56 protein-coding genes and 1 other RNA gene (1 of these 57 running past the window's edge) are annotated in these 55,001 nt (G+C 62.6%); 30 read left to right on the top strand and 27 right to left on the bottom strand.

Annotation, left to right across the window (positions count from 1 at the left end; genetic code table 11):
- From FB481_RS14480 to FB481_RS14465, 4 genes are all read left to right on the top strand, one after another.
- A protein-coding gene (locus tag FB481_RS14480) for an SDR family oxidoreductase (protein ID WP_147176846.1) crosses the window boundary here: on the top strand, window positions 1–529 show its 3' portion. 272 nt of this gene lie to the left of the window's left edge; only the last 529 of its 801 coding nucleotides appear in the window; its start codon lies off the left edge, out of view; it ends in the stop codon at window positions 527–529.
- A 26-nt stretch (window positions 530–555) separates the two neighbouring features.
- Entirely contained in the window at window positions 556–1,320 is a 765-nt protein-coding gene (locus tag FB481_RS14475; RefSeq protein WP_147176845.1) for an SDR family oxidoreductase, read from the top strand.
- A 58-nt stretch (window positions 1,321–1,378) separates the two neighbouring features.
- The gene (locus tag FB481_RS14470; RefSeq protein ID WP_147176844.1) at window positions 1,379–2,569 is read left to right on the top strand and encodes an MFS transporter; all 1,191 of its coding nucleotides are present in this window, start codon (window positions 1,379–1,381) and stop codon (window positions 2,567–2,569) included.
- A 409-nt stretch (window positions 2,570–2,978) separates the two neighbouring features.
- Window positions 2,979–4,793: an ATP-dependent endonuclease gene (locus FB481_RS14465; RefSeq protein WP_147176843.1), complete on the top strand. Its 1,815-nt coding sequence runs from the start codon at window positions 2,979–2,981 to the stop codon at window positions 4,791–4,793.
- 49 nt (window positions 4,794–4,842) lie between these two features.
- Here FB481_RS14465 and FB481_RS14460 read toward each other — a convergent pair whose 3' ends face one another.
- Together FB481_RS14460 and FB481_RS14455 are read right to left on the bottom strand one after the other, a co-directional pair.
- Window positions 4,843–5,247 carry a hypothetical protein gene (locus tag FB481_RS14460; protein WP_147176842.1) on the bottom strand — a complete coding sequence of 135 codons (405 nt, stop codon included), beginning with the start codon at window positions 5,245–5,247 and terminating at the stop codon, window positions 4,843–4,845.
- A gap of 193 nt (window positions 5,248–5,440) precedes the next feature.
- Window positions 5,441–5,707, bottom strand: a complete 267-nt coding sequence (locus tag FB481_RS14455) for a DNA-binding protein (RefSeq protein ID WP_147176841.1) — start codon at window positions 5,705–5,707, stop codon at window positions 5,441–5,443.
- A gap of 192 nt (window positions 5,708–5,899) precedes the next feature.
- On the opposite strand from FB481_RS14455, the gene FB481_RS14450 reads away from it, so the two are divergent.
- The 7 genes from FB481_RS14450 (at window position 5,900) to FB481_RS14415 (ending at window position 10,254) form a co-directional block, all read left to right on the top strand.
- Entirely contained in the window at window positions 5,900–6,064 is a 165-nt protein-coding gene (locus FB481_RS14450) for a DNA-binding protein (RefSeq protein WP_172140312.1), read from the top strand.
- Window positions 6,064–6,279, top strand: a complete 216-nt coding sequence (locus FB481_RS14445) for a hypothetical protein (RefSeq protein WP_147176840.1) — start codon at window positions 6,064–6,066, stop codon at window positions 6,277–6,279. Before FB481_RS14450 ends, FB481_RS14445 begins: the two co-directional genes overlap by 1 nt.
- On the top strand, window positions 6,272–6,658 hold the full coding sequence (locus FB481_RS14440) for a hypothetical protein (protein WP_147176839.1): 387 nt from the start codon (window positions 6,272–6,274) through the stop codon (window positions 6,656–6,658). Before FB481_RS14445 ends, FB481_RS14440 begins: the two co-directional genes overlap by 8 nt.
- 533 nt (window positions 6,659–7,191) lie before the next feature.
- Window positions 7,192–8,466 carry a hypothetical protein gene (locus FB481_RS14430; RefSeq protein ID WP_147176838.1) on the top strand — a complete coding sequence of 425 codons (1,275 nt, stop codon included), beginning with the start codon at window positions 7,192–7,194 and terminating at the stop codon, window positions 8,464–8,466.
- On the top strand, window positions 8,466–9,449 hold the full coding sequence (locus FB481_RS14425) for a tyrosine-type recombinase/integrase (RefSeq protein ID WP_147176837.1): 984 nt from the start codon (window positions 8,466–8,468) through the stop codon (window positions 9,447–9,449). The genes FB481_RS14430 and FB481_RS14425 overlap by 1 nt, the downstream gene beginning before the upstream one ends.
- A 188-nt stretch (window positions 9,450–9,637) precedes the next feature.
- On the top strand, window positions 9,638–9,889 hold the full coding sequence (locus FB481_RS14420) for a type II toxin-antitoxin system Phd/YefM family antitoxin (protein WP_147176836.1): 252 nt from the start codon (window positions 9,638–9,640) through the stop codon (window positions 9,887–9,889).
- Between the two features lie 11 nt (window positions 9,890–9,900).
- The gene (locus tag FB481_RS14415) at window positions 9,901–10,254 is read left to right on the top strand and encodes a type II toxin-antitoxin system RelE/ParE family toxin (protein WP_147176835.1); all 354 of its coding nucleotides are present in this window, start codon (window positions 9,901–9,903) and stop codon (window positions 10,252–10,254) included.
- Between the two features lie 134 nt (window positions 10,255–10,388).
- Here FB481_RS14415 and ssrA read toward each other — a convergent pair.
- The 4 genes from ssrA to FB481_RS14395 all read right to left on the bottom strand — a co-directional run bounded on the left by ssrA (window position 10,389) and on the right by FB481_RS14395 (window position 12,674).
- Window positions 10,389–10,780: a transfer-messenger RNA gene (ssrA, locus tag FB481_RS14410) on the bottom strand.
- A 105-nt stretch (window positions 10,781–10,885) separates the two neighbouring features.
- Window positions 10,886–11,161, bottom strand: a complete 276-nt coding sequence (locus FB481_RS14405; protein WP_013789935.1) for a hypothetical protein — start codon at window positions 11,159–11,161, stop codon at window positions 10,886–10,888.
- A gap of 169 nt (window positions 11,162–11,330) precedes the next feature.
- Window positions 11,331–12,200, bottom strand: coding sequence for a cation diffusion facilitator family transporter (locus FB481_RS14400; RefSeq protein WP_093505197.1), 870 nt, complete (start codon window positions 12,198–12,200; stop codon window positions 11,331–11,333).
- A gap of 54 nt (window positions 12,201–12,254) precedes the next feature.
- Window positions 12,255–12,674, bottom strand: coding sequence for a hypothetical protein (locus FB481_RS14395; RefSeq protein ID WP_013789937.1), 420 nt, complete (start codon window positions 12,672–12,674; stop codon window positions 12,255–12,257).
- A 151-nt stretch (window positions 12,675–12,825) separates the two neighbouring features.
- Between FB481_RS14395 and hrpB the strand changes: the two genes are divergently transcribed.
- The gene (gene hrpB, locus FB481_RS14390) at window positions 12,826–15,360 is read left to right on the top strand and encodes an ATP-dependent helicase HrpB (RefSeq protein ID WP_147176834.1); all 2,535 of its coding nucleotides are present in this window, start codon (window positions 12,826–12,828) and stop codon (window positions 15,358–15,360) included.
- A 17-nt stretch (window positions 15,361–15,377) separates the two neighbouring features.
- Here hrpB and FB481_RS14385 read toward each other — a convergent pair whose 3' ends face one another.
- The 5 genes from FB481_RS14385 to speB all read right to left on the bottom strand — a co-directional run bounded on the left by FB481_RS14385 (window position 15,378) and on the right by speB (window position 21,512).
- Entirely contained in the window at window positions 15,378–16,979 is a 1,602-nt protein-coding gene (locus tag FB481_RS14385) for a 5-guanidino-2-oxopentanoate decarboxylase (RefSeq protein WP_147176833.1), read from the bottom strand.
- 60 nt (window positions 16,980–17,039) lie between these two features.
- Window positions 17,040–18,419 (bottom strand): sodium:solute symporter, encoded by a 1,380-nt coding sequence (locus tag FB481_RS14380; RefSeq protein WP_093505191.1) that lies wholly within the window; start codon window positions 18,417–18,419, stop codon window positions 17,040–17,042.
- A gap of 57 nt (window positions 18,420–18,476) precedes the next feature.
- The gene (locus tag FB481_RS14375) at window positions 18,477–19,976 is read right to left on the bottom strand and encodes a cytosine permease (protein ID WP_093505188.1); all 1,500 of its coding nucleotides are present in this window, start codon (window positions 19,974–19,976) and stop codon (window positions 18,477–18,479) included.
- 202 nt (window positions 19,977–20,178) lie between these two features.
- Window positions 20,179–20,556 (bottom strand): nuclear transport factor 2 family protein, encoded by a 378-nt coding sequence (locus FB481_RS14370; RefSeq protein ID WP_147176832.1) that lies wholly within the window; start codon window positions 20,554–20,556, stop codon window positions 20,179–20,181.
- A complete protein-coding gene (speB, locus tag FB481_RS14365; protein ID WP_027904422.1) occupies window positions 20,553–21,512 on the bottom strand; it encodes an agmatinase in 960 nt (319 codons plus the stop codon). Before speB ends, FB481_RS14370 begins: the two co-directional genes overlap by 4 nt.
- A gap of 154 nt (window positions 21,513–21,666) precedes the next feature.
- On the opposite strand from speB, the gene FB481_RS14360 reads away from it, so the two are divergent.
- On the top strand, window positions 21,667–22,548 hold the full coding sequence (locus tag FB481_RS14360) for a LysR family transcriptional regulator (protein WP_147176831.1): 882 nt from the start codon (window positions 21,667–21,669) through the stop codon (window positions 22,546–22,548).
- A gap of 137 nt (window positions 22,549–22,685) precedes the next feature.
- On the opposite strand, the gene gudD is transcribed toward FB481_RS14360, so the two are convergent.
- The 3 genes from gudD to FB481_RS14345 form a co-directional block, all read right to left on the bottom strand.
- Window positions 22,686–24,032, bottom strand: coding sequence for a glucarate dehydratase (gene gudD, locus FB481_RS14355; protein WP_147176830.1), 1,347 nt, complete (start codon window positions 24,030–24,032; stop codon window positions 22,686–22,688).
- 409 nt (window positions 24,033–24,441) lie between these two features.
- Entirely contained in the window at window positions 24,442–25,488 is a 1,047-nt protein-coding gene (locus tag FB481_RS14350) for a LacI family DNA-binding transcriptional regulator (protein ID WP_147176829.1), read from the bottom strand.
- 39 nt (window positions 25,489–25,527) lie between these two features.
- Window positions 25,528–26,187 carry a YciC family protein gene (locus tag FB481_RS14345; protein ID WP_147176828.1) on the bottom strand — a complete coding sequence of 220 codons (660 nt, stop codon included), beginning with the start codon at window positions 26,185–26,187 and terminating at the stop codon, window positions 25,528–25,530.
- Window positions 26,188–26,350: 163 nt separating this feature from the next.
- Between FB481_RS14345 and FB481_RS14340 the strand changes: the two genes are divergently transcribed.
- The 3 genes from FB481_RS14340 (at window position 26,351) to FB481_RS14330 (ending at window position 28,917) form a co-directional block, all read left to right on the top strand.
- Window positions 26,351–26,830 carry an NYN domain-containing protein gene (locus FB481_RS14340; protein ID WP_075931845.1) on the top strand — a complete coding sequence of 160 codons (480 nt, stop codon included), beginning with the start codon at window positions 26,351–26,353 and terminating at the stop codon, window positions 26,828–26,830.
- Window positions 26,831–26,837: 7 nt separating this feature from the next.
- Window positions 26,838–27,440 (top strand): PolC-type DNA polymerase III, encoded by a 603-nt coding sequence (locus FB481_RS14335; RefSeq protein WP_075931844.1) that lies wholly within the window; start codon window positions 26,838–26,840, stop codon window positions 27,438–27,440.
- Between the two features lie 148 nt (window positions 27,441–27,588).
- Window positions 27,589–28,917, top strand: coding sequence for a DEAD/DEAH box helicase (locus FB481_RS14330; protein ID WP_147176827.1), 1,329 nt, complete (start codon window positions 27,589–27,591; stop codon window positions 28,915–28,917).
- Between the two features lie 24 nt (window positions 28,918–28,941).
- On the opposite strand, the gene FB481_RS14325 is transcribed toward FB481_RS14330, so the two are convergent.
- Genes FB481_RS14325 through FB481_RS14315 form a run of 3 tightly spaced genes read right to left on the bottom strand, consistent with a single transcriptional unit; the run spans window position 28,942 to window position 31,519 of the window.
- The gene (locus tag FB481_RS14325) at window positions 28,942–29,304 is read right to left on the bottom strand and encodes a VOC family protein (protein WP_147176826.1); all 363 of its coding nucleotides are present in this window, start codon (window positions 29,302–29,304) and stop codon (window positions 28,942–28,944) included.
- Between the two features lie 20 nt (window positions 29,305–29,324).
- Window positions 29,325–30,569, bottom strand: a complete 1,245-nt coding sequence (locus FB481_RS14320; protein WP_147176825.1) for a TIGR03862 family flavoprotein — start codon at window positions 30,567–30,569, stop codon at window positions 29,325–29,327.
- Between the two features lie 29 nt (window positions 30,570–30,598).
- Window positions 30,599–31,519 carry a histone deacetylase gene (locus FB481_RS14315; protein WP_147176824.1) on the bottom strand — a complete coding sequence of 307 codons (921 nt, stop codon included), beginning with the start codon at window positions 31,517–31,519 and terminating at the stop codon, window positions 30,599–30,601.
- A gap of 37 nt (window positions 31,520–31,556) precedes the next feature.
- Between FB481_RS14315 and FB481_RS14310 the strand changes: the two genes are divergently transcribed.
- From FB481_RS14310 to FB481_RS14300, 3 genes are all read left to right on the top strand, one after another.
- Window positions 31,557–32,123, top strand: a complete 567-nt coding sequence (locus FB481_RS14310) for a GNAT family N-acetyltransferase (RefSeq protein ID WP_147176823.1) — start codon at window positions 31,557–31,559, stop codon at window positions 32,121–32,123.
- A 121-nt stretch (window positions 32,124–32,244) separates the two neighbouring features.
- A complete protein-coding gene (gene tesB / locus FB481_RS14305) occupies window positions 32,245–33,114 on the top strand; it encodes an acyl-CoA thioesterase II (RefSeq protein WP_147176822.1) in 870 nt (289 codons plus the stop codon).
- A 70-nt stretch (window positions 33,115–33,184) separates the two neighbouring features.
- A complete protein-coding gene (locus FB481_RS14300; protein ID WP_147176821.1) occupies window positions 33,185–33,793 on the top strand; it encodes an HAD family hydrolase in 609 nt (202 codons plus the stop codon).
- Here FB481_RS14300 and cueR read toward each other — a convergent pair.
- From cueR to FB481_RS14285, 3 genes are all read right to left on the bottom strand, one after another.
- Window positions 33,757–34,191, bottom strand: a complete 435-nt coding sequence (gene cueR, locus FB481_RS14295) for a Cu(I)-responsive transcriptional regulator (RefSeq protein WP_147176820.1) — start codon at window positions 34,189–34,191, stop codon at window positions 33,757–33,759. The two genes, FB481_RS14300 and cueR, sit on opposite strands and share 37 nt — an antisense overlap.
- 4 nt (window positions 34,192–34,195) lie before the next feature.
- A complete protein-coding gene (locus FB481_RS14290; RefSeq protein WP_306109842.1) occupies window positions 34,196–36,577 on the bottom strand; it encodes a heavy metal translocating P-type ATPase in 2,382 nt (793 codons plus the stop codon).
- Between the two features lie 272 nt (window positions 36,578–36,849).
- A complete protein-coding gene (locus FB481_RS14285; RefSeq protein ID WP_147176818.1) occupies window positions 36,850–37,236 on the bottom strand; it encodes a hypothetical protein in 387 nt (128 codons plus the stop codon).
- A gap of 140 nt (window positions 37,237–37,376) precedes the next feature.
- Here FB481_RS14285 and FB481_RS14280 point away from each other — a divergent pair, with 140 nt between their 5' ends.
- Window positions 37,377–37,595, top strand: a complete 219-nt coding sequence (locus FB481_RS14280) for a heavy-metal-associated domain-containing protein (protein ID WP_093505151.1) — start codon at window positions 37,377–37,379, stop codon at window positions 37,593–37,595.
- Here the strand turns inward: FB481_RS14280 and FB481_RS14275 are convergent.
- The gene (locus FB481_RS14275) at window positions 37,579–38,196 is read right to left on the bottom strand and encodes a TetR family transcriptional regulator (protein ID WP_093505149.1); all 618 of its coding nucleotides are present in this window, start codon (window positions 38,194–38,196) and stop codon (window positions 37,579–37,581) included. The genes FB481_RS14280 and FB481_RS14275 overlap by 17 nt on opposite strands.
- A 171-nt stretch (window positions 38,197–38,367) precedes the next feature.
- Between FB481_RS14275 and FB481_RS14270 the strand changes: the two genes are divergently transcribed.
- The gene (locus FB481_RS14270) at window positions 38,368–39,558 is read left to right on the top strand and encodes a multidrug effflux MFS transporter (RefSeq protein WP_147176817.1); all 1,191 of its coding nucleotides are present in this window, start codon (window positions 38,368–38,370) and stop codon (window positions 39,556–39,558) included.
- Window positions 39,559–40,109: 551 nt separating this feature from the next.
- Here FB481_RS14270 and FB481_RS14265 read toward each other — a convergent pair.
- The 4 genes from FB481_RS14265 to FB481_RS14250 form a co-directional block, all read right to left on the bottom strand.
- The gene (locus FB481_RS14265) at window positions 40,110–40,901 is read right to left on the bottom strand and encodes a Crp/Fnr family transcriptional regulator (protein ID WP_147176816.1); all 792 of its coding nucleotides are present in this window, start codon (window positions 40,899–40,901) and stop codon (window positions 40,110–40,112) included.
- Between the two features lie 145 nt (window positions 40,902–41,046).
- A complete protein-coding gene (locus tag FB481_RS14260; RefSeq protein WP_093505143.1) occupies window positions 41,047–41,313 on the bottom strand; it encodes a TfoX/Sxy family protein in 267 nt (88 codons plus the stop codon).
- 88 nt (window positions 41,314–41,401) lie between these two features.
- A complete protein-coding gene (locus tag FB481_RS14255) occupies window positions 41,402–41,758 on the bottom strand; it encodes a pentapeptide repeat-containing protein (protein WP_147176815.1) in 357 nt (118 codons plus the stop codon).
- A gap of 67 nt (window positions 41,759–41,825) precedes the next feature.
- Complete coding sequence (locus FB481_RS14250) at window positions 41,826–43,379, bottom strand: bifunctional aminoglycoside phosphotransferase/ATP-binding protein (RefSeq protein WP_093505141.1); 1,554 nt, start codon at window positions 43,377–43,379, stop codon at window positions 41,826–41,828.
- A gap of 117 nt (window positions 43,380–43,496) precedes the next feature.
- On the opposite strand from FB481_RS14250, the gene mrcB reads away from it, so the two are divergent.
- From mrcB to FB481_RS14235, 3 genes are read left to right on the top strand one after another with little or no spacing between them, the layout of a single operon-like run.
- Complete coding sequence (gene mrcB / locus FB481_RS14245; protein ID WP_147176814.1) at window positions 43,497–45,815, top strand: penicillin-binding protein 1B; 2,319 nt, start codon at window positions 43,497–43,499, stop codon at window positions 45,813–45,815.
- 12 nt (window positions 45,816–45,827) lie between these two features.
- Window positions 45,828–46,574 carry a M48 family metallopeptidase gene (locus tag FB481_RS14240; protein WP_093505137.1) on the top strand — a complete coding sequence of 249 codons (747 nt, stop codon included), beginning with the start codon at window positions 45,828–45,830 and terminating at the stop codon, window positions 46,572–46,574.
- On the top strand, window positions 46,571–46,903 hold the full coding sequence (locus tag FB481_RS14235; RefSeq protein WP_093505135.1) for a YqcC family protein: 333 nt from the start codon (window positions 46,571–46,573) through the stop codon (window positions 46,901–46,903). The genes FB481_RS14240 and FB481_RS14235 overlap by 4 nt, the downstream gene beginning before the upstream one ends.
- A gap of 13 nt (window positions 46,904–46,916) precedes the next feature.
- Here FB481_RS14235 and FB481_RS14230 read toward each other — a convergent pair whose 3' ends face one another.
- Entirely contained in the window at window positions 46,917–47,357 is a 441-nt protein-coding gene (locus tag FB481_RS14230; protein ID WP_093505133.1) for a DUF4124 domain-containing protein, read from the bottom strand.
- 484 nt (window positions 47,358–47,841) lie between these two features.
- Between FB481_RS14230 and FB481_RS14225 the strand changes: the two genes are divergently transcribed.
- Window positions 47,842–49,572, top strand: a complete 1,731-nt coding sequence (locus tag FB481_RS14225) for an acetolactate synthase 3 large subunit (protein WP_147176813.1) — start codon at window positions 47,842–47,844, stop codon at window positions 49,570–49,572.
- A gap of 1 nt (window position 49,573) precedes the next feature.
- The gene (ilvN, locus tag FB481_RS14220; RefSeq protein ID WP_013789972.1) at window positions 49,574–50,065 is read left to right on the top strand and encodes an acetolactate synthase small subunit; all 492 of its coding nucleotides are present in this window, start codon (window positions 49,574–49,576) and stop codon (window positions 50,063–50,065) included.
- Between the two features lie 42 nt (window positions 50,066–50,107).
- On the opposite strand, the gene ilvY is transcribed toward ilvN, so the two are convergent.
- A complete protein-coding gene (gene ilvY / locus FB481_RS14215) occupies window positions 50,108–51,001 on the bottom strand; it encodes an HTH-type transcriptional activator IlvY (RefSeq protein WP_147176812.1) in 894 nt (297 codons plus the stop codon).
- A gap of 127 nt (window positions 51,002–51,128) precedes the next feature.
- On the opposite strand from ilvY, the gene ilvC reads away from it, so the two are divergent.
- From ilvC to msrQ, 4 genes are all read left to right on the top strand, one after another.
- Window positions 51,129–52,145 carry a ketol-acid reductoisomerase gene (gene ilvC, locus FB481_RS14210; protein ID WP_013789974.1) on the top strand — a complete coding sequence of 339 codons (1,017 nt, stop codon included), beginning with the start codon at window positions 51,129–51,131 and terminating at the stop codon, window positions 52,143–52,145.
- Between the two features lie 151 nt (window positions 52,146–52,296).
- Window positions 52,297–53,112, top strand: coding sequence for a CDP-diacylglycerol--serine O-phosphatidyltransferase (gene pssA, locus FB481_RS14205; RefSeq protein ID WP_013789975.1), 816 nt, complete (start codon window positions 52,297–52,299; stop codon window positions 53,110–53,112).
- Window positions 53,113–53,174: 62 nt separating this feature from the next.
- Window positions 53,175–54,185, top strand: coding sequence for a protein-methionine-sulfoxide reductase catalytic subunit MsrP (gene msrP, locus FB481_RS14200; RefSeq protein ID WP_147176811.1), 1,011 nt, complete (start codon window positions 53,175–53,177; stop codon window positions 54,183–54,185).
- A complete protein-coding gene (gene msrQ / locus FB481_RS14195; protein WP_093505127.1) occupies window positions 54,185–54,802 on the top strand; it encodes a protein-methionine-sulfoxide reductase heme-binding subunit MsrQ in 618 nt (205 codons plus the stop codon). Before msrP ends, msrQ begins: the two co-directional genes overlap by 1 nt.
- The last annotated feature ends 199 nt before the right edge of the window (window positions 54,803–55,001 follow it).

The following is a 55,001-nucleotide window of genomic DNA, read 5'->3' as shown; positions in this document are numbered from 1 at the left end:
CGGCATCGGCACCCACACGCCGCTGCTGGCCAGCGATGTCGGTCTGATGACGCGGATGATCGACCTCAACGTGACCGCGCTGATGCGCCTGAGCTACGCGGCCATCCCCGGCTTCGTCGAGCGTGGCAACGGCGCCATCATCAACATCTCGTCCATCGTCAGCATCACCCCGGAAGTGCTCAACGGCGTGTACGGCGGCAGCAAGGCGTTCGTCACCGCCTTCAGCCAGTCGCTGCATCACGAGCTGGCCGACAAGGGCGTGCGTATCCAGGCCGTGCTGCCAGGAGCGACCGCCACCGAGTTCTGGGACAACGGCGGCCTGCCGCTGGAACACCTCGACCCGGCCATCGTTATGCCGGCCAGCGCCTTGGTCGACGCCGCACTGACCGACTTTGATCGCGGCGAACTGATCTCCATTCCCTCGCTGCACGACGCCAGCCAGTGGGACGCCTACGAGGCGGCGCGCAAGGCCATGTTCAACCAGCTTTCCACCAGCCAGCCCGCGCCGCGCTACAGCGCCCAGCATTGATCAATCCTCAAGTCAGGAGCAGCACCATGAAACTCAGCGGCAATACCATCTTCATCACCGGCGGCACCTCGGGCATCGGTCGCGGTCTGGCCGAAGCCTTCCACCAACGTGGCAACAAGGTGATCATCGCCGGCCGCCGCCAGGCGCTGCTCGACGAGATCGCCCGCGCCAACCCCGGCATCGACACCGTGGTGCTGGACATCAACGACGCGCAGCAGATCAAGGAAGTGGCGCGGCAGGTGATCGCACGCCATCCGGATCTCAACGTGGTGATCAACAACGCCGGCATCATGCCGTTCGACGATGCCGCCTCGGGCGACCTCGACGATGAGCAGGCGGTCGGCCTAGTGACCACCAACCTGCTGGGCCCGGTGCGAGTCAGCGCGGCCTTCGTCGAGCACCTCAAGCGTCAGCCGGATGCCACCATCATCAATAACAGCTCGGTGCTGGCGTTCATCCCGATTGCGGTCACCGCGCTGTACTCGGCAACCAAGGCGGCCATCCATTCCTACAGCCTGTCGCAGCGCTTCATGCTGCGCGATACCAGCGTCAAGGTACTGGAGATCGCGCCGCCATGGGTCGACACCGACCTGATCCACAAGAGCGGCGACGCGCGCGCCATGCCGCTGGATGCCTTCATCGCCGAGACCCTGGCCAAGCTGGAGACGGCGACCACCGAGGTGATCGTCGACGGCATCACGGCACTGCGCGCCAACGTCGGGCCGAACGAGCACGCACTGGTTGACCAGTTCAACCAGTCGATCATCGACAACCCCATCCCTGTTGCCTGAGCCTGGCGCCTGACCTCACTGCGAGGTCGGGCGTTCTCGTATATCTCTGGAGAGCCTCATGCACAGCCCTATTACTGCACCGGATCGCCTTGCCCTGCGCCTGCTCAGCCTGGCCTATTTCGTCCAGGCGGTCGGCGCGCTTTCGGTGGTTGGCAGCCTGGAGGCGATCTCCGCCGCCTGGGCCTTGAGCAGCGCCCAGAGCGCGCTGTTGATCACCGTGTTCGGCATCACCTTCGCGCTCGCCGCTCCGCTGCTGCAGATGACCCTGGGCTATCTGCGCCGGCGTGCCCAGGTGCTGCTGGGGCTGTCAATATTCAGCGCCGCGGCGCTGCTGTTCGCCGCGGCGCCGGATTACCAGACGCTGCTGGCGTCGCGTGTGCTGATGGGATTGGGCGCGGGCTTCATCGGCCCGGTGCTTGGCGCCCTGGGATCCAACCTGGTGACGCGCGAGCAGCAGGGCAGCGCCATCGCCATCGTGCTGCTCGGGCTGAGTATCGCGGGTCTGGCCGGCATGCCGATCAGCGCCTGGATCGCCCATGAGTTCGGGGCGCGCAGCCTATTCTTCGGCATTGGCGCCAGTGGTCTGCTCATCGCGGCGCTGATCTTCATCTGGGTACCGGACCGCGTTGCCGGGCAGCGCGCCGCCCCCGCCGATGTGCTGGCGCTGCTGACCAGCGCCACCTCGCTGAGCGCCTTTCTGGTGGTGTTCTTCGTCACCACCGGCGTGTTCACCACCTACGCCTTTCTGGCGCCAATCATCGGCAACGATTTCCACGGCAGCGCCGGCAATATCACCCTGGCGCTGACCGTGCTGGGTGTAGCGGGCGTGCTCGGTAACCTGCTGGTCACGCGCCTGGCGCTGCGGGTCAGTGCCGAGCGTTTGCTTGTGATCGGGATCGGCCTGCTGGCGCTGGATCTGCTGGGCCTGGCGGTGATGCCGCGGCAGCTCGGCGGCCTGTTGCTGGCTCTGGTGATCTGGGCGCTGGCCACCGATATCGTCTGGCCGTCGCAACAACGTCGCATCGTCGAGCTGATGCCCGAGCAACGTGGCATCGCCCTGGCCCTGACCGCGTCGTTCATGTTCGCCGGTATCGGCACCGGCTCAGCGGTCGCCGGCTGGCTCTATCCCGTTGTCGGCTACACGGGCCTGCTGCTGGCTTCGCTGCTGTTTCTGCTGCTGGCTTTCGTCAGCCTGCGGGTTTCGGGGTGGCGGGCGCGCGTACTCGTATTCGCGCCAGGGCTGAGGTGATGGGGCCGGATAACGGGTTGGTGTCGGGGACTGATAGGTTCTTTGAGATACCGGTAGCCTTTGCCAGGCATTGGCATAACATCTCTGATGTCTGAGTTTTCGACACCCAAAAAAAACCTGACTTTCGCTAGGAAAATCAGGGGTTTGTTTGGTGGAGCCGGGGGGATTTGAATCCGTTATAGCTAATGCCCGTTACACCCCTTTACACGTCTATGTAGCGTTTCACTAGGTGCCCTCGTTTTCCTTGGTGCCCATTGAAGCCCTTATCTGCCTAGTTTTTTCGACAGTTTTACGACACCAAACACCCTGCTGATCTATCCCTGACTACATCCAAAGAGCTATTGCCCGAAAAGGGGAATTCTGAGATAAGCGGTGATGGCGCTTTGCCACGCAGACATAGGATGTTGGTATGAAAATTAGGAAGCTAACTATCTCAAATTTTCGCGGTATTGGTTTTGCCGAAATTGATATCGAGGACTTCACCAGCTTTATTGGCCCCAATAATATTGGTAAATCTACAATTCTTCATGCTCTTAATATTCTCCTAGACAATAAGAAGCCTACTCTGGATGACTGGCCCAACAAAGAGCCATCTGCAGAAACCATGGAGATTATTTGCGAATTTAGAGATTTGGAAGATTGGGAGAAAGTGAAGCCTGCAATTTCCGGCTTGCTTCATGAGGAAAGTTTGATTGTTCGGTTAACAGCCACTTGGCCAACCGAATTAGATCCGATTTCTTCTGAGTATAGTGTTTATTGTACCTCCATCGAGATGCCATGGGCTAATTATAGTGAGGCTAAAAAGCACGACCAAGGCAAGGTTTGTCTTGAAGAGCTTGGAATATCTAAGGCCGACGAATACAAGGCTCAGGTTCTTGAAGTAAGTAAGCTGTTCATTGATAAGTTTCCTGATCATGTTGTTAGCAATGTTGGGTGGCATGTTAAGAAATTCCCCAACTCTTTACAGCAAGCTGTTCCTCATGTCATGTATGTGCCAGCGTGTTTCAAAATTGAAGATGAAATGAAATCAACGGCTAACACTCCGTTCTCTTTTCTTTTCTCGAATAAAATTTTCCCAATTGTGAAGAGTGATGCCACCTATCAAGAATATATTGCTAAGGCGACATTTTTGCAGAGCAAATTGAAAGGCCAGGCTGAGGACGGTTCTATAATCGATGGGCTGGGTCAGGCCTTGGAGAAAGTTACTGCTACTCTTAATCAGGTCTTGGATTTTGACTCTCAAGTTAGGCTTGCGATAGGTGATATCGATATTGAGCCTCTGTTCATGAAGGCTGCAACTTTCTTAATTGATGATGGCTTTGAATCAAGCCTGCAGTATCAAGGCAGCGGTGTGCAGCGCGCGTTGGCATTCGCTATGTTAGAAAGCAATGCTGGCCATGCATCCGTCGTCGAAGGCGGGGAGCGTACGGTTGTCGTTCTATATGAAGAGCCTGAACTTTATATCCATCCGCACCTTATGCGCCGCTTAAAGCAGGCTCTAGTTAGCAAAACTGATTCACCTAAGTGGCAGGTGATTTGCTCAACTCACTCACCATTCCTCATATCCCTTGCAGATAAGCCGGAGTCACTCAAACTTGTTCGCAAGGACGAAAATAACCAGAGAATTATTCATCAGTTGTCCTCTAATATATTTGAGGTGGGGGGCGAATATGATGAACGTTCGCTTCTTAGAGCGACACTTGATTTTCATCCTACTGTCTGTGAAAGTTTGTTCGCTAAAAGAGTCGTTTTGGTTGAGGGTGACACTGAGGTTGCCGTATTCTCAATGGCTGATGAGTTGCTAACTAAGTTTGATCTTAATAATAATTTGGTAAAGGATACGACTATAATCTCTGCTGGGGGGAAGTGGACTATTCCTGCGATCGGCAAAGTATTAAATACCTTAGGTATATCTTATAAGGTGATTCATGACGAGGATCGTCACGGTCTAACTGATGCCGAGCTTGAGGAAAAAGCGGCTATTCACCCTTACAAAGCCAACGCGAAAATCGCCAGCGTCGCTAATGCTGCTAATACTCATGTAATCTCAGACACATTTGAGCACGTGCTCTGGGATGCCTCTGCAGATGAGATTGCCAGCTCTAAAGATAAACCTTATAACTCATGGCGTAGAATTAGAGCGTTTCTTGATGGCGAGCAGGATCTAACCCCTGGAAGTCAGCAGAAAATAAAATCTATTTTAGAATTTGCTTTCTGTAATTGAGAGTTTTGGCTGGACCGGATATGAATCCGTCCAGCTAACCTTGCTTGTCTTATCTTGAGTTTAAGTCAACACGCATTTTGCAGTTGCGCCTTTCAATACTGCCCTCTTTATAGGGGCAGTAATCTCTAAGTCGCGTTTCTTTCCCGACGATCACGATGTCTTGCTGTTTTTTTGTCTTCTGCTCAGTGCTTGGCTGTGCAGAAACTCTTGTTGCAGGCACTGAGTTGACCGAATGTGCGGGAATATACGTCGCGCTGCTGTATTCGGTTTGTTTGGTGAGAACCTGTTTTTGCTGCTGGCGTATCAACTCATGGTCGGCCGCATTGCTGCGTCGGGCCACGTCTTCAACGATCTTGTCCCAGTCTTTCTCGGCGGGCGCCGATCTGGTGATTTCTGCAACGGGGGCTCGCTTTGGCTTAGCGTTGTTCGCTAGCCGATCAACCTTGCCCTGCATATAAAGCGAGCTCAGCGTCTACAGCAGCCCAACTGTAACTGCGCTTCCCATGAACGAAGCAACGACCCAAGTGGCTCTGTTGCTCCTGCGGGCGCTCTGTCTTGTGTAAGAGGGTGCATCCTCCCTGTCAGCTTTCATTCCTTCATCCTTGTCGTTCGGGCGTACCAGCGCCTAGCTACTTCTTGAGTGATCGCTATCCCGCGTTTTGACCGGTCAAGGTTCGGTTTGCCTCGTCGTACTCGGGGCTTGTCTGGCCACTCTCGGGCGCGATCTGGCCGCTAACCAGCCAAAGGGCGTATTCAGGGGCGATATCTACGATGACCTTGATATCGTCCTCGTTGACCCTGCGGCCACCTTTCCTGAGCGCATACCACTTCTCGCGATCAATCCCGCTGAGCTCCTCGAGCCGCTTCGCCGTGAGCTTCTTATGCTCAAGGATAGCGATTATGCGTTCTCTCATATTCTGATTTCGTCTAATTAACCGGCAAATATTGCTAGGCATAGTTTTACGCATGCCTATAATCGTCAATATGAAACCGGTAAATATTGCCGGTTCATTTTTCCCAACATAGACCTCCATAGTGCAACAAAGGGCAAGATTGTGGAAGGAACCGACCTGACTTTAAGCCGCGTGATTGGAGCCCCGCCCGTGATGCCATGGCGCGAGTTCGCTAACTGGATCCGCATGGAGAACGAACACGACACCGTGCGAGGCTGGATTCGCAACGGCTACCTGCCGTCCAAGAAGATCGGCAAATACGTGCTTGTGAACGTTGCACTGCTGACCAAGCAGCTCATGGAAGAGGAGTGGGAATGATGACCAAGAAAGACGACAGCCTCGACCTCTGCAGCATTAAGACCTTCGCTGAAATGAGCGGTGTGTCGGTTGAGGAAGCCTGCGAGTGGGTCAGCAACGGCACCGTGCCCAGCATGCGACTTGCCGACTTCCGCATGGTCAACCTTGCCCGTCTGCGTGCGGATCTGACCAAGGGCAAAACGGAGTTCAACGCGGGGGACTACAGCCATGCCTAAGCAGTCGCTGGCCCTGGATGCCGAAACGGCCATGACCTTTCTCGGCAATACCGTTCTGGTCGAACTGGCCTGGGACGATGAACCCGGTACCTACTGGCACTGCCTGCATGTGATCGGTGTGGTGCTGCCTGTCGAAGGCATCTGCGATCAGGGCTATTTCATTACTGTGCCTCTGAGCGGCATGCAGCACACCCTGGAAATCTACTTCCAGGATGTGGTCACCATTCGGGCGATACGGCACCGCGACCGGCAGGGTTCCGGCAACGTACTGGGCCGTATGACCCGACCTATTCAAGAGGGGTCAAGGGCCGCGCTCCCGGCTCGTCGGAACAGCTCCACCGTTCCGTCGAACGGAAGCACGGGCGCAGCGCACCCTTGAGGCCCTGCATTCATGATCAGCCTGACAACGGGAGAGTGGGGTAGCTTCACCACCCCGCGCTCCCGAGCCCTCGGCGGCAAGAGCGGGATGACAAGGGCAGCGCCCTTGGTGTCAATCATCCCCCCGGCCCGCACCAGAACCCACGTCTTCTCCCTTCCCGAAGGCCCCGCCGCGCTTCTCTTGCCGCTGCTCCTGCTGGTGGTATGGGTAAGCCATCTGCCGCCCCAGTGGCGCACCACATCGTCTCTGTACACCCAGGAACAGCGCTGCCCGATGAAGCGGGAGGGTGGCGCGCTCGTTCGCCTTGCGACCAACGAACCTTGTCAGCAGCCCCATGGGAACTGGCTGATGGCAGTGGGTAGTTATGAGGGCTTCTGAGGTTGGAGCGGCGCACGTCAAGCCGAGCGCGGCGGTGTGGTTGCGTGCGAGGCACGACCGCGCGGGTGCGCCGCCGCGCAGGCGCTGACGTCCCTGTAACACGTCAGAAAAACAACTAACGAAGTGGCCATTGTTGGTCAATAACGGAGAAAACCATGAGCAAAGACCAAAGGCGACTGGATCGACTGACCGGCCTCGAAAGCGAGGATGGCCGGCTGTTCTTTGATCCTGCTTCGGCGGCACTCACCGACCTGTCGGCTGTACGCCTGCTGCGTTGTGGCGTGGATACGGTGCGGCAGCTTTTCCGCGGCCTGATCCGCCCTGAAATCATGGCCTTCTTCGAAAAACCGGGCATGGTGGAGTTCGCCGGGCACACTTGGCACGCGGGGCGCGTCGCGAAGGACTCCGGTTACCAGTACAAGCTGCAGAACGCTGACCTGGGCATCATCCTGCTGGTGAAGAACTTCAATGCGAAGATCGACACCATCGGCGCTCACCTGAAAATTGAAGTCTCGCCTCATGCCATCGATGCTCTGTCGCCCCAACGCCTGCAGGAACGCCTGGACTACTACGCCCAGCAGGTGTTGACTCACTGCGAAACCAATCAATGCGCTGTCCACCTCGCGCTGGATCTGCAGAACTGGAAACCTCCGGTAGATCTGGTGGCCCGCATGCACTGCCGTGCACGTATGCAGCGCGATATCTCGGGCATCAACACTGTTAACTGGGCGACCAAATCCAGCACCTATGGGCGCGGTGAGACGTTCATGTTCGGCTCCGCCACCGGCGTGCAACTCTGCATTTACAACAAAACCGAGCAGGCCCGCGCTACTGACAAGCTCGACTATTGGGAAAGCGTCTGGAAGCGCCGCGACAGCTTCGACGCTGCTGATCCTGACAACTACGACCCGAACGCGGACGTGTGGCGCATAGAGCTTCGTTATCATCATTCCGTGGTGCAGCAGTTCGCCAGTGGCTCGGTTGATATCAAGACCGGCGAATTCATTGATACGCGCTCATTCGCTGCCTTTGCTGGGCATTTGGACGGCCTGTGGCGCTATGGCCTACGCCAATTCAGGCTGCTTTGCCGCCCTGGGTATTTCGAGCCCATCTGGACGCTGATCCGTGAAGACGTGCGCGTCGATCTGCCGGTGGATTCTCTGCTCGATGACACCGAATACAAGCGGTATTACAAGACCTCGCGCGGCTTCTCCGGCAAGAACGTGGAGCTGTTCCTGGGAAACTTCGTCAGCCTACTGGCAAGGGAGCAGGTGGGCGCAAAAAAGGCGTTTAAGACCCTCCAGCAATGGGACTGCTGGCCGGTTATCCGCGATCACTACGCCGCCAAGGACATGACCCAGGATGATCTGTATCGGCATATTCGGGATCTGCTCACTGAGCGGCATGTGCGGTGGGGTAGGGCGGTCTAGTGTCGATCCTGCAATTGCCTGACGGTCGCTGGAAAGTCGATGTTGAGCCCATCAAGGGCAAGCGATTCCGAAAGACGTTCAAGACCAAGGGCGAAGCTCAGCGCTTTGAAGCGTCGTGCCGCGCCAAGCTGGTCGACAACAAGGATTGGTCACCCAAGCCCAAGGATAAACGTCGGCTCTCTGAGCTTATGCAGCTCTGGTATGACCTGCACGGCCATTCGCTGCGGTATGCAGCCGGGCGACTTAGAAAGCTGCTTTATCTGGCCAATCGCCTGCGCGATCCCGTTGCGATACGTCTCGACCCGCACGCGTATGCCAATGACCGACGTTTGAGAATGGAAGCTGGCACCTCACCCAAGACGCTGAATAACGAGCTGGGTTACCTGCGCGCCGTATACAACGAGCTTCGCGGCCTGGGCGTCATCGACTACCCGAACCCGCTTGAGCTGGTGAAGCCACTACGTGTCCAGGAACGTGAACTGTCCTGGCTGACCAATGAGCAGATAGCCGAGCTGCTTGAGGCGATCCGGACGGGCTGCGATAACCCGCACGTCGAAATCATCGTGCTGATCTGCTTGGCCACTGGTGCCCGATGGTCTGAGGCTGAAAAGCTCAAGCCGCATTCTGTACGAAATCGGGTGATCACCTTCAGCGGCACCAAAAGCGGCAAGGTACGATCAGTGCCGATCTCTGCTGAGCTTGAAGCCAGGATCATTCGTCACTGGCGTGAGCATGGTCAGCCCAACTCGGCCATTACCGCGTTCCGCCGCGCCTTGGGCCGCACGACCATCAAGCTACCGAAGGGGCAGGCTGCACACGCACTGCGCCACACCTTCGCTAGCCACTTCATCCAGAACGGCGGAAACATCGTCACGCTGCAGCGCATCCTGGGCCATTCGAGTTTGGCGATGACCATGCGGTATGCGCATCTGGCGCCTGATCACCTGCAGGATGCTATTCGATTTGGGCCTTTGTCCATCTAGTGCACGTGACTGGCTTGAATTTGGTCTTAATTTGGTCTACTATGCGAATACCTGGCAGTTTTCAAATGTCAGGTGAACGGAGCCAAGCAATGTTGATGCTTAACATCTATCTGGCTCTCGATCCGAACACTGCCCGAAAGGGGGCTTTTTAAGCATAAGTGTTCGCACAGCACTGGAGGTACCGACTCATGCGAGTCGAAACGATTAGCTACTTAAAAAAACATGCGGCGGCTCTGGATTTGGATGAGCCAATGGTTGTGACACAGAACGGGATTCCTGCTTACGTGATCGAGTCTTATGAAGATCGAGTGCGTCGAGATGAAGCTGTTGCTCTCATTAAGCTCCTTGCGATTGGTTCGCGAGAGCTAGCAAGAGGAAATCATATTTCTGAAGATGAACTGTTGGATGGTCTTTCCCAGAGGTGCCGCTCTGCCAAATAACAGAGGGCCTTATGACCAAGAAATACGATCTCCGCTTCACCCCCCCCGCTAAGCAAAGTCTTGAAGATTTGACGGATTCATTCCTCGTCTACTTCAAAATGGATGGCGATGCCGCTCATGCAAAGGTGGCAGGTCTCGTGAGGACCATTCGCCAAAAGCTATCTCAGAACCCCTATTTGTACCGTGCTTGTGATGAAGCCGTAGAGCTTGGCTTGGACAAGTATCGTCAGCTCCTGTTTGACGGTTACCGGGTTCTTTATGAGGTTCAGGAGGGTCAGTTTCCTCTTGTGGCCATTCACCTGGTAATCAAGCAGCGTCAGAGCTTGAAAGACCAACTGATTCGCTACTGCCTCATATACGGATGACTCGACATCACGCCTGAGGCTCAGTCTAGGTTGGTCGTGCGTAGCCTTTTTCGACAAAGCTTCGACACCTAGGCGCATAAACCAAAAAACCCCTGAAATTCTCTATGAAAATCAGGGGTTTATTGGTTTCGATTTGGTGGAGCCGGGGGGATTTGAACCCCCGTCCGCCAGTTCTCCACTGTCGGTACTACATGCTTAGCCGTGTCTATTGAGTTAACCCTCAGCCGCCCGACGGGCAGGGTGCATTGGGCGAGTTGTGTAAGTTTTAGCCACTTCGTCCACAACGTACTACGCGGCGATCCTGTTCTGCATGACAATCACTTCGGGTTTACAGGCATCCCCTAGTGATCGCTGGAGCCGAAGCTACCAGAAGGACTAGTCGCGCCGCTTACGCAGCGAGAGCGTAGCCCTCGTAGTTTTCGTCATTGGCAACTATAGAAAGTTGCAACAGTGGATTTACGACTTCTGTTACCAAGTCGGCATGCACCTCGAGCTTCGCCACCGGCGTCGAATCCTAATCGGCCCCGAAACTTGCGAGACGCGCAGTGTACGCCAAAAAGGTTCGTGGCGTCGACCCGGGCGACACGGCGCGCTCGCAAACAGGCCGGTCTGGAACCGGCCTGTTTCACGATCAGCGGGTAGCGCCGCTACCGTCGTCACCTGGTGCGTCGAGCAGTTGCAGGGCGTCCTGGGCGTGGGTGCCGCATGCTTCCAAATCACCAGCAGCCTGGGCGTCGGTGGCTTTCTTCTTGGCGTCTGCAACCTGCTGCTTGAGCGGCTCGGGCAGAGTGGCTTTGGTGGCCACGGCGTTATCGAGTTTCTGCAGGTTGACGGTGCACAGGTCATCAGCTGCGAAGGCCGGTGCGGCCAGTACGGCGGCAATGACGAACATGGATACGCGCTTCATGTGGTAATCCTCTCATCACGAATAGATTCCCGGTGCCGCCCTGGTTGAGGGTGAGGAGAGCCGGGAGCGTCCCGCCCAAATCGTTTGGGCTTAGTGAAGCTGACTGGCCTTTCGCAATGACGGTTCAGTGTTTTTCTGGTAGCGCATCGTCTGCCACAAAACGGTGCGATTAGGCCGGGTCGGCATGCACCAGCACTTCGGCCTGAGCGAATTCACCGCGGATGGCATCTTCCACCTGCTCGCACAGTGCGTGGGCTTCGGTGAGGGTGAGGTTGCCGGGCAGGTCGACGTGCAGTTGCACGAACCAGCGGGTACCGGAGAGGCGTGTACGCAGGTCGTGGATGCCGATGACGCCAGGTACGGCGCAGGCCAGCTCGCTCATGCGGGTGCTGACGTCGGGGGCCAGTTCCTGGTCCATCAGCACGCTGACCGACTGGCGGGCAATGCTCACCGCGCTCCATAGAATGTAGGCGGCGATGCCGATGGCGAACAGCGCGTCGCCCTGTTGCCAGCCCAGGTAGGCGAGCAGCAGGGCGAGGAGGATGCCGCCGTTGAGCAGCAGGTCGGAGCGGTAGTGCAGCGAGTCAGCGTGGATCGCGGTGGAGCCGGTCTTGCGTACCACGTGATGCTGGAACATCAGCAGGGCGACGGTCAGCACCATGGACAGCAGCATAACTGCGATGCCGAGCGCCTGGGCGGTCAATGGCTCGGGCTGGCGCAAGCGCTCGAAACCCTGCACGGCAACCAGGATGGCACTGGCACCGATGAATAGCGCTTGGCCCAAACCAGCGAGGGCTTCGGCCTTGCCATGGCCGTAACGGTGATCATCGTCGGCAGGGCGCAGGGCGATGTTCACGGCGATCAGGTTGAGCAGCGAGGCGGCGCTGTCGAGCAGCGAGTCGGTCAGGCCGGCGAGCAGGCTGACCGAGCCGCTGGCCCACCAGGCGATGGCCTTGCAGAGCACCAGGGTCAGTGCCACGCAGAGCGCTGCAGCGGTGGCCTGGCGCATCAGGCGGGCGTGCTGGCGGTCGAGGGTCATGGGCGATCCATGGGGTTAAGCTGAGCCCGTCATTGCTGACGGGCCGCGGGTGCGTTAGGCGGAAGGGCGCAGACCGTAAGCCGCCAGCTGTTCAGCGCTACCGCTGTGCTGGATCAGGCGCGGGTCGTCGAGCGGCAGGTTGTGGCCAGTCTGGGTTTCGATCAGCGCCTTGAGCTTGGCATTGTCGACCTTGCCGTCGGCGTCCACTACGTCCTTGAGCGACTGGGTGTCCACCTGCGCGGTGGTGCCGCCTGGCAGGTAGATGGCGCCGGTGGCGAAGTCGATGCCGAAGGCGATCAGGCCGGGAATCACGTAGAAGAGGATGCCGATGGCGTCCAGACCGACGACCAGGGGGTCGACGCGGCCTTCGATCTGGCCGCGGCGGTCGGGGAAGAAGATGGTGCCGCAGGCAGACAGTTGAGTGACCAATGTAACGGCGAGAACGCCGCCGATAACGCGGGATTTCGTGCGCATCGAGCACCTCCAGAAAAAGTGGACGCCACTATAGCAAGGCAAGCATGGCAAAGCTGCTGTGGCGCAGCAATACGCAGCTTTCGACGGCATATGACCGGGCAAGCAGGGCGGCGGTTCGCCGTTATAATCGCCGGCCTGAACTGGAGCCCCGATGAACAGCCTGCCGATCGATTCCCTGCTGCCTGACCTGTGCTGCGCCCTGGCCGCGCGTGACGAAGTGGTGCTCGAAGCGCCGCCCGGCGCCGGCAAAACAACCCGCGTACCCCTGGCTGTGCTCGACCAGCCGTGGCTGGCCGGGCAACGGATCATCATGCTCGAACCGCGGCGCCTGGCCGCCCGCGCTGCGGCCGAGCGGCTGGCCAGCGAACTTGGGCAAAAGGTCGGTGAAACGGTGGGCTATCGCATCCGCCTGGACAGCAAGGTGGGGCCCAATACGCGTATCGAAGTGGTCACCGAAGGCATCCTCGCCCGGCGCCTGCAGGACGACCCGGCGCTGGAAGACGTCGGCTTGGTGATCTTCGACGAATTTCACGAGCGCAGCCTGGATGCCGACCTGGCCCTGGCGCTGACCTTGAACGGCCGGGCGATGTTTCGCGGCGCCGATAGTGGTGAAGCGCCGCTCAAGGTGCTGCTGATGTCGGCAACCCTGGAAGGCGAGCGCCTCGCTGGCTTGCTCGATGATGCGCCGGTGCTGCGCAGCGAAGGGCGCATGTTCCCGGTGGATATTCGCTGGGGCGCGCCCTGGCAGGCCGGTGAATGGCTGGAGCCGCGGGTGCTGCAGACGGTGCTGCAGGCCCTGGACGACGAGCCCGGCAGCCTGCTGGTGTTCCTGCCCGGCCAGGCGGAGATTCGCCGCGTGGCCGAACAACTGGACGAAACGCTGGCCGGGCGCAGCGACGTGCGCGTCTGCCCGCTGCATGGCGAGCTGGAACTGTCGGCCCAGCGCGCGGCCATCGAGCCGGCGCCGGCCGGGCTGCGCAAGGTGGTGCTGGCCACCAACATCGCCGAGACCAGCCTGACCATCGATGGCGTGCGCGTAGTGGTCGACGCCGGCCTGGCGCGCGTGCCGCGTTTCGACCCGGGCAGCGGCATGACGCGCCTGGATACCGCGCGTATTTCCCGCGCCTCGGCCACTCAGCGGGCTGGCCGTGCGGGGCGTCTGCAACCCGGGGCGTGTTACCGGCTGTGGTCCCAGGCACAGCACGAACAATTGCCAGCGTATTCCGCGGCGGAAATTCTGCAGGCCGACCTGGCCGGCCTGGCGCTGCAGTTGGCCCGATGGGGCGTCGAGGTGGACGAGCTGGTCTGGCTCGACCCGCCGCCCGCTGCCGCCTACGCCCAGGCGCGTGACCTGTTGCAGCGCCTCGGCGCCCTCGACGAACGTGGCGTGTTGACTGCTCACGGCCAGGCCATGGCCGAGCTGCCGGCCCATCCGCGTATCGCTCATCTGTTATTACGTGGCCAGGCCTTGGGCCTCGGCGAGTTGGCCAGTGACCTGGCGGCACTGTTGGGCGAACGCGACATCTTGCGTGGCGCCGGTGCCGACCTGCATAGCCGCCTAGCGCTGCTGTCGGGTGAGAGCTGGGCTGCGCGCGGTGCTCAGGGTGGCGTGCAACGGGCTCGGCAATTGGCCAAACAGTTTCAGGGGTATCTGCGCCGGGTGCCGGTCAGCGAGCCGGTGGGCGATCCCGAACACGGCCGCTGGTTGGGCGCGTTGCTGGCATTCGCCTACCCGGACCGCATCGCCCGCCAGCGCCGCGAGGGCGGCGCCGAATATCGCCTGGCCAACGGGCGTGCCGCGCAGTTTGGCGAAGCCGATGCTCTGATGAAGCACAGCTGGCTGGTGGTTGCCGACCTGGGCAGCCGCCACGGCCAGCGCGAGGAGCGCATCTACCTGGCCGCGGAGCTGGAGCCGGCGCTGTTCGAGTCGGTGCTGGTCGAGCAGGTGAGCAGCCTGGATCTGCTCGAATGGGACGAGCGCGAAGGCGTGCTGCGCGCCGAGCGACAGCACAAGGTCGGTGATCTTGTGCTCAGCAGCGAGGCGCTCCCAGGGCTGGATGCCGAGGCGCGCACTACGGCGCTGCTCGGTCTGGTGCGGCGCAAGGGCCTGGCGCTGCTGCCGTGGACGCCAGAGCTGCGCCAGTGGCAGGCGCGGGTGATGCTGCTGCGCGGGCTCGATCTGCAAACCCAGGCCGGCAGCGAATGGCCGGATGTATCGGATGCGGCGCTGCTGGCCACGCTGGAAACCTGGCTGGCGCCTTACCTGGGCAAGGTCACCCGGCTCAGTCACTTCGCCAATCTCGACCTGCACGCCATGCTGCAAACCCTGCTGCCCTGGCCGCTGCCCCAGCGCCTGGACGAGTGGGCGCCGCGCAGCATCGGCGTGCCGTCCGGCTCGCGTATTGGTGTGGATTACAGCGAACATCCGCCGGTGCTGGCGGTGCGCTTGCAGGAACTGTTCGGCCTGGCCGAAACGCCGCGCATCGCCAATGGTCGTCAGCAGGTGCTGCTGCACTTGTTGTCCCCGGCGCGGCGGCCAGTGCAGGTTACCCAGGATCTAGCCAACTTCTGGCGCACCACCTACGCCGAGGTGAAGAAGGACTTGAAGGGCCGCTACCCGAAACACTACTGGCCCGACGATCCGTTGATCGCCGAGCCGACGGCGCGGGCGAAGCCGCGCAAGTAGCGACCGGTGCTGTGCTTTTACGGCGCGAACGGTGGCGCCTCGGCGATTTCGATCAGCAGTGGCCGGTCGCTTGGTGCCTCACGCAGCAGGCTTTGCAGGTGTGCGTGGTCGCGGGCGCGTTCGGCCAGGCAGCCGAAGCCGCGGGCGATGGTCAAAAAGTCTGGGGTGTAGATGTCGACGCCCAGTGGGGTGATGTCGCGGCGCTCCATGTAGCGCTTTATCTCGCCATAGCCCTGATTGTTCCACAGCAGCACGATGATGCCGACCCGCGCTTCCACGGCGCTGGCCAGCTCCGGCAGGGTGAACTGGATGCCGCCGTCGCCCATCAGGCTGATCACCGGGCGCGCTGGCTCGGCCAGCCGAGCGCCTATGGCCGCCGGCAGGCCATAGCCCAAAGTGCCGTAGCCGGTGGAGGCGTTGAACCAGCGACGCGGGCCGTCCAGTTCGACCACATGGTTGCCGCTGTACACGGTTTGCGTCGAGTCACCGACGAAGCGCGCTTCTGGCAGTACTTCGAGGATGCAGTCGAACAGGCGACGGTAGTGCGCCCAGCCAGTGAATTCGTCAGCCAGCTGCTGGCGAACTGCGCATGCGCGCTTGGCGCCGCCGCTGTGTTCGTCGCGCTCGCGTTGCGGCAATTGCTTCAGAAGCGCTTCGATGGCCAGGCCGGCGTCACTGTGGATCGCCAATGCCGGCGCGTGATTGCGCTGCAACTGCTCGGCGTCGATATCGACACGGATTAGTTCGCCGCTGATCCTGAAGTTGCCGTCGAATACCACGTCGTAATCGGTTTCGCCCAGTTCGGTACCGATAGCCAGCACCACATCGGCGTCCTGCGCCAGTTGGCGTACCGGCGGCAGCGACTGGTTGCTGCCAATCAGCAGCGGATGCGCTGTCGGCAGCAGGCCCTTGGCGTTGATGGTCAGCGCGGTCGGTGCATCCAGCGCCTCGGCCAGGCGGCGCACCGCATCGGGCTCGTTCACGCAGCCGCCGCCGATCAGCAGCAGCGGGCGCTGGGCCTGACTCAGGTGCTGCGCCGCCTGCCGGATCAAATCGGCCTGCGGTGCGGGGCGCGGAGCTGTAACGCGCGGCTGCACGCTCAGGTGGTCGGCGGATGCGGTGATCACGTCCAGCGGCAGTTCGATATGCACCGGCCGTGGCCGCCCGCCATCGAATACCGCGAAGGCGCGGGCCAGCACGTCGGGCAATTCGTCGACGCTCATCAGCGTATGGCTGAAGGCGGCGACGCCGGCCACCAAAGCACGCTGATCCGGCAACTCGTGCAGGTAGCCGTTGCCACGGCCCAGGCGCTCGCGTTCGTTGACGCTGGAGATCACCAGCATCGGGATCGAATCGGCATAGGCCTGACCCATGGCCGTGGCGATATTGGTCATGCCCGGCCCGGTGATGATGAAGCACACACCGGGCTTGCCGGAAACGCGCGCATAGCCGTCGGCCATGAAGCCCGCGCCCTGCTCGTGGCGCGGGGTGATGTGGCGGATGCCGCTGCCCGGCAGGCCGCGGTACAGCTCGATGGTGTGCACGCCGGGAATGCCGAACACGGTGTCGACGTCCCAGGCCTGGAGTTGCTTGACGAGAAATTCACCACAGGTGGTCATGCTGGCTCCTTGCTGATGGATTTGCAGGTGCCGGTAGCAGCGCCGGCACCTGTAACGGGGTCAGGCGAGGCTGGCAGCTCGCGCCTGTGGGCGGGTCAGCAGGCTGCCGATCACGAAGGCTAGCAGGCCGACTGCCAGGCTGTAGTAGATCGGCGTATTGGCTTCCAGGCCATCCTTGAACATGAACACCAAGGCGGTGGCGCAACCCAGGGCCATGCTGGCGATGGCGCCGGTGGTGGTGGCGCGCTTCCAGTAGATAGCGCCGAGGATCGGAATCAGGATGCCGCCCACCAGCAGGTTGTAGGCCAGGGTCAGAGCGCCGATCACGTCGCTGACCACCAGGGAGATCGCCAGCACCAGCAGGCCGGTGAGCAGGGTGAACAGGCGGGCGACGCCCAGGCTCGAAGGGCGACCGCCGCGCAGTTTCGGCAGCAGGTCTTCGGTCACCGTGGTGGACGCGGCGAGCAGACCGGCGCTGGCGGTGGACATCATCGCGGCCAGGGCAGCAGCGATCACCAGGCCGCGAATGCCGTCGGGCAGCGCGCTCTGTACGATGGAGGCGAAGGCGTTGTTGGCGTTGGCCAGGTCCGGCAGCAGTACCTTGGCGCACATGCCGATCAGCGCGCCGACCAGCCCGTAGATCACGCAGTACACGCCGGCCAGGCTGCCGGCTACGCGGGCGACGTTCTCGTTGCGGGCAGTGAACACGCGCTGCCAGATGTCCTGGCCGATGAGGATGCCGAAAAAGTAGATCAGGAAGTAGGTGAGGATGGTGTCGTAGCCGATGGTGGTCAGGCTGAAGGCGGTGTCCGGCAGCTTGGCCGCCAGCGCGTCCCAGCCGCCGACGCGGTACAGGCAGATGGGCAGCAGCACGAACATCAGGCCGACCGTCTTGATCGCGAACTGCACGATGTCGGTGAGGGTCAGCGACCACATGCCGCCGATGCTCGAATACACCACCACCACGCCGCCAGCCAGCAGGATGGCCGCCCAGAAGGGCAGGTCGAACAGCACCTGCAGCACCGTGCCGCTGGCCAGCACCGAGACCACCGAGATCATCAGTGCGTAGGCGAACATCACCACCGCACTGGCCTGGCGCGCCGCCGGTGTGTAGCGGCGTTCGAGAATCTGGGTGACGGTGAAGATGCGCAGCTTGAGCAGCGGTTTGGCCAGGAACAGGTTGAGTACGATGATGCCGGCCCCAAGTGCGGCGCACAGCCAAAAACCGGAAATGCCGTGCACGTAACCCAGGCGCACGGTGCCGACGGTCGCGGCGCCGCCGAGTACCGTCGCGGCCATGGTGCCCATGTAGAAGGCCGGGCCGAGGTTGCGGCCGGCCACCAGGTAATCTTCCTGGCTGCGCGCGCGGCGCATGCCATACCAGCCGAGCAGCAACATGCCGGCGGCGTAAAGGATGACGACGGATATATCCAGAATCATGGTGTTGTTCTCGTTTTCTGGTGAAGATCCGGGCGCAGCGCGCCCGGTGCGAAGCTGTCAGGCGAGCCCGGCACCGTTCACCGGGGCGCTGGTGTCAGGTTTCAGGCGCACCCAGCGCGGGCCAACGGGGCCGTAGACGCTCGCTGGCTCGGGGAACAGATTGAGCAGGGTCAGGTAGAGCACTGCGGCCATGCCCAGGGTGATCGGCAGGCTGATGTCGATGCCGCCGGCCAGCTCACCCAGCGGGCCGACGAACTGGCCCGGCAGGTTGACGAAGCACAGGCCCACTGCCGCGCTGGGAATCCACGCGCCGAGGCCGCGCCAGTTCCAGCCGTTGTGGAACCAGTAGCGGCCACCGCGCTCGCCGCGGGTGAATACCTGCAGGTCATCGGCGTGGTAGAAGCCGCGGCGCACGATCAGGCCGAGGATCATGATCACCATCCACGGGCTGGTGCAGGTGACGATCAGCACCGCGAAGGTCGACACGCTCTGCACCAGGTTGAAGGCGAAGCGGCCGATGAAGATGAAGGCGATGGCCGCCACGCCGATCAGCAGCGTGGCGCCAGCGCGGCTCATCAGCCGCGGGAACAGGCTCGACATGTCCAGCCCGGTGCCGTACAGCGCGGTGGTGCCGGTGGACATGCCGCCGATCACCGCGATCAGGCACACCGGCAGGAAGAACCAGGCCGGCGAGATGGCCAGCAGGCCACCCACATAATTGTTGGCGGCGATGTAATCCGGCGCCTGAGTGGCCACCAGCGTGGCGGTGCACAGGCCGAACAGGAAAGGAATCAGCGTGCCGGCCTGGGCGGCGAGCACCGCCAGCATGATGCGGCGCTTGGGCGTGTGCTTGGGGATGTAGCGCGACCAGTCGCCAAGAAAGGCGCCGAACGACACCGGGTTGCTCATGGCCAGTAGCGCCGCGCCGATGAAGGCCGCCCAGAAGCCCGGTTGCTCCAGGCTGACGGTGCCGGCGTAATTGGCATCGAAGGGCCCGGCGAACGCCAGGATGCCGAGCAGAAACAGCAGGCTGGAGGCCCACACGGCGATCTTGTTGACCCACAGCATGAAGCGAAAGCCATAGATGCACACCACCAGCACCAGCACCGCGAACAGACCGTAGGCCAGGCCCAGGGTCAGGTCGTTCTCGGGCAGGCCGATCAGCCGCTTGGCGCCGCCGATCAGCGCATCACCGGAGCTCCATACCGACAGCGAGAAGAACGCCACGGCGGTGAGCAGCGACAGGAACGAGCCAACGATACGCCCGTGCACGCCGAAGTGGGCACCGGAGGACACGGCGTTGTTGGTGCCATTGAGCGCGCCGAACAGGCCCATCGGCGCGAGGATCAGCGCACCGACCGCGACGCCGAGCACGATCGCCCACATGCCGGCCTGGAAAGACAGGCCGAACAGCACCGGGAAGCTGCCCAGTACGGCGGTGGAGAACGTATTGGCGCCGCCGAAGATCAGGCGGAACAGATCGGTGGGTGTGGCACTGCGTTGGTTGTCGGGGATCTGCTCGACACCGAAGGTCTCGATACGCGTCGCGTTACTCATGGTGTTCTCCAGCGCCTTTTCACGATTTTTATAGGGGCAGCGCAGGCACGCTGATCCTGTTATGCACCCCCGACAGTCATCGGGTGGTGGTGTTCTGGCAGTGCGGCAAGGCCGCGGGAAACCCAAGGGGTTCCAAGTCGCAAGGTGTATCCGGCGTGGCGCGCTTCAGGCGGCTCGCTCGCGCCAAGGTTGCTCTGTGTGGCTAAGCCGACAGGTGCTCGTGACAGGCCAGCCAGCGGCCGTCCTGGTGACGAAACACGATGGTTTCCCGCTCGTTGACTCGCTGCTCTTCGCCCGCCATGCGCAGGTGGGTCGCGACGTCGTGAATGAAGATCGCCACGTCGCCCTGCAGGCTGACGTGGCCATTGCTGGAACGGCAGTCGAGCACTGCGAAGCCTTCGGCTTGCCATTGCTGCCACACCGCCTGGTAGGCAGCGCGCGAAAGCAGCGGCTGCGCCAGGGTGTGGAACACGAAGGTGGCGTCCTCGCTGAAGCAGGCGAAGTAACGCGGCGTATCGTTATGGGCGAAGGCGTCCACCAGCCCGGCAGCCGCCTTCAGCACTTCGGCTTTGCGGCTCATCGACGCACCACACCCGGCAGCACGCAGAGCATTTCGTAGAGCAGATTGGCACCCAGCAGCGAGGTGTTGCCGGTAGTGTCGTAGGGCGGGGAGACCTCGACCAGGTCGCCGCCGATCAGGTTCAGGCCCTGGCAGCCGCGGATGATTTCCAGCGCCTGGATGGTGGTCAGGCCGCCGACTTCCGGAGTGCCGGTGCCGGGCGCCCAGGCCGGGTCGATGCCGTCGATGTCGAAGGACAGATATACCGGGCCGCCGTCGACCTTGGCGCGCACTTCTTCCATCAGCGGGGCCAGGGATTTGTGCCAGCACTCTTCGGCCTGCACCACACGGAAGCCCTGGTTGCGGCTCCAGTTGAAATCGTCGGCGGTGTAGCCCTGGGCGCGCAGGCCGATCTGCACCACGCGCTGGCTGTCGAGCAGGCCTTCTTCCTGGGCGCGGCGGAAGGTGGTGCCGTGGGCGATCTTCTCGCCAAACATGTGATCGTTGACGTCGGCGTGGGCGTCGATGTGCACCAGGCCGACCTTGCCGTACTTCTTGTGCATGGCGCGCAGGATCGGCAGGGTCAGGGTGTGGTCGCCGCCCAGGGTCAGCGGAATGATGTCGTGGGCCAGCACGCGATCGTAGTGCTCTTCGATGATGCGCACGGCGTCGAGCAGGTTGAAGGTGTTGATCGCCACGTCGCCGATGTCGGCCACGTTCAGGGAATCGAAGGGTGCGGCGCCGGTGGCCATGTTGTAGGGGCGGATCATCACCGACTCGGCGCGGATCTGCCGTGGCCCGAAGCGGGTGCCGGAGCGCAGGGAGGTGCCGATATCCAGAGGAATGCCGATGAAGGCAGCGTCGAGCTTGTCCAGCTCTTCGGGTGCCTGCACGTGGGGCAGGCGCAGCATGGTGGCGATCCCGCCGAAACGGGGCATTTCGTTGCCGCCCAGGGGCTGGTGGAGGGAATTATCCACGGGGGCCTCGCAGTTATTGTGGTTGTCGTGGTCCGATTCTGGTCAGGGTTGGCGGCGTGAAGAATCGGGCAGCGCAAATAATCAGTTCAGAAATTCCTAAACTAACGAGCAGGCTTTAGCATGGGCCCGGTTCTTTCACCGTCATGGTTCGCCAATGCCTGATCTCAAGCTGCTGCGCCTGTTCGTCTGTGTCGTGCGCCACCAGGGTTTCGCTGCGGCGCAGCAGGAGCTGAATCTTTCTACTTCGGCGATCAGCACCTATATGAGCCAGCTCGAAGCGCAGCTCGGCTTCGTGCTCTGCCATCGCGGGCGTGGCGGCTTCAGCCTGACCAGCAAGGGCGAGCTGTTCCATCAGGAGGCACTGCGGCTGCTGGCCGAGCTGGAGGGGTTCGAGCGCTATTCGGCGGCGCTCAAGGGTGAGCTGCGGGGCACTCTGAATCTGGGCGTACTGGATTCGACGGTGAGCGATCCGTCCCTGCCGTTGGCCGAGGTGATCGGCGCCTACAGCCAGGAACACCCGGCGGTGCACCTGCACCTGGCGGTGCTCAGTCCGGCGGAGTTGCAACTGGGGGTTTTGGAGAACCGGCTGGATCTGGCCATCGGCGCCTTTTCGGTGCGCACCAACGGGCTGATCTACCAGGCGCTGTACCGCGAGCAGCACTGGCTTTACTGCAGCGATAGGCACTCGCTGTATACCCAGCGGCAGATTCCGGCGGAAGTGATCACCCAGCAGCGTATGGTCGGCCGTGGCTACTGGAGCCAGGCCGAGCTGGCGCGCCATGGTTTCAAGCACAGTGCAGCGACGGTGGAGTCGATGGAGGCGCAGCTGATTCTGGTGCTTTCCGGCGCCTACATCGGTTATTTGCCCGAGCATTACGCCCAGCAGTGGGCCGATCAGAAACGTCTGAAAGTTCTGCTGCCCACCACCTTCGGCTACCAGGCGCCTTTCACCCTGGCGCTGCGCCGTGGTCGATCACGGGAACCGCTGATCCAGAGCTTTCGTGATCGGCTCAAGGCGCAGTTGAATCACGGTTAGGTCAACCACTGTAGCCAGATCAGCGTCGGGCCGTGGGAGTGGGCGGGGCTGCCTAGCTCATACTCGCGATTCGGGCGCATGGCGCCCTCACACAGTTTTGCAGGGTGAGCGCTAGCCCACCAATTGACTAAACGTGCTCAGCGCACCAGGCAGGGCTTCTTGTTATCGAAAGTCCAGCCGCTGATCAGATACTGCATGGCCACCGCATCGTTGCGCGCGCCCAGGCCCATGCCCTTGTAGCACTCGTGGGCTTTGGCTACGGCGTCCATGTCCAGCTCCACGCCGAGGCCGGGCTTCTTCGGCACCTGCACGAGACCGCCTTCGATACGCAGCGGCTCCTTGGTCAGGTGCTGGCCGTCCTGCCAGATCCAGTGGGTGTCGATGGCGGTGATCTTGCCCGGCGCGGCCGCTGCCACATGGGTGAACATGGCCAGGGACACGTCGAAGTGGTTGTTGGAGTGCGAGCCCCAGGTCAGGCCCCAGTCGTTGCACATCTGCGCTACGCGCACCGAACCCTGCATGGTCCAGAAGTGCGGGTCGGCCAGGGGGATGTCCACCGATTGCAGCTGGATCGCATGGCCCATCTGCCGCCAGTCGGTGGCGATCATGTTGGTGGCGGTCGGCAGGCCGGTGGCGCGGCGGAATTCGGCCATTACCTCACGGCCGGAATAGCCGTTCTCGGCGCCGCAGGGGTCTTCGGCGTAGGCGAGCACGTGATGTTGGTCCCGGCACAGGCGAATGGCGTCGGCCAGGGACCAGGCACCGTTCGGGTCCAGGGTGATGCGCGCTTCCGGGAAGCGCTCGGCCAGGGCGGTCACCGCTTCGATTTCCTCGTCGCCGCGCAGCACGCCGCCCTTGAGTTTGAAGTCCTTGAAGCCGTAGCGCTCGTAGGCCGCCTCGGCTAGGCGCACCACACCCTGGGCGTCCAGCGCTTCTTCGTTGCGCACGCGGAACCAGGCGTTGTCGGCATCGGCTTCCTGGCGATAGGGCAGGTCGGTTTTCTTGCGGTCGCCAATGTAGAACAGGTAGCCAAGCATCTCCACGGCATCGCGCTGCTGGCCTTCGCCGAGCAGGGCGGCGACTGGCACGTCCAGGTACTGGCCGAGCAGGTCGAGCAGGGCGGACTCGACAGCGGTGACGGCATGGATGGTGATACGCAGGTCGAAGGTCTGCAGGCCGCGGCCGCCGGAATCGCGGTCAGCGAAGGCCTGACGCACCTGGCCGAGCAGTTTCTGGTACTGGCCGATGGGCTGACCGAGCAGCAGTTGGCGGGCGTCTTCCAGGGTCTGGCGAATGGCTTCGCCGCCTGGCACTTCACCAACGCCGACGTGGCCGGCGTTGTCACGCAGGATCAGCAGGTTGCGGGTAAAGAAGGGCGCGTGGCCACCGCTGAGGTTGAGCAGAAAGCTGTCGTGCCCGGCGACCGGGATGACTTCCAGAGCAGTGATGACGGGGGTACCTGCATGGGTGTTGTTATTGTTCATCGCGTGGTTCCTGTGCCGTTGAAGGCGTTGCGGTGGGCCGGGCTGCCTTGGCAGGCAGCGCTGAAAGATAACGTTATCATCATATTCGGATAACGTTATCATTCAAGCGAAAATTTACGTCACGGTGGACGCGCATGTGGTCCTTAAAGGTAGGACGTAGGATGGGGCGGGCCGCGAAGGTGCAACCCATCAATGGATTTATTGGAAGCGCAACCCATTCTCGGGTATGGACTAGGCGTCCCCGCTCACTCCCATAGTTCATAAGATTCGAGCACTTAGCATCGGGCGGGCCGCGTAGGTGAATCCATCCGTTGCTGATGGGTTTCACCCATCCTACGATCTCATTCGCGGGCATGGCCCGCTCCCTCAGTTCACACGATTCGAGTACGCGGCCCGACCCATACTACGGTCAGGGCTGGGCCGTGCTGCCCCGCTCGATGATGGCGAACCGCGTATCGACGCGGGATTCGGTCGGTTGGCCGTCGAAGCGGCGCAGCAGGGCTTCGGCAACCTGCTGGCCCATCTCGGTGGCATTGACGCTGACGGTAGACAGCGCCGGGTTGGCGAACTGGCCGTTGAGGGTGTCGCCGAAGCCAAGCACGGCAATGTCGGCGGGAACGTTCAGCCCGCGGGTGGAGGCTTCGGCGAGTACGCCGAGGGCCACGGTGTCGGAGCTGCAGAAGATGAAGTCGGGCTTTTCGCCGGCATCGAGCAGGTTGGCCAGGCCCTTGCGGCCGACCTCCCAGGTGGCGGGCAGCGGTAGTGTCTGCACCGCCACGTTATTCACGCCCAGCTCGGCGAGTCGGCCGATCACCGCCTTGCAGCGGCGTAGCGCCCGAGGATCGTCGACGCCGACCAGCGCCCAGCGTCGGTAACCCTTGGCGAAGAAGTGCACCGCCACGGCGGCGCCGACCTGTTCGTGGGAAAAGCCCACCTGCATGTCCAGGCCGTCGTCGCTCAGGTCCCAGGCTTCCACTACCGGGATGCCGGCGGACGACAGCCGCTCGCGGCTGGCCTGGGTGTGGAAGGTGCCGGTCAGCACGATGCCGTCGGGGCGGCGGCCGAGAATGGCGGCCAGCAAGGCTTCTTCCTGTTCGGGCACGTAGCCGCTGGGCCCGACCAGGGTGTGGTAGCCGGCTTCGGCGAGGCGATCCATGATCGCCTGCACCACGCTGGCGTAGATCGAGTTGGCGATGGTCGGCAGCACGATGGCCACCAGGCGGCTCTTGCTGGTGGCCAGGGCGCCGGCCATCAGGTTGGGTACATAGCCCATGGTGCGCACCACTTCCAGCACGTGCTCGCGGGTGGCGTCGCTGACCAGCTCGGGGCGCTGGATGGCTCGCGAAACGGTGATCGGTGATACGCCGGCCTTGAGGGCCACGTCCTTGACCGTCACCGGCAGATCGCCGAGGTCGCCGCGGTCTTTGGCCAGTTCTCTGCGCGATTTTCTTGCCACGGGCTGGCCTCGATTAGAGTGCAGTAAAAGAGCCGCAGGTTACGGCAGGCGCGTCGTGCTGTCGCCCGCACGCAGCATATAGAGGCGGAACACCACCACCGTGGTGAACAACTGGCAGAGGCCGAACAGCATATCCAGCAGCAGGCGCGCGGCTGGCTCGCTGGCGATATCGCCGGCCCAGAAGCTGGCGACCCATGGCGGCACCATCACCAGCATCACGCAGGTGCAAATCGGCCAGAAGTGCCCATCGGTCAGCTGCAGGCTTGCATGCAGCGCCTGCAACGGCGTGAGGCCGCGCAGCACCAGCAGGTAGTCGGCGAATACCAGCCGCACCATCAGCCACAGCCCGGGCAGGATGAACAGCGACAAGCCGAGCATTATCGCCAGGGTACCGATGCCGGCCAGCAGCACGAAGCGCGGCCACAGGCTCAGGCTCATGGCCACCAGCGCGCCCTTGCCCGGCGCTTCGCCGCGGCTGCGGGCATCGATGAACAGGATCAGCGCGGCGCTGTACAGCGGATAGAAGAACAGGCCGAGCAGCACTTCATAGAGCGGCACCTTGGCGGCGCCGACCAGGTCTTCGAGGTGCAGGCTCAGGAAGGCTTCGAGGAGCAGGAAGGGCAGGCACAGCACAAGGATGTGCAAGAGGTTTTGCCGGAAGAAGAACCAGGCGTCACGCAGGGCGTCGAGGGGATTCATGAATGGTCGCAGCCAGAAAAACAGGCGGCCATGATACGAGCGTGGCCGGCCTGCCACCAGTGATCACGTTCGTCGCCGCCGTGGCACTGCCTTCGACCTCGAGGGGCCAGGGCTGGCATACTGGCCACCCGTGCAACCCGCGCGAACCTTGTGAGGATGTCCGGTGAAGAAAATTGCCGTGTTCGCCGACGTACAGAATCTCTACTACACCGTGCGCCAGGCCTATGGCTGCCACTTCAATTACACGGCGTTGTGGAACGAGCTGGCGGCGGGCGGCGAGATCGTCGAGGCGTACGCTTATGCCATCGACCGCGGGGATCCCAAGCAGCAGCAGTTCCAGCAGATCCTGCGTAACCTGGGCTTCACCGTGAAGCTCAAACCCTACATCCAGCGTAGCGACGGCTCGGCCAAGGGCGATTGGGACGTGGGCATCACCATCGACGTGATGGACGCCGCGGCGAATGTCGACAGCGTGGTGCTGGCCTCCGGCGACGGTGATTTCGACCTGCTGCTCGAGCGCATTCGCCAGCGTCATGGCGTCGAAGCCGTGGCTTACGGCGTGCCCGGGCTTACCGCGCAGTCGCTGGTACGCGCAGCCAGCCGTTACGTGCCCATCGAGGGCCATCTGTTGCTCAAACACTGAGGTTCCTGTGAAACCCATCGCTGTCATCGACTTCGAAACCACCGGCATGTCGCCGGCCCAACAGGCGCGCGCCACCGAAATCGGTGTGGTGATCATCGAAGGCGGGCAGATCACCGCCCGCTACCAGAGCCTGATGAACAGTGGAGCCTGGGTTCCGCCCTTCATCGAGCAATTGACCGGCATCAGCAACGCCATGGTGCGCAGCGCGCCGCCAGCCGCCGAGGTGATGCACGAGGTCGCCGAGTTCGTCGGCGACATTCCGATGCTGGCGCACAACGCGTCCTTCGACCAGAAATTCTGGGACGCCGAGCTGGGCCTGATCGGCCGTACCCGCGTGCAGCATTTCGCCTGTTCGCTGCTGTTGTCGCGGCGTCTGCTGCCGGGCGCGCCGAGCCACAAGCTCGGCAACCTCAACCGCTGGGCGCGGCTGCCCGATACCGGCAAGGCGCACCGGGCGCTGGCCGATGCGGAAATGGCTGCCAACCTGACCCTGCACCTGTGCAAGGTACTGCGCGAACAGCACGGGCGCAGCGCTGTCGATCACGATTTCCTGCGTCAGCTGCAGGGCATGTCCGCCGCCAAGGTGCGCGCGCTGCTCGCTGCCGCGTAGCCTGGCTTTAGCGCAGCGATACCCAGGTTTGTCTTTGCCGGGTGTCGCTGCGCTCGAAGGCTACGTCCCTCGGGCGGCAACGGCCGAGCGATAGCCACCCGGACGCGCTAAACTGCGCGCCATTTCCTTAGCTCACCATGTGCCCGCCATGACCTTCTCTTCCCTCGGCCTGATCGAACCCCTGCTGCGCTGTCTCGACGGCCTCGATTACAAGACCCCGACGCCCGTGCAGGCCCAGGCCATCGGCCCGATCATCAAGGGCGGCGATATCATGGCGGCGGCGCAGACCGGCACCGGCAAGACCGCCGCCTTCACGTTGCCGATCCTGCAGCGCCTGATGATGGAAGGCCCGGTGGTAGCCAGCAATTCGGTGCGCGCTCTGGTGCTGGTGCCGACCCGCGAGCTGGCCGAGCAGGTGCAGCAGAGCGTGCAGACCTACTCGCAGTTCCTGCCGCTGCGCAGCTATGCGGTGTACGGCGGGGTGAGCATCAACCCGCAGATGATGAAGCTGCGCAAGGGCCTTGACGTGCTGGTCGCCACGCCGGGCCGTTTGCTCGACCTGTACCGTCAGAACGCGGTGAAGTTTTCCCAGCTGCAGGTGCTGGTGCTCGACGAAGCCGACCGCATGCTCGACCTGGGCTTTGCCCGCGAGCTGGATGACCTGTTTGCCGCCCTGCCGAAGAAGCGCCAGACCCTGCTGTTCTCCGCGACCTTTTCCGACGCCATCCGCGGTTTGGCCAAGGAAATGCTGCGCGACCCGCTGAGCATCGAAGTCAGCCCGCGCAACGCCGCCGCCAAGTCGGTCAAGCAGTGGCTGATTCCGGTGGACAAGAAGCGCAAGGCCGAGCTGTTCCTGCACCTGTATCGCAGCAAGAAATGGTCGCAAGTGCTGGTGTTCGCCAAGACCCGCAAGGGCGTCGACGAGCTCGAGCAGGCGCTGCTGGCCGAAGGCATTCGCGCCGACTCGATCCACGGTGACAAGCCGCAGCCGACGCGCCTGCGTGCCCTGCAGCGCTTCAAGGCTGGCGAAGTCGACGTGCTGGTCGCCACCGACGTGGCCGCCCGTGGCCTGGATATCGACGACCTGCCGCTGGTGGTCAACTTCGACCTGCCCATCGTCGCCGAAGACTACGTGCACCGCATCGGCCGCACTGGCCGTGCGGGCGCCACTGGCCAGGCGGTATCGCTGGTCTGCGCCGACGAGGTGCAACTGCTGTCGGCCATCGAGGCGCTGATCCAGCAGATCCTGCAGCGCGTCGACGAACCGGACTTCATCCCCGACCACCGCCTGCCGCAGACGGTCGCTGGTGGCCTGGTGGTGAAAAAGCCCAAGAAACCGAAAAAGCCCAAGGTGGTGGGCGGCGGTAAAGCCGGTGGTCTGGGCCGCTGGATGGAAAGCGACGAGCCGGCCGAACCGCCGGTCAAGGCTATCCGCAAGGTGCCGAGTTTCGGTGGTAAGCCGAAGGGGAAGCGTTAGCAATGGCGACGGAAGCGGCCAGGCTCAGATTTCCTGGCCGATCTTCCACAGCACGCCGCTGGGGTCGAAGACGATAAATTCGCGAATGCCCCAGGGCTGATCCTCTGGGGCGAAGGTGCGCACGCCGAAGCGCTCGGCGATGTTTTCTGCCTGCACGTGGGCCCACCAGGCCTGCACGTCATCGACCATCAGGTGCATGACGAAATTCTCCGCCTGCTCCTTCACGTAGAAGTTCTGCAGCAGAAAGGCGCAGTGCTCGCCGTGGCTGAAGTAGCTCATCTTGTCCGTTTGCCACGCCGCCTTGAAGCCCAGGGCGGTGTAGAAGGCCTGGCTGAGGGGGTAGTCCCTGGCCGGAACGAAGGTTTTGAGTTGCAGGCTCGTGAGCATGGATTTTCCTCTTCCCTGGATTATCGAGCGCGGGCCTTGAGCCAGCGCAGCATGCCTTGGCCGGCCACGCGGCCGCTGGCGAAGCAGGCGGTGAGCAGGTAGCCACCGGTGGGTGCTTCCCAGTCGAGCATTTCACCGGCGCAGAAGGTGCCGGGCAGTTGCGTCAGCATCAGATTGTCGTCGAGGGCTTCGAAAGGTACACCGCCGGCGCTGCTGATCGCTTCTTCGATCGGGCGCGCCTGGCGCAGGGTGATCGGCAGCGCCTTGATGGCTGCGGCCAGGCGTTGGGGATCGTTGAAAAGCTCAGCGGGCGTCACCTCGCGCAGCAGCGCCGCCTTCACGCCATCCAGGCCAGCCTGGCGATGCAGGTGCTTGGCCATGGAGTTCGAGCCGCGGGGTTTGCTCAGGGCGTTGCCAAGGGCCGCTTCGCTGCGCTGTGGCAGCAGGTCGAGGTAGACGCTACAGCTGCCGTCGCAAGTGATGCGCTGGCGAATGCCAGCGGACAACGCATACACCAGGCTGCCCTCGATACCGGTGTCGGTCAGCACGAATTCGCCGGGGCGCGGCGCTTCGCCCGGCAAACCAAGGGCGACGTTCTTTAGTGGCGCACCGGCGAACTTTTCGCGCAGCAGCGGGCTCCAGGCAGCCACGTCGAACCCGCAGTTGCTTGGTTGTAGCGGCACGACGGGCACGCCAGCCTGTTGCAAACCCGCCACCCAGCTGCCGTCCGAACCGAGCCGCGGCCAGCTACCACCGCCCAGGGCCAGCAGCACGGCGTCGGCCTGCACCGCGCGCTCGCCATCGGGACTGGCCACACGCAGGCTGCCGTCGGCATCCCAGCCCAGCCAGCGGTGCCGGGTGTGCAACTGCACACCGGCCTCGCGCAGGCGCTTGAGCCAAGCGCGCAGCAGCGGCGCGGCTTTCATGTCGGTAGGAAATACGCGGCCCGAGGTGCCGACGAAAGTGTCGATGCCCAGGCCATGGATCCACTCGCGCAGCGCATCGGCATCGAAGCCTTGCAGCAGGGCGTGGATTTCCCTCTCGCGCTCACCGTAGCGGCCGACGAAGGCCGGATAGGCTTCGGAGTGGGTGATGTTCATACCGCCGACGCCGGCGAGCAGAAACTTGCGGCCTACCGAGGGCATGGCATCGTAAAGGTCGACCCGCACGCCAGCGAGCGCCAGGGTTTCGGCGGCCATCAGGCCGGCAGGGCCGCCGCCGATGATGGCGACCGAGTGGGCGGTGGGCGGGAAGGAATCGGTCATGGTGGCGTCGGTTGGGCAAAGGGCGAAGTTTACCCGAGCCCTCGCTGCTGCCATACCCGTGCGGCGCTATGGTGGAGGATGCCGTGGCGGCGGGCGAGGGCGTGGCGGTCCTTGCTGTAGCCGCCGCCGATCACCCCGACCACGGGAATGTCGCGGCCCAGGCAGTGGTTGAGCACGGCCTCGTCACGGGCGGCGACGCCGGCGTCGGTGAGCTGCAGGTAGCCCAGGGCGTCGTCCTTGTGCACGTCGACGCCAGCGTCGTAGAGCACGATGTCCGGCTGGTACAGGGCGAGCAGGTAACCCAGTGTGTCGTCGACCACCTTGAGGTAATCGGCATCGCCCATGCCGCGCGGCAGGGGAATGTCCCAGTCGCTGCTGGCCTTGCGCGCCGGGTAGTTCTGCTCGCAGTGCAGGGACACGGTGATCGCGTCGGGCTCGTCCTCGAGCAGTCGCGCGGTGCCGTCGCCCTGGTGCACGTCGCAGTCGAAGATCAGCACGCGCCCGGCCTTGCCGCTTTGCAGCAGGTAGCGGGCGATCACCGCCAGGTCGTTGAAGATGCAGAAGCCCGCCGGGTAGTCGTAATGGGCGTGGTGGGTGCCGCCGGCCAGGTGGCAGGCCAGGCCGTGCTGCAGGGCCTGCTCGGTGGCCAGCAGCGAACCGCCGACGGCTCGCACGGTGCGCCGCGCCAGTTCCGGGCTCCAGGGCAGGCCGAGGCGGCGCTGGTCTTCGTGACTCAGCTCGCCGCTCAGGTAGCGCTCGATATAGGCGGGGCAGTGGCAGAGGGCGAGGATATCGGCCGGGCAGATTTCCGGGCGCAGCAGTTCTTCATCCCGGGTCAGGCCGCTGGCCACCAGGTGGTCACGCAGCAGGCGGAATTTCTCCATCGGGAAGCGATGGCCGTCAGGAAACGGCGGGCTGTAGTCGTCGTGGTAGATCAGCGGCAGGGGCATACAATGGCGGTTATCGGGTGAACCTGAGGCAGTATGCATGAGAAGCGAAGTGGAAGGGACCGCGCCGCAGACGCCGCGCCTGCTGATGCGCGCCTGGCGTGACGAGGACTTGGACAAGCTGGCGATGCTGTGCGCGGACCCGGCGGTGATGCGCCATTTCCCAGCGACCCTGAACCGTGAGCAGAGCCAGGCGCTGCTCATTCGTTTGCAGCAGCACTTCGCGGAGCATGGCTTTACCTTCTGGTCACTGTGGAGCCGCGAGAGTGGCCGCTTCGTCGGTATGACCGGACTGGCCCATGTCGGCTTCGAGGCGAGTTTTACGCCGGCGGTGGAGATTGGCTGGCGCCTGTCGCCAGCATTCTGGGGCCAGGGCCTGGCTCAGGAAGCGGCACGGGCCGCGCTGGATTTTGCCTTCACGCAGCTGGCGGTTGATCGCGTGGTGGCGTTCACGACCCTGACCAATATCCCGTCGCAGCGGGTGATGCAGGGGCTCGGCATGCAGGCCGCCGGCGAATTCGAGCACCCGGCGCTGGCGCCCGGGCACCCGCTGCGCCGCCACGTGCTGTATGAAATGCCCCGCAGCGAATGGCCGAAGCGGAGCTGAGCCTGTCGTCCATGACACCACGGCGCGATTCCTGAGCGGCGGCAAAGGCATTACCATTCAACATCCGCGCAGCCCGCGCGTGTCGCAGCATTGCCCTGGATAGGGCCCGTGGAGATCGCTTATGAGTCAAGTCCTGAACGAGTTGGTGGCACTGCTGAGCCTGGAAGCCATCGAGGAAAACCTGTTCCGTGGCGTCAGCCAGGATCTGGGCTTTCGCCAGCTCTTCGGTGGTCAGGTGCTTGGCCAGTGCGTCTCGGCGGCCACCCAGACGGTCGAGGCCGACCGCCATGTGCATTCGCTGCACGGCTACTTTCTGCGCCCTGGCGATGCCACGTTGCCGGTGGTCTACCAGGTCGACCGCGTGCGTGACGGCGGCAGCTTCAGCACCCGCCGGGTGACGGCGGTGCAGAAGGGCAAGGCGATCTTCACCTGCAGCGCTTCGTTCCAGTACCAGGAAGAGGGCTTCCACCACCAGGCGCAGATGCCCGACGTGCCGGGGCCCGAAGGACTGCGCTCGGAGACCGAACTGGCCAGCCAGGTCGCCGACATGCTGCCGCCGCGGGTGCGCGAGCGCGTGCTGTTCGACAAGCCCATCGAGATCCGCCCGGTCACCGTCGACAACCCGTTCGCCCCCCAGGTCAGCGAACCGGTTAAGTACGTGTGGTTCCGCGCCGACGGCGAGCTGCCGGACATTCCGGCCATCCATAAGTACCTGCTGGGCTACGCCTCGGACTTCAACCTGCTGACCACCTCGATGCTGCCCCACGGCGTTTCGGTGTGGCAGAAGTTCATGCAGGTGGCCAGCCTCGACCACTCCATCTGGTTCCATGGCAACCTGCGCATGGATGATTGGCTGCTCTACGCCATGGACAGCCCCTGGGCCGGCAACGCCCGCGGCTTCTCGCGTGGCAGCGTATTCAACCGCCAGGGCCAGCTGGTCGCCTCGGTCGCCCAGGAAGGTTTGATCCGCCTGCGTGAAGACTGGCGCTGAGGTGTAGGTGTGATCAACCGCTAGCGAGCAGGTATGCTGCGGCCTCGATTCCACGCTTGCCGGAGGGGCGATGAGCCTGCAGCGCTATACCCATTGGGTGTTCGACATGGACGGCACCCTGACCATTGCCGTGCACGATTTCGCCGCCATCCGCGTGGCGCTGGACATCCCGCCCGAAGACGACATCCTCCATCACCTGGCCGCCTTGCCGCTTGAGGTGTCGAAGGCCAAGCACGCCTGGTTGCTGGAGCACGAACGTGAACTGGCCATCGCCTCACGCCCGGCTGCTGGCGCGGTAGCCCTGGTGCGTGGCCTGCATGCCCGCGGCCTGCGCCTGGGCATTCTCACCCGTAACGCCCGTGAGCTGGCACTGCTGACCTTGCAGGCCATCGGCGTGGACGACTGCTTCGCGCCGGCCGACATCCTCGGCCGGGATGAGGCGCCGCCCAAGCCCGACCCAGGCGGCCTGCTGCACCTGGCCGACCGCTGGCAGGTCACCCCCCAGGACATGGTGATGGTCGGCGATCACCGCCATGACCTGGCCAGCGGCCGTGCCGCCGGCACTGCTACTGTGTTGGTCAACCTGCCGAGCAATCCCTGGCCGGAGCTGACCGATCATTTCGTCGCCGATTGCGCGGCGCTTCAGCGTCTGGCGCTGGGCGCCGCAGCAGCAGGCTGACAGCAGCTGCTGCCTGCCTGCAGGTCTTCGAGGATCGGGCAGTCGGGGCGATTGTCGCCCTGGCAGTGATCGACCAGGGTTTGCAGGGTGTCACGCAGCGCTTCGAGTTCGGCGATCTTGCCGTTGAGTGCCTCGATATGTTCCACCGCCAGAGCCTTCACATCGGCGCTGGCCCGCTTGCGGTCGTGCCACAGGGCCAGCAGCCGGCCGGACTCGGCAAGCGAGAAGCCTAGGTCACGGGCGCGGCGGATGAAGCGCAGGCGCTGCAGGTCATCCTCGCCGTACTGGCGATAGCCGCTCTCGCTGCGCCCGGCGCTGGGCAGCAGGCCGATGGCTTCGTAGTAGCGGATCATCTTGGCGCTGAGCCCGGTGTGCTTGGCGGCCTGACCGATATTCATCGCGTTAATCCTCGAAATGGGGGCGCCAGGTTTTCAAGAGCAGGGCATTGCTCACTACGCTGACGCTCGACAACGCCATGGCCGCGCCGGCGAGCATCGGGTCGAGCAGCCCGAAAGCCGCCAGGGGAATACCCACCAGGTTGTAGATGAATGCCCAGAACAGATTCTGGCGGATCTTCGCATAGGTGCGCCGGGCGATATCCAGGGCGGCAGGTACCAGGCGCGGGTCGCCGCGCATCAGGGTGATGCCGGCTGCCTGCATGGCCACGTCGGTGCCGCCGCCCATGGCGATGCCGACGTGTGCCGCTGCCAGGGCCGGGGCATCGTTGATGCCGTCGCCGATCATGGCCACAACGCCATTGGCCTTCAGCTCGCGGACGATACGCGCCTTGTCCGCTGGTAGCACCTGAGCATGCACCGACTCGATACCCAGCTGGCGGGCAACCGCCCCGGCGCTGCCCGTGTTGTCGCCGCTGATCAGGTGGCTGTCGATATGCCGGACCTTGAGGGAGGCGATAGCGTCCTGGGCACCGTCCTTGAGGGTATCGCCGAAGGCGAACAAGGCCCGCACCCGTGGAGCGTCGCCTTGTTCGATCAGCCATGAGAGCGTGCGTCCTTCTGCCTCCCAACGCCGTGCGGATTCTGCCAGTTCAGTTGGCTCGGCGGCGCCACTTTCCTCCAGTAGACGGCGGTTACCGAGCAGCAGCTTGCGACCTTCCACTTCTCCAGCAATGCCGCGGCCGGCCAGAGCCTGGCTGTTGCCGAGCGTGGTCAGTGCCAGGCCAGCCTCCTGGCAACTCAGCAGTACGGCCTTGGCCAGTGGGTGTTCACTGCCTTGTTGCAGCGTGCCAGCCAAGCGCAGCGCTTGTTGGTCATCGATCCCGACGGCGTGCAGGTGCGCGATCCGCGGTGTGCCGGAGGTCAGGGTGCCGGTCTTGTCGAAGGCCACCACGGTCACGCCATGGGCAACTTCCAAGGTTTCGGCGTCCTTGATCAGAATGCCGTGGCGGGCGGCCACACCGGTGCCTGCCATGATCGCCGTGGGCGTCGCCAGGCCCAGGGCGCAAGGGCAGGCGATCACCAGTACGGCGACGGCGTTAAGCAGCGCCTGCTCGATACCTGCCCCGATGGCCAGCCAGGTGATCAGGGTGAGCAGGGCGACCAGCAGGACCACCGGCACGAATACCTGGCTGACCCGATCCACCAGTTTCTGGATCGGAGCCTTGGCGGCCTGGGCGTCTTCGACCAGACGGATGATGCGCGCCAGCACGGTTTCCGCACCGAGGGCGGTGGTCTCGATCAGCAGGCGGCCTTCGCCATTGATCGCGCCGGCGGTCACCTGATCGCGCGGCGCCTTGGCTTGGGGCAGGCTTTCGCCGCTGATCAGTGCCTCGTCGGCGTGGCTGTGGCCTTCCAACACCTTGCCGTCGACTGCGAAGCGCTCGCCGGGCCGGACTACGATCTGGTCGCCGATGCTCAGCGCACTGACCGCGATCCGCTGTTCGACACCGCCTTGCAGGCGAGTTGCCTCGTCCGGGCGCAGCGCCTGCAGGGCGCGAATGGCACCCGTGGTCTGGCGCTTGGCGCGGCTCTCCAGGTATTTGCCGAGCAGGATAAGGGCGATGATCACCGCCGAGGCTTCGAAGTACAGGTGCGGCATCTGCCCGGGCGGGGTGATCGTCCATTGATAGAGGCTCAGGCCATACCCGGCACTGGTGCCGAGGGCGACCAGCTGATCCATATTGCCGGCGCCGCTGCGTAACGCGTGCCAGGCGGCGCGATAAAACCGGGCTCCGAGGATGAACTGCACTGGCGTGGCCAGCAGGAACTGCGCCCAGGCCGGCAGCATCAGGTGCACGCCAAGGGGCGTGAGCAGCATGGGTAGCACCAGCGGCGCGGCAAGCAGCAGCGCCAGTGCCAGCCGCCAGCGTTCGTTGCGTAACTGGCGCTCGGCGCTGTCGTCTTTGTCGGTGTTCATTTCCTGCGTACTGGCCGAATAGCCCGCGGCATCCACTGCCTTCAGCAACGCCTGGGTATCGGTGCCCGGTAGCACTTGCAGTCGCGCTCGTTCGGTAGTCAGGTTGACGCTCGCCGAGAGCACGCCGGGCTGCCTGCTCAGTGCCCGCTCGACGCGCCCTACGCAGCTGGCGCAGGTCATGCCGGTGATGGCCAGATCCAGTGTCTGTCCTGGTACTTCGTAGCCAGCCTTTTCCACCGCAGCCACCAGCGCCGGCAGTTGCTCTGCCGGTGCTTGTACCCGTGCCCGCTCGCTGGCCAGGTTGACGCTGGCGTCGCTGACCTGGGCCACGCCGCGCAGGACGCGTTCGACCCGGCCGGCACAGCTGGCGCAGGTCATGCCGCGAATCGGCAGATCGAAGCTGGACATGGTGGCCTCCGTGATGCCTGACAGATGCCTACAGGATCAACCTTGACATATGGGCAAGGTCAAGCCCTGCTGCAACTGTCTTAGAACCTGTTCAAAGCCTGCTGCGCGTCGGCACTGCGGCGTTAAAAACAGGCTGGAATGCCAGCCCAGTCGGACTGCTCATTTACAGCTCGTAAAGTCGAGCGCGACTCCGACCGGGCCTCGCCTGTTTTTGCGGGGCCGCCTAGGCCTTGCATTGCTCTAGCTCGCGAGACTTTGAGCAGGCTCTTGGATCACTGGCTGGAGGGCGCAGGCGTCAAGTAGGGGCCGGAAGTATTGAGGGCGATGCGGTAGCGGCGGATTTCGCCGGCCTGCAGAACCAGGCGCTGGCTGTCCAGAGGCGTGATGCCGGCCTGGCAGCTTTCCGTGCCGATCATGGCCAGGCGCACGGAGACGTCGCCGGGCGGCAGGTTGAACGATACCGACTGGCCCTGGAACAGGCGGGCGGCGAGCTGATCCTGCAGGTACACGCCGAATTCGCACGGCGAGGCGACCTCCAGGCGTTCGCGGGAAATGATCAGCACGGCGTAGCCGTCGCCCATGGTGGTGTGCGACGGCAGTACCTGGGCGAGTGCCGGCAGGGGTAGGGCGAGAAATAGTGAGAACAGAAGGTGGCGCATGGTCAGACCATAGGATGGTTGAGTGATCTGAGCTTGGCTGAGGTTGGCGGGTTCAACAAGCCGCGTGTTGACCTTGCCACGAGGGCAAGCCCGATACTCGCCGGCACCCCAATCAGCGCCTACGGGCTGAGGAGAAGACGATGCAAATATTCAAGGTTGAAGGCATGACGTGCGCGCACTGCGAGCGGGCGATCACCGGCGCCGTCCAGGCAGTCGATGGTGCGGCGCAGGTGCAGGTGGACCTGGCTGCCGGCGAGGTGCGCGTGCATACCACGCACCCGGTCGATCAGGTACTCGAGGCAATCATTAACGAAGGCTACAAGGCCGAAGCGGTACCAGCGGCTAAGACCAGTCACTGATCAGGCCGCGGAACAGCCCGTCGAACATCACCGGGCCGTCCTGCACCGGATCGAACAGCTTGTCGTCGCGCAGCCAGTCGCTGAGCATGCCGACGATCAGCGCGTGCAGGGTGCGGGCTGCCAGTCGCGGCGTCATGCCAGGGCGCAGCCTCTTCATGGTGGCGGGCTGCGCGAAGATGCCTTCACACAGGGCGATGAACTGATTGACGAAGGCATCGTGCCGCTCTTCGGCTTCGCGCAGTTCTTCGGTGAATTCGCAGCGATGCAGCAGGATGGTGAAGATGCGCCGCTTCTGCTCATCTTTAGCGATGCCGGCGATACCTTCGACGCATAGCGCATGCAGGGATTGCAGGCCATTGGCCTGGTCTTCCTGCAGGCGGCCGGCCAGTTGTTCAGGTGGCAGGCGGACCTGACTGAGCATGTCGTGGAACAGGTGGGCCTTGTTCTGGAAATGCCAGTACACCGCGCCGCGGGTGACACCGGCGTGCTTGGCGATGTGTTCGAGGCTGGTATGAGCGACGCCTTTCTCCAGAAACAGCACTTCGGCGGAGGCCAGGATGGAGGTGCGGGTCTGCTCGGCTTGCTCTTTGGTTCGGCGCATACGACAGGGATCAATCGGTTCAGGAAGCTGCGAGTGTAATTATTTTTTGCAGCCGATGTTTGTTTTACAGACGAACTTGTATGTAATTGCGCACGTCTCACCTGCTTTCGACGCGCGCCGCGTTCGCTTTCCATTCATCCCGAGGTGGGCCACCTGTCGAGTACCTTGCCAATGCCGCTTCGCCTGTTACTGATTCTTGGCGCGCTCAGCGCCTTCGGCCCACTGGCCATCGATTTCTACCTGCCCAGCTTCCCCGCGCTGGCGCAAGCGTTTGCCACTGACACCGAACATGTACAGCTCTCGCTAGCCTCCTATTTCGCCGGCCTTGCCATCGGGCAATTGGTCTACGGGCCGCTGGCCGACCGTTTTGGCCGGCGCACGCCGCTTCTGGTCGGAGTGTCGCTGTTCACCCTGGCGTCACTGGCCTGCGCCCTGGCACCGAGCCTTGAATGGCTGATCGCTGCACGTTTCGTCCAGGCCCTGGGTGGTTGCGCGGGGATGGTGATTTCCCGCGCAGTGGTGCGCGACCTGTGCGACCCGATCAGCTCCGCCAAGGTGTTCTCGCAACTGATGCTGGTGATGGGCCTGGCGCCGATCCTTGCGCCGGTAGCCGGTGGGCTGTTACTGAACCTGTTCGGCTGGCCATCGATCTTCATCTGCCTGACATTGTTCAGCGCCGCCTGCCTGTTCGCCCTCGGCCGCTGGCTACCGGAAACCCTCAGCCCGAGCATTCAGCCGCCGCCGTTGAGCGGCGCTCTGCGCGAGTACCGGCGGCTGTTCGGCGACCTGCCCTTTATCGGTCATGCATTGACCGGCGGCCTGGCGATTGCCGGCATGTTCGCTTACATCGCCGGCTCGCCCTTCGTGTTCATCCAGCTTTATGGCGTACCGGCCGAGCATTACGGCTGGCTGTTCGGCACCAACGCCGCAGGTTTCATTCTCGCCGCCCAAGTGAATGCCTGGCTGGTGGCGCGGCACGGGCCGGCCTACTGGGCGCGGCGGATCGTCTGGTTCTACCTGGCCTGCGGCGCCACTTTGCTGGTGCTGGCGTGGATCGGGCCAAAGGCGCTGTGGCCATTGATGGTCCCGCTGTTCGGCTGCATCGCTTCGCTGGGCATTCTGCTGCCCAATACCTCGGCCTGCGCGATGGCAGGGCAAGGCCGTCACGCTGGCAGCGCATCCGCACTGATGGGCAGTTTGCAGTTCACCATCGCGGCGAGCGCGGCCTCGTTGGTTGGTGCACTGCATGACGGCAGCGCCGTGCCTATGGCCCTGGTCATCTCGGGGTGCGGCGTGCTGGCGGTCAGTGCTTCGCTGTTCACCCGTTGGGCGGAGCGAAGCGCCGGCCATCCGAACGGCTGAGGCTCGGCACGTCAGGCGCTGTTCGGCCGGCAGCGGGTGCGGCGCCTGCACCCGCGTCTGCAAGGTCGCCACGAACTGGCGTGCTTCTTCTTCGCTAAGAAAACTGATCTGATGTTTGCCCAGGCGCATCTGCCAGCAGGTGCCAAGCGGGCCTTGCATCGTGCAAATCTGGATGCCCCTCGACATGTCTCCCAGTGGGCGTGGGAGCAGTCTAGCCAGCGTTCCTGTGGTTGCCATCTCGCCGCTCGATTAGGCGACGGGTTGCCGCCAATGAGATTCCTGAGAAAAACACCAGGCAAAAAAAGACCCGGCAAAGTGCCGGGTCAATAACCGTGATTAGCCTGATGAGGAGATAACCTGAAGAGTCCGACCTAAGGTCTCTTTAGCTTATCTGCCGATCTCGCGATCAGCTGATGCAAATAATAGCAATTCTCATTACATAGTCAATCGCTGATTGGAAATTATTTTCGGCGATCACCGCCATAGCGTTTCCGGCGCTCCAAAAGACAGAACCCGGCGCATGGCCGGGTTCTCGATAAACGCATTGATTGTCAGCTCGGCTGGCGTAGCCCGGTGATTTCCTTGTTCAGCAGGTCGATGCGCCGCGCCATGCTTTCCACCAGGCTGTGGGCGATACGCGGGTTGCTTTCCATGAGGCTGAGGAACTGATCCTTGGGAATTACCATCACGGTGCAGGGCTGGCTGGCCAGCACGGTGGCGCTGCGTTTCTCGTTGGTGAACACCGCCATGGCGCCGAAGATCTCGTCCTTCTGTACATCACCGACCTTCACATCGTCGACGAAAGCCTCGGCATGGCCGTCGATGATGATGAATACGTGGTCGGCTTCGTCGCCCTGATTGATTAGCGCGTCGCCCTGGGCGAAATGCTTGAAACCGGTGGCCGGACGGATCTCGGGCTGCTTGATGCGCGCCAGGGCGTCGGACAGCAGCGCGGTATGCCCGACCAGGTACTGGATGAACAGCTCCTGGCGCGCTTCTTCGGCATAGATGTGCTTGAACACGTCACTGCGCGAGTAGGGGATCAAGGTCAGCGGCTCGTCGCTGGTATAGCGGCAACTCGGCAGGTCGATGCCCTGACGCAGCCCGACCAGATCACCCTCCTGGAGGTAGAACAGCGGGCGCTCGTCAACCAGTGCATGCAGGAGGCCGTTGTCGATGATGAACAGTTGATTGCTAGGCAGGTCCGCCGCCAGGTTCTCGCTGCGCTCGATCTGCAGCGGCTCGCCGCAGGGGGTGAGCCCGTCGAGGAGTTTTGCGGGGATGCTTTGCAAGCGGCTGATCAATTGGTCGGCGTAGGCCGGTTGTTCCCCGAGTAGATACATGATGGTTCCTTGGGCGGCTCATGCTGGGTGCGCACGAAAATCCCTGAAACGATAATACCCGCCGCGTTCCAGGTAAATCGGTCTCGCTGGGGCTTGTGAACCAGCGCCTGTTCCAGAGCAGGTTGACCCTGCGAAGTCGATTGATTCAATCATCGCTGGCGATAGCTTGCAGTTGCAAATTGAGGCTTTCCTTGCGGGTGATCGGCAGCTCGCTCCAGTGAATGTCGAGCAGCGCGCCCTCGATGGAATACAGCAGCACCTTGGAAGCCCGAAAGCCGCGGGCGCGCACCGCCCGATAGGCCTCGACCGCACCGTGGCGGCGCAGGTCGCTGGCATTGTGGATGCCCACCGCATGCAACCATTGCGAGGAAGTCTTGCCGAGGTTCTTGAGGGTCTGCAATTCGTCGTTCACACCGCCTCCTCGGCGGCCTGTCGCTGGCCGCTCCCGTAAAGTGTAGTGCTGTCTGACCGTGCTGCCGCAGGCAGCGCGTTACAGGCTGCTACTGATGGTTGGGGTGGGTGCGGTAGCGCAGCCGGGTGCCGAAATTCATCGACATGAGGATTTCGTCCGCACTGAGTTCGATCGGGAAATAGGCCCCCGAGATCTGCGCATGGGCGATGCTGGCGCCTTCGAGCTGCGCGGTGCGAAAGTCCACGCCGCGCAGGTCGGCGCCGCGGAAATAGGCGTCGGTGAAGTCGATGCCCGTGGCGTCGAGGGTGCGCAGGTCGAGGCCCCGGAAGTCGCCGCCGCGCAGGTCGATGGGCTCGCCCTGGGGGCGTTGCTGGTTGAAGGCGGCGACGTCGTCGTTGTGCAGAAGGCGGTAGAGCGGGGTGTCCAGCTGGTGCGGTTGGCTCATGGTGGCAGTCATCCGAGGGAGGCTTACTGCCAGTATAGAAGAGCTTTACCGCGCCGCTGGCCGGCCGTCAGAGGCTCGGAAAGCGCTGGCGCACCGCGCTGACCAGCTCCGCCAGACTGGCGGCATCCGGTGTGTCGACGCGCTTGCAGTAGGGGAGTTCGGCGTCTTCCAGTGGATCCTGACTAGCACGTTGCGCCTCGATCACCGCCAGGGTGGCATCCGACGGATCGCTGCCTTCCTCCTGACGCTGCTGCAGCCAGCTGGCGAGCACAGCATCCGGCGCCTGGCAGTCGACGATCAGGAAAGGCACGCCGGTTTCGTCTGCAATGCGCTGCGCCGCCTGGCGCTGTGAGCGCTTCAGGAAAGTGGCGTCGAGCACAACCGGATAGCCGGCGTGCAGGGTCAGTTCGGCCAAGTCGTTAAGGCGCTGATATACCGCCTCGCTGGCGTCCTGGCTGTAGATGCCGCCATTGAGCTCGTTGCCGATTTGCTGACCGAGCATGCGCTTGCGCTCGACATCGGAGCGGATGCGAATTGCACCCAGAGCCTCAACCAAACGCAGCGCCACCTGGCTCTTGCCGACAGCCGAGACGCCGCGGGTGATCGCCAGCAGGCGCGACGGGATGGCGCTGTAGCTTTCGGCGAGGCTGGCGTAGGCGCGGTACTGGCGCAGGATCACCGCGCGCTGCACGGCGTCCTGCTCCTGGCCGAGGCGGAACAGCGCGACCTTGGCACGCACCAGGGCGCGGTGGGTCTTGTAGAGGTTGAATAGCTTGAGCGAACCGTAATCGCCGGTGTGCTCCAGCCAGCCATTGAGCAGGCGGCGGGCCAGGCATTTGAGGCCGCGGTCTTCAAGGTCCATTACCAGGAAGGCAGTGTCCAGAGCGATGTCGGTGAAGCGGAAGGGCTCGTTGAACTCGATGCAGTCGAACAGCGTGGCGCGACCGTCCAGCAGGGTGGCGTTACCCAGGTGGATGTCGCCGTGGCACTCGCGGATGAAGCCGTCGCGCGCCCGCGCTTCCAGCTCGGGCCACAGGCGCTCCAGGCTGCTCTCGGTCCAGGCTTCCAGGGCATCGAGCTGCTGCAGGTCGGTTTTGTCGCTGAGCATCGGGCGGATCTGCTCGAAGTTCTGGCGCAGCGGGGCGACGATGGCGGTGGCGTTGCATAACTCGTGGTCGGCCGCGACCACGGGGGTGTCAGCGTGAAAGGCGGCGATCTGCTTGGCCAGTGCGTCGATATGCGACTCATTGAGCTCGCCGCGCGCCTGTACCTGGGCCAGTAATTGTTCCTGAGGGAACTGGCGCATCTTCAGGGCGTATTCGAATGCTGGGCCGTCGCCGCCGATCAGCGGGGCCTCGGCGCTACCGCTGATCGGCAAAACCTCCAGATACAGGTCCTGAGTCAAACGCTGATTGAGGCGCAGCTCCTCCTCGCAGAAGTGTTTGCGTGCTTCGAGCGAGGTGAAGTCGAGAAAGCCGAAATTCACCGGCTTCTTGATCTTGTAGGCGAAGGGACCGGTCAGCACGACCCAGGAAATATGGGTCTCGATGACACTGAAACCGCTCACCGGATGCGGATAAAGGGCCGGGTTCTGCAAGGCGGTAATCAGGGCTTGGCTCACGGGCGATCCTTGGCTTCTAGAAGTGGGAACAGGCGCGCATTATGGGCCCTGGCTTGCGTACTGCAAACCGCTGGCGGTCGCTGCCGGCGCTTCGCAAAGTGCGTATAATGCCGTGCCATGACTCGTACCCGATCTTCCCGCTCCCGTTCCAAACGCCGCCCCCGTGGCATGCGCCCCTTGGTGGGCTGGGCTGTAAAGCTCGGCCTGGTTGGCCTGGTGCTGTTCGCCGGTTTTGCGGTTTACCTCGATGCCATCGTCCAGGAGAAATTCTCCGGCAAACGCTGGACCGTTCCGGCCAAGGTCTACGCCCGGCCACTTGAGCTGTTCGTCGGCCAGAAGCTGGCCAAGGACGACTTGCTCAAGGAAGTCGACGCCTTGGGCTATCGCCGTGAAAGTGCCGTGGATGGTCCTGGCGGCGTGGCCGTTTCCGGCAATAACGTGTCGCTTTATTCGCGCGGCTTCCAGTTCTACGAGAGTGCCGAGCCGGCCCAGCAGGTCAACGTGCGCTTCTCCGGTGACTACGTCGCCTCGCTGACCAAATCCGACGGCAAGGACCTGGCCGTGGCACGCCTGGAACCCATGCTGATTGGCGGCCTGTATCCGGCGCATCAGGAAGACCGCGTGCTGATCAAGCTCGATCAGGTGCCGGCCTATCTGGTGGAAACCCTGGTGGCGGTCGAGGACCGCGACTTCTTCGACCACTTCGGCGTATCGCCCAAGGGCATCGCCCGCGCCATCTGGATCAACGCATCCGCTGGCCAGTTACGCCAGGGCGGTAGCACCCTGACCCAGCAGTTGGTGAAGAACTTCTACCTGACCAACGAGCGCAGCCTGACCCGCAAGATCACCGAAGCGATGATGGCAGTGCTACTGGAGCTGCACTACGACAAGCGTGAAATTCTCGAGGCTTACCTCAACGAGGTGTTCCTCGGTCAGGACGGCCAGCGCGCGGTGCACGGCTTTGGTCTGGCCAGCCAGTACTTCTTCAGCCAGCCGCTGTCCGAGCTCAAACTCGATCAGGTAGCGCTGCTGGTCGGCATGGTCAAGGGGCCGACCTACTACAACCCGCGCCGCAACCCGGAGCGGGCGCTGAATCGCCGTAACATGATCCTCGACCTGCTGGCCGAGCAGGGTGTGGTATCGCCCGAAGAGGCGGCCGCCGCCAAGGCGCGTCCATTGGGCGTGACCCAACGCGGCAGCATGGCCAATGGCTCGTTCCCGGCGTTCCTGGATCTGGTCAAACGCCAGTTGCGCCAGGACTACCGTGACGAAGACTTGACCGAGGAAGGCCTGCGCATCTTCACCAGTTTCGATCCGATCCTGCAGATCAAAGCTGAAGAGGCCCTGGCCGATACCTTCAAGCGTCAGGCCGGCCGCAAGGGCGCCGACGAGGTGGAAGCCGGCATGGTGGTGACCAATCCGGAAACCGGCGAGATCCAGGCGCTGATCGGCAGCCGTCAGGCACGCTTCGCCGGCTTCAACCGCGCTTTGGACGCTGTTCGTCCGATTGGCTCGCTGATCAAACCGGCCATCTACCTGACGGCCCTGGAGCGTCCGAGCCAGTACACCCTGACCACTCGCGTGCAGGATGAACCCTTCTCGGTGAAGGGCCAGGACGGCCAGGTATGGAAGCCGCAGAACTACGATCGCAAGGCCCACGGCAGCATTTACCTGTATCAGGGCCTGGCGCATTCCTACAACCTTTCCACCGCCAAACTCGGCCTGGAACTGGGCGTGCCAAATGTGCTCAAAACCCTCGAGCGCCTGGGCGTGTCTCGCCAGTGGCCGGCTTATCCGTCGATGTTGCTGGGTGCTGGTGCGCTGACCCCGATGGAAGTCACGGGTATGTACCAGACCATCGCCAGTGGCGGCTTCAATACGCCGCTGCGCGGTATCCGCAGCGTGCTGACCGCCGAGGGCGAACCGCTCAAGCGTTATCCGTATCAGATTCAACAGCGTTTCGATGCTGGTGCCATCTACCTGCTGCAGAACGCCATGCAGCGCACCATGCGCGAAGGCACCGGCCGCTCGGTCTACAGCCAATTGCCGAGTTCGCTGACACTGGCAGGCAAGACTGGTACCAGTAATGACTCGCGTGACAGCTGGTTCGCTGGCTTCAGCCAGGATCTGCTGGCCGTGGTGTGGATGGGCCGTGACGACAACGGCCCGACGCCGTTCACCGGCGCGACCGGCGCGCTGCAGGCCTGGACCGGTTTCATGCGGCGCGCTGACCCGCTGCCGCTGGACATGCCGGTGCCGGATAACGTGGTGATGGCTTGGGTGGATGCAGCGACCGGGCAGGGCTCGGCGCAGAATTGTCCGGGTGCCGTACAGATGCCGTATATTCGCGGCAGCGAACCGGCACCTGGCACAGGTTGTGGTATTCAGGCGCCCGTCGACTCGGTGATGGACTGGGTGAAAGGCTGGTTGGAATAAGAGAGGTTTGCCGTGAGCAAGTGGTTGATTCCCGTTTTGACCGCCTCGGTGGTTCTGGGTGGCTGTGCCAGCGTTCCGCGTGGTTCCATCCCGGTTGTGGATTCCGGTAGTTCGGCTTACGAGCAGGACGACCGCCCAGGCGGTGGTTACAACAATGCGCCGCAGCAACAGCAGCAGGCGCAGTCCATGCCTGAGGATTCCGGCGTGGTGGTGATGGTGCCGGGCGGCGGCGCGCCTTCGTCGGCGCCGATCGACACCTACTCGGCCCCGGCCGGTGCGCCTGCCAACAGCGGTGGCCTGACCTTCGACGAGCCACCGCTGAGCAGCGAGCCGCTGGGTTCGCCCAATTACGGCAACTCGGCACCATCCCAGTCATCGACGCCAAGCGGCATTCCCAGCGGTAACGCTGGTGGCGGTCTGGCGGCCGACGAGCAGCTCGATGGCCCTGTGCTGGCGCTGCTGACCAGCGCCCAGCAGCAACAGACCGGTGGTGACCTCAATGGCGCCGCGTCCAGTCTGGAGCGCGCCCAGCGTATCGCCCCACGTGAGCCGCAGGTTCTGTATCGGTTGGCTGAAGTGCGTCTGGCCCAGGGTGACGCTGCCCAGGCCGAGCAGTTCGCCCGTCGTGGCCTGAGCTACGCAAATGGCCGCCCGGCGCTGCAAGCCAGCCTGTGGCAGCTGATCGCCAAGTCCCGTGAGCAGCAAGGCGACGCCGCTGGTGCTTCCCAGGCTCGCGAGCGGGCTCGGGTCAATCTGTGAGTGCTGCGTCGTCTGCCCTGGTTGCCGATCAGCTGTTGCTGATCGAGCGGGCGCTGCGAGTTCAGGGTTTGTGGGAAGCTTGCGCGCCGAGCGTGGAAGCGCTGTCCAGCGAGCAGCCGTTCTGCGTCGACACCCTGGATTTTTCCCAGTGGCTGCAGTGGATATTCCTGCCCCGCATGAAGGTCATCATCGAAGCGGGCGCTGACCTGCCGGCCGTGTCGGGCATCCTGCCCATGGCCGAACAGGTCTATGGTGCCGACAATTACGAGGCCGCCGCGCTGCTCAAGGCGCTGGGCGACTTCGATCGCCTGATCAGCGCGGGCCGTTAGGGCCCGCTACTGTTTACTGGCAATTATCCTTGATCGCCTGCTTGGCGTCGGCGATGCGCTTCTGGCGCTCGTCCTCGCCCAGGCGGCGCATTTCCCCGCCGTCTTCCACCCGCACTCGTGGGTTATTCTCCAGCTGCGCCAGGTTGTTGCGCTGGGTCTCGCAGTACTTCTTGCGCTGGGCTTCCTGAGCCGCCACTTCCTGCTTCACCTTGGCATCGGCCGCGGCCTGCTCGGGGTCGGCGATGGCGTCGAAGGTCGGCGCCGGTTTCGCTTCTGGCGTGGTGGAGGAAGGTGGCGCTGCCGACGGATTGACCGTGGTCGATTGCTGACCCTGTGGCGGCTGCTCGCCAAAGTGGGTAACGCCCTGAGCGTCGACCCATTTGTAGATCGGTGCTGCCATGGCGCTCGCACTCAGGGCGAGCAGCAGACTGCTGGTGAGAATCATGCGGCGCATGGCGTTTCCTTATCCAGGGTCCATCGACTGATTGAAGTGTGGGGAGCGTTAAGTTGCAACGCAGGCCACCACTATACCCAATCGGCGTTCGGCACAGTCTGGTCTGTTTCACATCGGCGCCGCTTTCGCATCGGCTTGCACGCGGGCGGCGTTGTTGCCGGATATTGCATATTCCGTCACGCATCGCTTGACTTGCCGCTAGCGAATATCAACAATCGGCTGCTCGCTGTAGTGGGGCCAGCCGCAAGCTGGCTTCAGCTCAGTAGACATGAGGCGCTACCCGCGCCGACCTTTCGTTACACCCGCAACGCGTTACCTCGCGCTGGGTGGGAAAGCCCCGCAACAGATCTGGGGCAGTCCCAATACTTGCTCAGTTGTAGCTGACGTAGTCGGCGACCACAGTCGCTCATGCTCTGCTGGCAGTAAACCTACTCGGGCCGACCCTGCAAAAGGGCGGTTTTCTGGCGTAATAGAGGTGAACAACGTGGAGCTTTTATCCGGCGCTGAAATGGTCGTCCGCTCGTTGCGTGACGAAGGCGTTAAGTACATCTATGGGTACCCGGGCGGTGCCCTCCTGCACATCTATGATGCCTTGTTCAAAGAGCCGGAAGTGACCCACATTCTGGTTCGTCATGAGCAGGCTGCGACCCATATGGCGGATGGCTATGCCCGTGCCACCGGCAAGGCCGGCGTGGTTCTGGTGACCTCCGGCCCGGGTGCGACCAACGCCGTGACCGGTATCGCCACCGCCTACATGGATTCGATCCCGATGGTGATCATCTCCGGTCAGGTGGCCAGCACCGTGGTCGGCACCGACGCCTTCCAGGAAGTCGACATGGTCGGCATCTCCCGCCCGATCGTGAAGCACAGCTTCATCATCAAGCATCCTTCGGAAATCCCCGAAGTGATCAAGAAGGCCTTCTACCTGGCCGAGTCCGGCCGTCCGGGCCCGGTGGTCGTCGATATTCCCAAGGACATGGGTGATCCGACCCAGAAGTTCGAATACAGCTACCCGAAGAAGGTCAAGCTGCGCTCCTACAGCCCGGCTGCCCGTGGTCATTCCGGGCAGATCCGCAAAGCGGCGGAAATGCTCGTCGCGGCCAAGCGCCCGATCATCTATTCCGGCGGTGGCGTAATCCTCGGCGGCGCCTCGGCGCAACTGACCGAGCTGGCTCGTGCCCTCAACGTGCCGGTCACCAACACCCTGATGGGCCTTGGCGCCTATCCGGGCGATGACCGTCAGTTCGTCGGCATGCTCGGCATGCACGGCAGCTACACCGCCAACCTGGCCATGCACCACGCCGATGTGATCCTGGCCGTCGGCGCGCGCTTCGATGACCGCGTCATCAACGGCGAGACCGCTGCCAAGTTCTGCCCGAACGCCAAGATCATCCATATCGACATCGACCCGGCGTCGATCTCCAAGACTGTCAAGGCCGACATCCCGATCGTTGGCCCGGTGGACAGCGTGTTGACCGAAATGGTCGCCGCCCTCAAGGAAATCGAACAGGCATCGGACAAGGAATCCCAGGCCATTTGGTGGAAGCAGATCGACGAGTGGCGCGGTGGCGGCCGTCTGTTCCCTTATAACGAGGGCGACGGCAGCATCATCAAGCCGCAGACCGTGATCGAGACGCTGTGCGAAGTCACCAAGGGCGAGGCGTACGTCAGCTCCGACGTGGGCCAGCACCAGATGTTCGCGGCCCAGTACTATCGCTTCAACAAACCGAATCGCTGGATCAACTCCGGTGGTCTGGGCACCATGGGCTTCGGCTTCCCGGCCGCCATGGGTGTCAAGCTGAACTTCCCGGATGCCGATGTCGCCTGCGTGACCGGCGAGGGCAGTATCCAGATGAACATTCAGGAGCTGTCGACCTGCCTGCAGTACGACCTGCCGGTGAAGATCATCAACCTGAACAATGGCGCGCTGGGCATGGTTCGCCAGTGGCAGGACATGCAGTACAGCAGCCGTTACTCGCACTCCTACATGGAATCGCTGCCTGACTTCGTCAAACTGGCCGAATCCTATGGTCACGTGGGCATGCGCATCACCGACCTCAAGGATCTCAAGTCGAAGATGGAAGAGGCGTTCGCGATCAAGGATCGCCTGGTGTTCCTCGACATCGCCGTGGATACCAGTGAGCACGTCTACCCGATGCAGATTCGTGGTGGCGCGATGCGCGACATGTGGCTGAGCAAGACGGAGCGTACCTGACATGCGTCATATCATTTCCCTGCTGCTGGAAAACGAACCGGGAGCCCTGTCGCGTGTGGTCGGCCTGTTCTCCCAACGCAACTACAACATCGAAAGCCTGACCGTAGCGCCAACCGAGGACCCGACCCTGTCGCGTCTGACGCTGACCACCATCGGTCATGACGACACCATCGAGCAGATCACCAAGAACCTCAACAAGCTGATCGAGGTGGTCAAGCTGGTGGACCTGTCGGAAAACGCCCACATCGAGCGCGAGCTGATGCTGGTCAAGGTCAAGGCCACCGGCGCCCAGCGCGCCGAGGTCAAGCGCACCACCGACATCTTCCGTGGGCAGATCGTCGACGTGACGCCGAGCGTGTATACCATCCAGCTGGCCGGTACCAGTGACAAGCTGGACAGCTTCATCCAGGCCATCGGCACCGCGCTGATCCTGGAAACTGTACGCAGCGGTGTCACCGGTATCGCCCGCGGCGACAAAGTGCTGAGCATCTGATCGCGAAAAGGAAATGAAGAACCCCGCCATGTGCGGGGTTTTTTATGGGCGCGATTCGCTGCTGCGGTTCCAGAAGGCAGCGATCAGGGGATCCTTGAGGCGCTTGTGCAGGGCGAACAGGCCGATGTCGTAATCTGTCAGTGGCGGCTGGATGTCGTAAAGGCGGATCCGTGCGGCCAGTGGGCTGTTGTCCAGCACGATCTGTGGCACCACGCCGATACCAAAGCCCAGGCTGACCATGCTGACGATGGCCTCGTTACCGCTGACCTGGGCGTAGATGCGTGGCTTGATATTGTGGTGCTTCAGCCAACGGTCGGTGCGTGTTCGTGCCAGGCCTTCCTCCGAGAGAATCAGTGGCACGTCCTGCCAGGTGTCTGCGCCGGGATTCTTCAGCTGTTCTTCGCTGAGCAACTGCGGTGATTGCGGGCCGATGAAGCGCAGCGCCGAGCGGGTGATCGACTGGAATTCAACGCCGGCAGGCAAATTGTCCGGACGGGCGCCGATGGCCAAGTCTTCCAGGCCTTGCTGCACTCGCTCGACGGCCTTGGCCGGGTCGCCGGTGTGCAGCTTCATTTCGATGCGCGGGTAGTCCTGTCGGAAACTGCTGAGAATTTCATAAAGGAAGCTGTAACTCGCCGTCACCGAGCAGTACAGCGACAGCTCACCGTGCAGCACCAGCTGATCCTGCTTGAAGGTCTGGCGGATGGCCTGCCAGCCATTCATGACGTCGCTGGCGTATTCGCGAAATTGCTGGCCTTCGCGGGTCAAGCGCACCGAGCGGTTGTCGCGCACGAACAGCGGTGCTCCGACTTCATCCTCGAGCTGTTTGATGCTGCGGCTCAGAGCAGAAGGGCTGACATGCTGCTCGCGGCTGGTCTTGCCGAAGTGCAGGTTGTCGGCGAGTGAGAGAAAAAGGCTGAGTGCGTGAGTATCCATTTGTGTTTCATATATCGGCATGCAGTATTGCGAATATATCATTTTACGCAATGGGGCGAATCACTTAAGGTGGATCTGTCGCGGTGCTCTGGCACCCCATCCCTTTCGATACACAAGAGCCAAGAACATGAAAGTTTATTACGACAAAGACTGTGACCTCTCGATCATCCAAGGCAAGAAAGTTGCCATCATCGGTTACGGCTCCCAGGGCCACGCTCAGGCGTGCAACCTGAAGGACTCCGGTGTCGACGTCACCGTCGGTCTGCGTAAAGGCTCTGCTACCGTTGCCAAGGCCGAGGCCCATGGCCTGAAAGTCGCTGACGTGGCTTCTGCCGTCGCCGCTGCCGACCTGGTAATGATCCTGACCCCGGACGAATTCCAGGGCGCTCTGTACAAGAACGAAATCGAGCCGAACATCAAGAAGGGCGCCACCCTGGCGTTCTCCCACGGCTTCTCGATCCACTACAACCAAGTCGTTCCGCGTGCCGACCTCGACGTCATCATGATCGCACCGAAGGCCCCGGGCCACACCGTGCGCACCGAGTTCGTCAAAGGCGGCGGCATCCCTGACCTGATCGCCGTTTACCAGGATGCTTCGGGCAATGCCAAGAACGTCGCGCTGTCCTACGCGTCGGGCGTTGGTGGCGGCCGCACCGGCATCATCGAAACCACCTTCAAGGACGAGACAGAAACCGACCTGTTCGGCGAGCAGGCCGTTCTGTGCGGCGGTACCGTCGAACTGGTCAAGGCCGGTTTCGAAACCCTGGTCGAAGCGGGCTACGCGCCGGAAATGGCCTACTTCGAGTGCCTGCACGAGCTGAAGCTGATCGTCGACCTCATGTACGAAGGCGGTATCGCCAACATGAACTACTCGATCTCCAACAACGCCGAGTACGGCGAGTACGTGACCGGCCCGGAAGTCATCAACGCCGAATCCCGTCAGGCCATGCGCAATGCACTCAAGCGCATCCAGGACGGCGAGTACGCCAAGATGTTCATCAGCGAAGGTGCTACCGGCTACCCGTCGATGACCGCCAAGCGTCGTAACAACGCAGCTCACGGTATCGAAGTGATCGGTGAGCAACTGCGTTCCATGATGCCGTGGATTGCAGCCAACAAGATCGTCGACAAAGCCAAGAACTGAGTCGAATCGATCCAAGAAGAACGCGGCCCCGGCCGCGTTTTTTCGTTCTAGGACGGGCTTCTGGTATAAAGCCTGGGTATCCAGGCCGATTAGGGCGAACGCTTGTCCGGTGGCTCGGTCGAAAATTCAAATCCGATGCAAGGTGTTGTTCATGAGCGAGCGTCCGCAAGAGCCCAAGTCGTCCCGAGACGACGACAGCTTACTGCCCATCGACGAGCATATTGAGGAGGGGCATGACGACGAGGGGCGCAAGGTTCGCCATCGCGGCATCTACCTGCTGCCCAATCTGTTCACGACCGCGAACCTGTTCGCTGGCTTCTATTCCATCATCAACGCCATGAACGGTAACTTCTACGTGGCCGCTGCCACGGTGTTCGTGGCCATGGTGCTCGATGGTCTGGACGGCCGGGTTGCCCGCCTGACCAATACCCAAAGCGCCTTTGGCGCCGAATACGATTCGCTGTCCGACATGGTGGCCTTCGGTGTCGCACCGGCGCTGTTGGCCTTCGAGTGGGCGCTGGGCAGCATGGGCAAGGTCGGCTGGATGGTCGCCTTCATCTATGTGGCCGGTGCTGCACTGCGCCTGGCGCGTTTCAATACGCAGATCGGCAGCGTCGACAAGCGCTACTTCATCGGCTTGGCCAGCCCGGCCGCTGCTGGCGTGGTGGCCGGTACCGTGTGGGCGTTCAGTGACTTCGGTATTCAGGGCTCGAACATGTCATTCGTGGTCGCCATCCTCGTCGCTGCCGCCGGCATGCTGATGGTCAGCAACATCAAGTACAACAGCTTCAAGAATCTGGATCTGAAAGGCCGTGTGCCGTTCGTGGCGATTCTGGCTGTGGTGCTGGTGTTCGCCGTGGTATTCAGCGATCCACCGCGCATCCTGTTGCTGATCTTCCTGGCCTATGCCGCTTCTGGTCCGATCCAGTATCTGCTGCGTTTGCGTCGCCGCAAGCCAGTGGAGTGATGTAATTTCCTGCAGACTCCGTAGTCTATTGGGCAGGCCTGTCCCGATACTGCGGAGTCACCATGCTGATCAAGCTGCGTCAGTCATCCGAATGCAATGAATCGGATGTCACCCCCGAATCGATCTATCTCTCCCGTCGCACCTTTATGGGCGCTGCTGCAGCCGGGATGGCGCTGAGCAGCCTGCCTGCCTGGGCGCAATCTACCGGCGAGCGTTATGCCGACGTTGCGGCCAGCAGCGCGCCGGACTGGTTGGCCAAGCGCATTGCTGCGACCAAGTGGAATGCGGTCACCGTCAAGGATGAGGCGATCACCCCATTCCAGGATGCGACCCACTACAACAACTTCTACGAGTTCGGCGCCGACAAGTCCGATCCGGCGGCGAACGCCGGCAGCTTGAAAACCGAGCCCTGGTCCGTGGTGATCGATGGCGAGGTTGGCAAGCCGGGGCGCTATGCGCTGGAGGATTTCCTCAAACCGTATCAGCTCGAGGAGCGCATCTACCGACTGCGTTGCGTCGAGGCCTGGTCGATGGTGATCCCATGGATCGGCTTTCCCATCTCTGCGCTGCTTGATAAGGTCGAGCCGACCTCGGCCGCCAAGTACATCCGTTTCGAAACCCTGAAGGATCCCGAGAGCATGCCGGGGCAGCGCTCGAACTTCGCGTTGATCGACTGGCCATATGTGGAAGGGCTGCGTCTGGATGAGGCCATGCATCCGCTGGCAATCCTCGCCGTTGGTATGTACGGTCGCGAACTGCCCAATCAGAACGGTGCGCCGCTGCGGCTAGTGGTGCCATGGAAGTATGGCTTCAAGAGCATCAAGTCGATCGTACGCATCAGCTTGGTCAGCGAGCAGCCGAAGACCACCTGGCAAAGCATTGCGGCCCAGGAGTACGGCTTCTATGCCAACGTAAACCCCACCGTCGACCATCCGCGCTGGAGCCAGGCTCGCGAGCGCCGTCTGCCTAGCGGGCTGTTCAGCCCCAATGTACGCGAGACCCAGATGTTCAACGGCTACGCCGATGAGGTCGCTAGCCTTTATAGCAATCTCGATCTGCGGAAGAACTATTGATGCGGCATCCGTTCTGGCGTCTTTTTGTTTTCCTGCTGGTCGCCGTATGGCCGCTGTATTGGCTGTATCAGGCCTGGTCGTTCGCCCTGGGGCCCGATCCAGGCAAGGTGTTGGTCGAGCGCCTCGGGTTGGGCGCGCTCATCCTTCTATTGATCACCCTGGGCATGACGCCTTTGCAGAAACTCAGTGGCTGGTCGGGTTGGATGGCGGTGCGCCGTCAGCTTGGCCTGTGGTGTTTCGCCTATGGGATTCTGCACCTGGCGGCGTATGCGGTATTCATCCTGGGGTTGGATTGGTCACAGTTGGCCGTGGAGCTGCGCAAGCGGCCTTACATTATTGTTGGGGCTATCGCGCTGTTCGGCTTGCTGCTCCTTGCTCTGACTTCAAACCGTTATAGCCAGCGGCGCCTGGGTAAGTCCTGGAAGAAGCTGCACCGCCTCGTTTACCTGATTTTGCCGCTCGCTCTGCTGCATATGTTGTGGATTGTCCGCGCAGATCTTGAAGAGTGGACGGTTTACGCTGTCATTGGTGCGCTGTTGCTGCTACTACGGATTCCCGCTTTGATGCGCAGAATCCCGCGCTTCGGCAGGGCAGGGCAGAAAGTTCAGGGAAAATGAAATAAGTCCTTGACCTGAGTTTCGAGGGGCCTATAATGCGCACCACTTCCGGCGCAGCCTGATCTGAAAAATCTTTGTAGATCAACGAGTTAGACGAAAATAAAGGTTGCACGGACGGCGAATTCGAGTAGAATGCGCCGGCATCGACAGGGCGGTTTGAGTGGTTCTGTTGATGGTTCGGTCAGGTTGATCGAAGGCG

Source organism: Pseudomonas sp. AG1028 (assembly GCF_007993955.1).
Lineage (GTDB): Bacteria > Pseudomonadota > Gammaproteobacteria > Pseudomonadales > Pseudomonadaceae > Aquipseudomonas > Aquipseudomonas straminea.
Note: the sequence above shows the minus strand (reverse complement) of the source record. Positions and strands in the feature narration are given on the sequence as shown.

What these genes read in the sequence shown, in the direction of transcription:
- FB481_RS14475 (WP_147176845.1), top strand. Translation starts at nt 556, where the DNA reads ATGAAACTCAGCGGCAATACCATCTTCATCACCGGCGGCACCTCGGGC.
- FB481_RS14470 (WP_147176844.1), top strand. Translation starts at nt 1,379, where the DNA reads ATGCACAGCCCTATTACTGCACCGGATCGCCTTGCCCTGCGCCTGCTC.
- FB481_RS14465 (WP_147176843.1), top strand. Translation starts at nt 2,979, where the DNA reads ATGAAAATTAGGAAGCTAACTATCTCAAATTTTCGCGGTATTGGTTTT.
- FB481_RS14460 (WP_147176842.1), bottom strand. Translation starts at nt 5,247, where the DNA reads ATGCAGGGCAAGGTTGATCGGCTAGCGAACAACGCTAAGCCAAAGCGA.
- FB481_RS14455 (WP_147176841.1), bottom strand. Translation starts at nt 5,707, where the DNA reads ATGAGAGAACGCATAATCGCTATCCTTGAGCATAAGAAGCTCACGGCG.
- FB481_RS14450 (WP_172140312.1), top strand. Translation starts at nt 5,900, where the DNA reads ATGCCATGGCGCGAGTTCGCTAACTGGATCCGCATGGAGAACGAACAC.
- FB481_RS14445 (WP_147176840.1), top strand. Translation starts at nt 6,064, where the DNA reads ATGACCAAGAAAGACGACAGCCTCGACCTCTGCAGCATTAAGACCTTC.
- FB481_RS14440 (WP_147176839.1), top strand. Translation starts at nt 6,272, where the DNA reads ATGCCTAAGCAGTCGCTGGCCCTGGATGCCGAAACGGCCATGACCTTT.
- FB481_RS14430 (WP_147176838.1), top strand. Translation starts at nt 7,192, where the DNA reads ATGAGCAAAGACCAAAGGCGACTGGATCGACTGACCGGCCTCGAAAGC.
- FB481_RS14420 (WP_147176836.1), top strand. Translation starts at nt 9,638, where the DNA reads ATGCGAGTCGAAACGATTAGCTACTTAAAAAAACATGCGGCGGCTCTG.
- FB481_RS14415 (WP_147176835.1), top strand. Translation starts at nt 9,901, where the DNA reads ATGACCAAGAAATACGATCTCCGCTTCACCCCCCCCGCTAAGCAAAGT.
- FB481_RS14405 (WP_013789935.1), bottom strand. Translation starts at nt 11,161, where the DNA reads ATGAAGCGCGTATCCATGTTCGTCATTGCCGCCGTACTGGCCGCACCG.
- FB481_RS14400 (WP_093505197.1), bottom strand. Translation starts at nt 12,200, where the DNA reads ATGACCCTCGACCGCCAGCACGCCCGCCTGATGCGCCAGGCCACCGCT.
- FB481_RS14395 (WP_013789937.1), bottom strand. Translation starts at nt 12,674, where the DNA reads ATGCGCACGAAATCCCGCGTTATCGGCGGCGTTCTCGCCGTTACATTG.
- hrpB (WP_147176834.1), top strand. Translation starts at nt 12,826, where the DNA reads ATGAACAGCCTGCCGATCGATTCCCTGCTGCCTGACCTGTGCTGCGCC.
- FB481_RS14385 (WP_147176833.1), bottom strand. Translation starts at nt 16,979, where the DNA reads ATGACCACCTGTGGTGAATTTCTCGTCAAGCAACTCCAGGCCTGGGAC.
- FB481_RS14380 (WP_093505191.1), bottom strand. Translation starts at nt 18,419, where the DNA reads ATGATTCTGGATATATCCGTCGTCATCCTTTACGCCGCCGGCATGTTG.
- FB481_RS14375 (WP_093505188.1), bottom strand. Translation starts at nt 19,976, where the DNA reads ATGAGTAACGCGACGCGTATCGAGACCTTCGGTGTCGAGCAGATCCCC.
- FB481_RS14370 (WP_147176832.1), bottom strand. Translation starts at nt 20,556, where the DNA reads ATGAGCCGCAAAGCCGAAGTGCTGAAGGCGGCTGCCGGGCTGGTGGAC.
- FB481_RS14360 (WP_147176831.1), top strand. Translation starts at nt 21,667, where the DNA reads ATGCCTGATCTCAAGCTGCTGCGCCTGTTCGTCTGTGTCGTGCGCCAC.
- gudD (WP_147176830.1), bottom strand. Translation starts at nt 24,032, where the DNA reads ATGAACAATAACAACACCCATGCAGGTACCCCCGTCATCACTGCTCTG.
- FB481_RS14345 (WP_147176828.1), bottom strand. Translation starts at nt 26,187, where the DNA reads ATGAATCCCCTCGACGCCCTGCGTGACGCCTGGTTCTTCTTCCGGCAA.
- FB481_RS14330 (WP_147176827.1), top strand. Translation starts at nt 27,589, where the DNA reads ATGACCTTCTCTTCCCTCGGCCTGATCGAACCCCTGCTGCGCTGTCTC.
- FB481_RS14325 (WP_147176826.1), bottom strand. Translation starts at nt 29,304, where the DNA reads ATGCTCACGAGCCTGCAACTCAAAACCTTCGTTCCGGCCAGGGACTAC.
- FB481_RS14320 (WP_147176825.1), bottom strand. Translation starts at nt 30,569, where the DNA reads ATGACCGATTCCTTCCCGCCCACCGCCCACTCGGTCGCCATCATCGGC.
- FB481_RS14315 (WP_147176824.1), bottom strand. Translation starts at nt 31,519, where the DNA reads ATGCCCCTGCCGCTGATCTACCACGACGACTACAGCCCGCCGTTTCCT.
- FB481_RS14310 (WP_147176823.1), top strand. Translation starts at nt 31,557, where the DNA reads ATGAGAAGCGAAGTGGAAGGGACCGCGCCGCAGACGCCGCGCCTGCTG.
- tesB (WP_147176822.1), top strand. Translation starts at nt 32,245, where the DNA reads ATGAGTCAAGTCCTGAACGAGTTGGTGGCACTGCTGAGCCTGGAAGCC.
- FB481_RS14300 (WP_147176821.1), top strand. Translation starts at nt 33,185, where the DNA reads ATGAGCCTGCAGCGCTATACCCATTGGGTGTTCGACATGGACGGCACC.
- cueR (WP_147176820.1), bottom strand. Translation starts at nt 34,191, where the DNA reads ATGAATATCGGTCAGGCCGCCAAGCACACCGGGCTCAGCGCCAAGATG.
- FB481_RS14290 (WP_306109842.1), bottom strand. Translation starts at nt 36,577, where the DNA reads ATGTCCAGCTTCGATCTGCCGATTCGCGGCATGACCTGCGCCAGCTGT.
- FB481_RS14285 (WP_147176818.1), bottom strand. Translation starts at nt 37,236, where the DNA reads ATGCGCCACCTTCTGTTCTCACTATTTCTCGCCCTACCCCTGCCGGCA.
- FB481_RS14280 (WP_093505151.1), top strand. Translation starts at nt 37,377, where the DNA reads ATGCAAATATTCAAGGTTGAAGGCATGACGTGCGCGCACTGCGAGCGG.
- FB481_RS14275 (WP_093505149.1), bottom strand. Translation starts at nt 38,196, where the DNA reads ATGCGCCGAACCAAAGAGCAAGCCGAGCAGACCCGCACCTCCATCCTG.
- FB481_RS14270 (WP_147176817.1), top strand. Translation starts at nt 38,368, where the DNA reads ATGCCGCTTCGCCTGTTACTGATTCTTGGCGCGCTCAGCGCCTTCGGC.
- FB481_RS14265 (WP_147176816.1), bottom strand. Translation starts at nt 40,901, where the DNA reads ATGTATCTACTCGGGGAACAACCGGCCTACGCCGACCAATTGATCAGC.
- FB481_RS14255 (WP_147176815.1), bottom strand. Translation starts at nt 41,758, where the DNA reads ATGAGCCAACCGCACCAGCTGGACACCCCGCTCTACCGCCTTCTGCAC.
- mrcB (WP_147176814.1), top strand. Translation starts at nt 43,497, where the DNA reads ATGACTCGTACCCGATCTTCCCGCTCCCGTTCCAAACGCCGCCCCCGT.
- FB481_RS14230 (WP_093505133.1), bottom strand. Translation starts at nt 47,357, where the DNA reads ATGCGCCGCATGATTCTCACCAGCAGTCTGCTGCTCGCCCTGAGTGCG.
- ilvN (WP_013789972.1), top strand. Translation starts at nt 49,574, where the DNA reads ATGCGTCATATCATTTCCCTGCTGCTGGAAAACGAACCGGGAGCCCTG.
- ilvY (WP_147176812.1), bottom strand. Translation starts at nt 51,001, where the DNA reads ATGGATACTCACGCACTCAGCCTTTTTCTCTCACTCGCCGACAACCTG.
- ilvC (WP_013789974.1), top strand. Translation starts at nt 51,129, where the DNA reads ATGAAAGTTTATTACGACAAAGACTGTGACCTCTCGATCATCCAAGGC.
- pssA (WP_013789975.1), top strand. Translation starts at nt 52,297, where the DNA reads ATGAGCGAGCGTCCGCAAGAGCCCAAGTCGTCCCGAGACGACGACAGC.
- msrP (WP_147176811.1), top strand. Translation starts at nt 53,175, where the DNA reads ATGCTGATCAAGCTGCGTCAGTCATCCGAATGCAATGAATCGGATGTC.
- msrQ (WP_093505127.1), top strand. Translation starts at nt 54,185, where the DNA reads ATGCGGCATCCGTTCTGGCGTCTTTTTGTTTTCCTGCTGGTCGCCGTA.